Here is a 53,321-nt window from a genome sequence, read left to right on the forward strand (position 1 = left end):
CTGCGCGACCTGCACGCCGCCGCCCAGGCGCAGGACGCCCAGGGCAGCGCCTACATCGCACTGCAGGGCACGGTGAGCGACAACGCCCGCAGCTACGCCCGCGAGCACGGCATCGCCTTGATCGAGGCCGACGCCCTGGCCACCCTGCTTTTGAAGGCGCCGCCACCCGCCGCCTGAGCCCTCTTACCGACAAGGCCCGCCATGCCCTTTTCTGCCGCACCACCCTCCGCCCCGGCGCCCTCCCGCCCCATCGGCCTGGTGCTCACCGGCGGCGGGGCCCGCGCGGCCTACCAGGTCGGCGTGCTGGAGGCGATCTCAGACCTGCGCATGGCCTGCGGCGCAGGCCGAGAGCCCAACCCGTTTCCGATCATCACGGGCACCTCGGCCGGGGCGATCAACGCGGCGGCCCTGGCATGCGGCGCGGACCATTTCGACCGGGCCGTGCGACGCATCGCCCGTGTGTGGCGCCACTTCCACGCGCACCAGGTCTACCGCGCCGACTCGCTGAGCGTGATGCGCAGCGGCGCGGGCTGGCTCACGCTGATGTCGCTGGGCTGGCTGCTCGCGCGCTGGCGGCGCATGCGGCCGCGCTCGCTGCTGGACAACAGCCCCCTCACCGGCCTGCTGACGCAACTGGTGCCGCTGGTACGCCTGCCCAAGCTGATCCGCCAGGGGCATCTGCAGGCCCTGGCCATCACCGCGTCGAGCTACAGCTCGGGCGAGCACGTGACCTTTTTCGAAGCGGCGCAGGCCCAGCAGCCGTGGGTGCGCTCGCAGCGCAAGGCCACGCGCGACCGCATCACGCACGAACACCTGCTGGCTTCGTCGGCCATTCCGTTCGTGTTTCCGGCCACCGCCCTGGGCATCGACGGCCATACCGAATATTTCGGCGACGGCTCGATGCGGCAGTCCGCCCCCATCGCACCGGCCATCCACCTGGGGGCCGAACGCATCCTGGTGGTGGGCGCGGGCCGCATGCACGAGCCGGCCGGCGAGGCGCAGCACAGCGATTCGCCCGCCTACCCGTCGCTCGCGCAGATCGCCGGCCACACGCTGTCCAACATCTTTCTGGATGCGCTGTCGGTCGATGTGGAGCGGGCCCAGCGCATCAACCAGACGCTCGCGCTGATCCCGCCCGAGGTGCGCGCCCACAGCACGCTGCGCCCGCTGGAGCTGCTGGTGATCGCGCCATCGCAGCGGCTGGACGCCGTGGCCGCCCGCTACGTGGGCGAGCTGCCCCGGCCCATCCGCACCTTGCTGGGCGGGCTGGGCGTGACCTCCAACATGCAGGACGTGCGCGGGGCGGCGCTGGCCAGCTACCTGCTTTTCGAAGCCGGCTACACCCGCGAACTCATGGCCCTCGGCCGCGCGGACACGCTGGCGCGCCGGGCCGAGATCTGCCGCTTCTTCGGCTGGTCCGACGCGGGCAATGCCCTGCGGGCGCCCGCCGAATAAGTCGTAGGGTTGGGCCCACTGGGTGTGGCCCTGACCGCAGCACGGCAGAGGGCGAGCAGCACCGGCCGGGAGGCAGGGCATGGGGCAAGCGCCTAAAATCCGCGGCTTGGCCGCCTTCCGCGGCCCCTTTCGAACGCCCGCACCCGATGACCGCACGCAAGATCTTCGTCACCACCGCCCTGCCGTATGCCAACGGCAACTTCCACATCGGCCACATCATGGAATACATCCAGGCCGACATCTGGGTGCGCTTTCAGCGCATGCAGGGTGCCCAGGTGAACTTCGTGGGCGCGGACGACGCCCACGGCGCGCCGATCATGATCGCGGCCGAAAAGGCCGGCAAGACGCCCCAGCAGTTCGTGGCCGACATCGCCGCGGGCCGCAAGCCCTACCTGGACGGCTTTCACATCGCGTTCGACAACTGGCACAACACCGACGCCCCTGAAAACCACGCGCTCGCCCAGCAGATCTACCGCGACCTCAAGGCCAACGGCCTGATCGAAACCCGCACCATCGAGCAGTTCTTCGACCCCGAGAAGAACATGTTCCTGCCCGACCGCTTCATCAAGGGCGAATGCCCCCGCTGCCACGCCAAGGACCAGTACGGCGACAACTGCGAGAACTGCGGCGCCGTTTATGCGCCCACCGACCTCATCAACCCCTTCTCGGCACTGTCGGGCGCCAAGCCGGTGCTGAAAAGCTCGGAGCATTTCTTCTTCAAGCTCTCCGACCCGCGCTGCGTCGAGTTTTTGCAGGAATGGACGCAAAACGGCGTGCACGTGCAGCCCGAGGTGGCCAACAAGGTCAAGGAATGGTTCACCGTGCGCACCAACCCGGACGGCAGCACCAGCGAAGGCCTGGGCGACTGGGACATCAGCCGCGACGCGCCTTACTTCGGCATCGAGATTCCCGATGCGCCGGGCAAATACTTCTACGTGTGGCTCGACGCGCCCGTGGGCTACCTCGCCTCGCTCAAGAACCTGCTGGAAAAGCGCGGCGAAGACTACGAGGCCTACATGGCCGATCCGCTGCTGGAGCAGTACCACTTCATCGGCAAGGACATCGTCACCTTCCACACGCTGTTCTGGCCCGCCATGCTGAAGTTCAGCGGCCGCAAGACGCCCGACAAGATCTGCGTGCACGGCTTTCTCACCGTGAACAACGGCGAGAAGATGAGCAAGAGCCGCGGCACCGGCCTCGACCCGCTCAAGTACCTGGGCCTGTCGATGAACCCCGAGTGGCTGCGCTACTACATCGCCGCCAAGCTCAACGGCCGCAACGAAGACATCGACTTCAACCCCGAAGACTTCATGGCCCGGGTCAACAGCGACCTGATCGGCAAGTTCGTCAACATCGCATCGCGCGCGGCCGGCTTCATCGCCAAGCGCTTCGGCGGACAGCTGGGCACCATGAGCGGCGACGGCCAGGCGCTGCTGGCCACGCTGTCGGGCCAGGCCGGCACCATCGCCGAAGCCCTGGAAAAGCGCGACACCGCTCGCGCCCTGCGCGAAGTCATGCTGCTGGCCGACCGCGTGAACGAATACGTGGACGCCAACAAGCCCTGGGAACTGGCCAAGCAGGAAGGCATGGACGCGCGCCTGCAAGACGTATGCACGACCTGCATCGAAGCCTTCCGTTTGCTCACCGTCTACCTCAAGCCCGTCCTGCCGGCGCTGGCCGCCCAGGTCGAAGCCTTCCTGAACGTGGCGCCGCTCACCTCGGCCGATGCGCAGACCCTGCTGGGCGCCGGCCACGCCATCGGCGCCTACCAGCACCTGATGCAGCGCGTGGACGTGAAGCAACTCGACGCCCTGTTCGAGCCACCCGCCGCCCCCGAGCCCGAAAAGACCGTGCCCGGTGGTGAAGAAATCGCCCCCACCATCACCATCGACGACTTCGCCAAGATCGACCTGCGCATCGCCCAGATCGTGAACTGCGAGCCGGTCGAAGGCTCGACCAAGCTGCTGCGCCTCACGCTCGACGTGGGCGAAGGCCACCACCGCAACGTCTTCAGCGGTATCGCCAGCGCCTACCAGCCCGCTGACCTGGTGGGCAAGCTCACCGTGATGGTGGCCAACCTCGCCCCGCGCAAGATGAAGTTCGGCATCAGCGAAGGCATGGTGCTGGCCGCGAGCCACGGCGATGAAAAAGCCCACCCCGGCATCCACGTGCTGGAACCGTGGCCAGGCGCGACGCCCGGCATGCGCGTGCGCTGAGCGGGTTTTAGCCACTCGCTGTTTTGTGAGGTGCTCACCGCGGACTTCGCGGATGGGCACGTGTGGCTTTGAACGCCTGCATCCTTAACAATCGGTTAATAAATAAATGGCTCGATAGTTAAATTTGAGCCCATCCGCGTTTAGCATTCACCCCCAACAAAAACACAATCTCGAGGGGGATTGAATGAGCGCGAATTGGCGGCGCTCTGATTGCGTATTCAATGGCTGCGGGCGTCGCCGGATCGGCTACGACAGTGGCGGTGCTTCCACTGGTCGTGATGGCCGTCTTTGCTGTTGGCATGGGCATCGGGTTGAATGCTGTTGATCGACACTACGGTGTGAAGGACAAGGTGATTGCTGCCCTCAAATTGCTTCCTGAACACACCGCTCAAGGTATCTACTACATCGATACGAAATCCCAGTCATGGCAAAACGAACTCAGCGATGCAATGACGCAGAAAAAGACGCAAATGGGCCGTGCCATTGACCAAGGGGTAAGGGACTGGCTCTGTCGAATTTCTTGCGTTCGATATTGAGCAATACCCTCTTCATACATGTTCGACGTTAAAAAAGTCCGGGCCACTTTGCTGTGGGCAATTCCTCTTTACCTTGGACTCATGGCAGGCTCATGCCTACTGATCCGCTACGAGATCATCCCGACCATTGTCAGTGTCGCTACCTTGGCACCTGCGGTACGGATCGCCCCTGCCGCCCTCCTTGCCCCATTCATTGCGCTCATCTGCGCTGTGGCACTCATCCTGGGAACCATGCGCGCAGTTCCCTGCAGCGACGAGTCCATCAAGCCGATTGAGCGTTTTTTCACGATCGTGGTGCTGTCGAGCGGCGTAGCCTTGTTGCTCATTCCCGTGACCTCTTTGGTCTTGCGCTTCTATATGCCCAACTTGGGCTACTCGATTTGTTCGGACTTAAAGGACAACCCCACGATGTGGTTCACGGACTGGGTCCGTGATCCCACTTGGTGCGTCAGAGGCCAGAGCCTGGAGTGGGTGAACGAGCAGGGGCGCGCGGCCGCGCCCCCAGGCACGCCATAGGTGCGGCCGCTACCACACGAGTTCATTCGCTATTAATTAAATAGCTGCATACCGGCGCACTGACTGCCCTACCAACTGATTTTGCGGATTCAGTTCCTGAGGTTCTAGCCGCGCATAGAAATCAAAAAAATATGTTCGATGTGAAAAAAGTTCGACGGACGCTCATCTGGAGCACCCCACTTTTTTTAGGAATAGCGGCAAGCTGCGTCCTTGTGACCTGGTACGCACTCATTCCCGCAGTTCAGGGGGTTGCTTCGTTGGCCCCAGCGGTTCGGATCGCTCCTGCCGCACAGTTGACGCCTTTCACGGCCTTCACCTGCCTCATGGTGATCGCGATGGGCGCGATGCGCGCCATCCCCACCAGCGACAGCGGGATCAAGAAATTCGAGCGGTTTCTCACCTACACCGTGCTGCTCAACACTCTGGTCTTGGTGCTGATCCCCGTCACCTCAGTGGCGCAGCGCTTCTACATGCCCAGTGTTGGCTATTCGATGTGCTCAGAGCTGCAGGGCAACCCCACCATGTGGTTCACCGATTGGGTTCGCGATCCTGCGTGGTGCGTCAAAGGCAAGAGCCTGGAGTGGGTGAACGAGCAGAGGCGTTAAAGCAATGCATCACCGTGCATTGAATAGCGAAGTTTGCTTTCTCGATGGCCGCTGGTTTTTTTCAGGCAGGGTATCCGCTGCTGACAAGGCCTCACCGGTATCTTCAAAGGCAATGGCAGAGCCGGCTTAGCCGCCTCGAAGATCAATGCCCCACGTACCTTCCCGGCCGGTGGCTGATCCACAAGAACCCACTCATCACCACCACGGCCAGCACGGAATACGCCACCCGTTCGATGGGCACGATGACCAGCGCCAGTAGCACCACGGTGCAGTCGATCGCCATCTGCACCTTGCCGGCGCGCATGCCATAGCGCTGCTGCAGGTACAGCGACACGATGGTGGCGCCGCCCAGGCTGGATTTGTGGCGGGCGAGGAACAGGCAGCCGGTGCCCAGCAGCAGCCCGCCCAGCACGGCGGCGAACAGCGGGTTCAGGTAGTCCACGTGCATGACGTGCGGGAACAGCTCGGTCAGCACCGACAGCAGCGCCACTGAGAGAAAAGTCTTGATCGTGAATTCGCGCCCCATGCGCGTCCAGGCGAACCAGTAGAACGGCAGGTTGATGGCGAAGAACAGCTTGCCGAACGAGATGTCGGTCACGTAATGCAGCAAGAAGGCGATGCCCGCCGTGCTGCCGATGAGCAGCCCCGCCTGGCCGAAGAGCATGAGCGCCATGGCCACGAACAGGGTGCCGGCGAAGAGCGCCTGCACGTCTTCGTAATGGCCGTGGCGCAGCGACCCCATGGGGTAGAGCGGCGGTGACGCCGGCGGCGCAGCCGCGGGCGCGGGCGCAGGGGGTGGCAGGGGTTCTTCGGGCATGGCGGTGCGATGGGTGTCACAGGCTACTCCAACTCCACGAGCCCATGCAAACAACGCGCCAGGGGCACGACCATGCGGCCTGTCCCCTTGCCTACGGCCGTCTCGATTACCGGCCGTCGCGGATCTCGACCGCGCTGCCGCTGCGCAGCACCCGGCCCTGCGGGTCGAAATAGACGGTGAAGATCATGGGCTGGTTGCCGCCGTCGTTCCAGCGCCAGTCCCAGGCGGTTTCGCCCTTGCGTTCGTAGGTGACGGCCTTCATGGGCTTGCCCAGGCGGCGGCGCACGTCTTCCATGGCCATGCCGGGCACGATCTGCTCGAAGTTGTGCGGCGCGAGCACCTGGCGCAGCGAGCTCATGCGGCCGTCGGGGCCGATGGTGATCATGTAGTTCTGGTGGCCGGCCGGCTGGCGGTTGTATTCGAAGGTGCGGGCGCCGCCGGGTTCGTCCCACACCCGCTCGGGCTCGCCGAAGCGGGAGCGCACGTCAGCCTCGGTCGAGCTGCCCTCTTCCAGTTCGCTGATGCGCTGCGGGTCGCAGCCGGCCAGCAGCGCGGCCATGGTGCCGAGCGCGCAGGCGAGGCCGGCGGCGCGCAGCGCCCGGGCCACCGGGGCGCTTAATCGGGGGGTGTTCATCAAGGGCCTTTCTGACGGGATTCGGGCTTGGCACTGTAGCGCGCCGGCAGCGCGGCGCGGGCCTTGGGCGGCGCCCGGTAAAATCGCCGCCTCCCTACAGTGACTGCACCCACCGCCATGTCTTTCTTTCGCCGCCCCGACTACCAGTCCGACACCACCCAGTTCATCAACCAGCTCAAGACCGAGAAGCCCGAACTGGATGCGCAGCAGCAGGCCGGCCGCGCGCTGCTGTGGGACAAGCGGGTGGACCGCAACATCTGGGGCGAATACGACGAGGCCAGCGTGCCGCAAAAGCCCTACGTCTATCAGACCCAAGGCTGAACACCAGGCATCAAAATGCCCTCCAGCGCAATAGCACCTAGCGCTGGTAGCTATATTTTTAATAGCAAACGATGAGCACTGCCGCGGACACGGCGCCCGCGCACTCCCTGGCCGCCGAGGGCGCCTCCCCCCAGGTCGTGGATGCCGTGGCGCTGGCGCGCCTGTACGGCGAGCCGCTGTTCGCGCTGCCCACCGACCTGTACATCCCGCCCGATGCGCTGGAGGTGTTCCTCGAAGCCTTCGAGGGGCCGCTGGATCTGCTGCTGTACCTGATCCGCAAGCAGAACTTCAACATCCTCGACATTCCGATGGTGGGCGTCACGCGCCAATACCTGGTGTACGTGGACGAAATCCGCAGCCGCAACCTGGAACTGGCGGCCGAGTACCTGCTGATGGCGGCCATGCTCATCGAGATCAAGTCGCGCATGCTGCTGCCGCCCAAGAAGCAGGAAGGCAGCGCCGAACCCGAAGACCCGCGCGCCGAACTCGTGCGCCGCCTGCTCGAATACGAGCAGATCAAGCTGGCTGCCGCCGGCCTGTCGCGCCTGCCGCAGTACGGGCGCGACTTCCTGCGGGCGCAGGTGCACATCGAGCAAAGCCTGCAGCCGCGCTTTCCCGACGTGCACGTGGCCGACCTGCAGGAGGCCTGGCGCGACATTCTGCGGCGCGCCAAGCTGGTGCAGCACCACCGCATCACCCGCGAGGAACTCAGCGTGCGCGAATACATGAGCGCGGTGCTCAAGACGCTGCAAGGCCGGCGCTTCGTGGAGTTCGAAGAACTGTTCGAGCCCGAAAAAGGCAGCACCGTGCTGGTGGTGACCTTCATCGCGCTGCTGGAGCTGGCCAAGGAAACCCTGATCGAGATCACCCAGGCCGAGGCATTCGCGCCCATCTACGTGCGCCTGGCCTATACGCCGGTCTGAGCCAGCGCCCCTTTCAACGCCGTGGCCCGGGGCCGTGGCCTTCACGCCCACGCGCCCACACGCCCACACGCCCACACGCCCGAACCGCTCACGAGCCACACCATGCCATCGCACGATTTCGACGTCCTCATCATCGGCAGCGGGCTGGCCGGCCTGTCGGCCGCACTGCACCTGGCGCCCACGCACCGCGTCGCGGTGATCACCAAGCGCGCCCTGCAGGACGGCGCCAGCGCCTGGGCCCAGGGCGGCATCGCCGCGGTGCTGGCCGAGGGCGATACCTACGACGCCCACGTGCAGGACACGCTGGTGGCCGGCGCCGGCCTGTGCGATCTGGCAGCCACCCGCTTCGTGGTGGAGAACGCGCCCGAGGCCATCCGCTGGCTGCAGGACCTGGGCGTGCCGTTCTCGCAGGAAGACGGCGCGCTGCACCTCACGCGCGAGGGCGGCCATGGTGCGCGCCGCATCGTGCACGCCACCGATGCCACTGGCGCCGCAGTGCAGCGCACCTTGATCGACACCGTGCGCGCCACGCCGGGCATCACGCTCTTCGAGCAGCACACGCTGGTGGACCTGATCACCCCGCACAAGCTGCGCCGGGGCGGGCCGCAGCGCTGCCTGGGGCTATATGCGCTCGATGAGGGCACCGACGAGGTCGTCACCTTCCGCGCGCCGCAGACCATTCTGGCCACGGGCGGCGCGGGCAAGGTGTACCTGTACACCACCAACCCCGACACGGCCACGGGCGACGGCATCGCCGCAGCCTGGCGCGCGGGCTGCCGCGTGTCCAACCTGGAGTTCATCCAGTTCCACCCGACCTGCCTGTACCACCCGCATGCCAAGTCGTTCCTGATCACCGAAGCGGTGCGCGGCGAAGGCGGGCGGCTCAAGCTGCCCGAATCGGCCGGCGGCACGCGCTTCATGCCGCAGCACGATGCCCGCGCCGAACTGGCCCCGCGCGACGTGGTGGCCCGCGCCATCGACTACGAGATGAAGCGGCACGGCCTCGATTGCGTGCACCTCGATATTTCGCACCAGAGCCCGGTGTTCATTCAGGAGCACTTTCCCAACATCCTGGCGCGCTGCGCCGAGCTGGGCCTGGACATCACGAAAGAGCCCATTCCCGTGGTGCCGGCCGCGCACTACACCTGCGGCGGCGTGCTCACCGACCTGGCCGGCCGCACCGACCTGCCCGGCCTCTTCGCCATCGGCGAAACGGCGTGCACCGGCCTGCACGGCGCCAACCGGCTGGCCAGCAACTCGCTGGTGGAATGCATGGTCTTCGCGCGCGCGGCAGCGCAGGCCATCGCCGCCACCGAAGCCGACCCGGTGCCCGACGTGCCGCCGTGGGACGACAGCCAGGTGACCGATGCCGACGAATGCGTGGTCATCTCGCACAACTGGGACGAACTGCGCCGCTTCATGTGGGACTACGTGGGCATCGTGCGAACCAACAAGCGCCTGGAGCGTGCGGCGCACCGCATCACGCTGCTGCAGGCCGAGATCGAAGAGTTCTACGCCAACTTCCACGTCACGCGCGACCTGCTGGAGCTGCGCAACCTGGTGCAGGTGGCCGAGCTGATCGTGCGCTCGGCCCAGATGCGCCGCGAAAGCCGGGGCCTGCACTACAGCCGCGACTACCCCGAGCGGGCCGCTCCGGCCGCGCCGACCATTCTGGTTCCGCCGATCCGCTGAGCCCCTGCCATGCCACGCGCCCTGCCCCAAGCCCCCGAACGGAATGCACCACCGATGACGATGACCCAAGACCCTCTCGTCGCCCGCAGCCTGGCCAGCGTCTGGCACCCGTGCACGCAGATGAAGCGCCACGAAGCCGACCCGCCCGTGGCCATCGCCAGCGCCAGCGGGCCGTGGCTGCACGGCACCGACGGGCGGCGCTACCTGGACGGCATCAGCTCGTGGTGGGTCAACCTGTTCGGCCACAGCCACCCGCACATCCAGGCCGCGCTGGCCGACCAGCTCGCGCGGCTGGACCACGTGATGCTGGCGGGCTTCACGCATGCGCCGGTGGTGGAACTGTCCGAGCGCCTGGGCGCCCTCACCGGCCTGGGCCATGCCTTCTACGGCAGCGACGGCGCGGCGGCGACCGAGATCGCCCTCAAGATGAGCGCGCACTACTGGCGCAACGCGGGCCGCCCCGGCAAGAGCCGCTTCGTGGGCCTGGCGGGTGGTTACCACGGCGAAACCGTGGGTGCCCTGGCCGTGACCGACATCGCGCTGTTTCGCGAGGCCTACGCCCCGCTCGTGCGCCTGGCGGACACGGTGCCCAGCCCCGACGCACGCGGTGCGCAGCCCGGCGAGAGCGCGCTGGATGTGGCCCGGCGCGCGGCCGCGGCACTGGGCCGCTGGCTGGCCGAACACCACGACACCACCGCCGCGCTGATCGTCGAGCCGCTGGTGCAATGCGCCGCCGGCATGGCCATGCACGATGCCGAATACCTGCGCCAGGCCCGCGCGCTGTGCGACCGCTACGGCGTGCACCTGGTGGTGGACGAGATCGCCACCGGCTTCGGCCGCACCGGCACGATGTTCGCGCACCAGCAGGCCGGCATCCGGCCCGACTTCATCTGCCTGTCCAAGGGCCTCACGGGCGGCACGCTGCCGCTGTCGGCCGTGCTCACCACCGAGGCCGTATACGCGGCGTTCTACGACGACGACGTGGCGCGCGGCTTCTTGCATTCGCACTCCTACACCGGCAACCCGCTGGCCTGCCGCGCGGCGCTGGCGACGCTGGAGCTGTTCGACCAGCTCGACCCGCTCGCCACCAACGCGGCGCTGGCGCACCGCATCGACGCGGCCTGCGCGCCCATCACGCAGCACCCGCGCGTGCGCCACGCCCGCCGGCTGGGCATGGTGTGGGCGTGGGACATCGACACCGCCCTGCCCGACTTCTCGCGCCGCTACCACCGCCACGCCATGGCGCGTGGCCTGGTGCTGCGCCCCATCGGCAAAACGCTCTATGCGATGCCGCCCTATGTACTGGACGACGAAGCCGTGCAGCACCTGGGCGAGGCCGCCTTCGCCGCACTGCAGGCCACGCTGGCCGAGGAGCCCGCTGCATGACAACGACCCCGAAGTTCGCCTGCTTCGTCACCGGCACCGACACCGGCGTGGGCAAGACGCTGGCCTCGGCCGGCCTGCTGCACGCCCTGGCGCGCCACCACGCGCGCGTCGTGGGCATGAAGCCCATCGCCGCCGGCGCCGAATGGCACGATGGCGCGCTCGCCAATGAAGACGCCTTGGCCCTGCGCGCGGCCTCCACCATCGCGGTGCCGCCCGGGCTCGATAACCCCGTGCTGCTGCCCGACCCGCTTTCGCCCCACATCGCCGCCGTGCGCGCCGGCACGCGCATCGACATCGCCCACATCGTGCGCAGCTACGAAGCGCTGGCCGCGCTGGCCGATGCGGTCGTCGTCGAAGGCGCGGGCGGCTTTCACGTGCCGCTGTCCGACACCGAGACCGGCGCCGACCTGGCGCAGGCGCTGGGCCTGCCCGTGGTGCTGGTGGTGGGGCTGCGCCTGGGCTGCCTGAACCATGCGGCGCTCACCGCCGACGCCGTGCGCGCCCGCGGCCTGACGCTGGCCGGCTGGATTGCCAACCGGATCGATCCGCACATGCTGGCGCCGCAAGAAAACCTCGACTGGCTCGCGCAGCGCCTGGGCGCCCCGCTGCTGGCCGACCTACCCCACCAGGCCGTGCCGGACGCCCGCGCGCTGCCCTTTCACCTTCCCGCCGCATGGACGACCCGATGAGCCCCCGCACCGAAGCCTCCTGGCTCGACGAATTCCCGGCGCGCATCGCCGCGCTCGATGCCGCGCACCTTCGCCGCCAGCGCCGCGCCGTGGTGCCGGCCGGCGGCGCGCACCTGATGGTCGATGGCGTGCCCATGCTGGCCTTTTGCAGCAACGACTACCTGGGCCTGGCCGGCCACCCGGCGCTGGCCGAGGCCGCCTGCGCGGGCGCGCGCGAGTTCGGCGTGGGCTCGGGCGGCTCGCCGCTGGTGAGCGGCCACAGCGCGGCCAACGCCGCGCTGGAGGCCGACCTCGCCCGCTTCGTGGGTCTGCCGCGCGCGCTGTATTTCTATGCGGGCTACGCCACCAACGCCGGCATCGTGCCCGCGCTGGTGGGCGAAGGCGATGCGCTCTTTTCCGATGCGCTCAACCACGCCTGCCTGATCGACGGCGCCCGCCTGTCGCGCGCGCGCATCCACCGCTATCCGCACGCCGACCTGGCCGCGCTGGAAGCGGCGCTGGCCGCCAGCCCGGCCCGCCGCAAGCTCGTGATCACCGACGCCGTGTTCAGCATGGACGGCGACGTGGCCGACATTCCGGCGCTGCTGGCGCTGTGCGAGCGCCATGACGCGCTGCTGCTGCTGGACGATGCGCACGGCTTCGGCGTGCTCGGCCCGCAGGGGCGCGGCGCGCTGGCCGAGGCGGGCCTGGTCGGCGAACAGGCCTCGCGCCGCGTGCTCTACATGGCCACCCTGGGCAAGGCCGCGGGCGTGGCCGGCGCCTTCGTGGCGGGCGACGGCGCGCTGATCGAATGGCTGCTGCAAAAGACGCGCAGCTACATCTTCGCCACCGCCGCGCCACCGCTGCTGGCACGGGCGCTGCAGGCCAGCCTGGAACTGATCGAAGCCGAGGATTCGCGGCGCGAACACCTTGCGCGCCTCGTGCAGCGCCTGCGGGGCGGCCTCGCACCGCTGCTGCGGGGCACGCACTGGCAACTGGGCGAATCGCGCACGGCCGTGCAGGCGGTGGTGATCGGCGCCAACGACGAAGCCTTGGCCGCCATGGAGGGCCTGCGCCAGCGCGGCCTGTGGGTGCCCGCCATCCGCCCGCCCACCGTGCCCGAAGGCACGGCGCGCCTGCGCATCGCCCTGTCGGCCGCGCACACCGAAGCCGATGTGGACCGGCTGCTGCAGGCCCTGGCAGAACTCGCACCCGCCACCGTGGAGGCTCTGGCATGACCTACAGCGTCAAGGAAATTTTCTACACCCTGCAGGGCGAAGGCGGCCAGGCCGGCACGCCCGCGGTGTTCTGCCGCTTCGCCGGCTGCAACCTCTGGAGCGGCCGCGAGGAAGACCGCGCCACTGCCGTCTGCCGCTTCTGCGATACCGACTTCGTGGGCACCGACGGCACGCTGGGCGGCAAGTTCGCCACGGCCGACGCGCTGGCCGACGTGATCGCCGCGCAGTGGCCGGCGCACGATGCAGCGCACCGCCTGGTCGTGCTCACCGGCGGCGAACCGCTGCTGCAGGTGGATGCCGCCTTCATCGACGCCCTGCACGCAAGGCGCTTTCGCATCGCTGTGGAGAGCAACGGCACCGTGGCCGCGCCGCCCGGCATCGACTGGCTTTGCATCAGCCCCAAGGCCGGTGCGCCGTGGCTGCAGCAGAGTGGGCAAGAACTCAAGCTCGTGTGGCCGCAGCCCGGCTTCGACCTGGCGGCGCTGGAGGTACAGACCCAGTTCACGCACCGCTTCCTGCAGCCCATGGACGGGCCCGACCAGGCCGCCAACACCGAGCGCTGCATCGCCGCGTGCCTGGAGCGCCCCGCCTGGCGCCTGAGCCTGCAGACGCACAAGCTCACCGGCATCCGCTGAGCCGTTCTTCTTCCACGTTCTTTCCGCCCCGCTTTCGCAAAACTTGCCGACCATGCAGTTCACCGTCCACCAGCGCTTTTTCTTCGATGCCGCGCACACCCTGCAGCGCGAGATCGAGGCCGAAGGCAGCCGCCGCATCCACGGCCACACGTACCATGCCGAGGTGGCCGTCACCGGCCCGCGCGATGCCGCCACCGGCATGGTCATCGACCTGGGCCATCTGCGCGAGCGCCTGGCTGCCGTGCGCGAGCAGCTCGACCACCACTGGCTCGACGAGGTGCCCGGACTGGGCACGCCCACGCTGGAAAACCTGTGCCAGTTCATCGCCCAGGCTTTGCACGGCATGCAGCCGCCCGCCAGCCGCGTGCGCGTGTGGCGCGAGGCGCTGGGCGACGGCTGCGTGCTGGACCTGCCGGCGCCGGGCCCGGTGCGCTGAAGCGGCCCGGCCACCACGCCCACGCGACGCCCCGTTCCGAAGCGATTTCCTTTCCGTTCCCTCCATTCCTTTTCATCCAACCCTGCAGGAGACCCGCCATGCCCCACCTCGTCATCGAATACAGCCAGAACCTCGCCGGCCTGCCCGAAGCCCAGATGCTGGCGGAACTGAACCAGTCCCTCACCGCCAGCCCCGAGATCCAGAACGAGGCGGACCTGAAGTCCCGCTTTCTGCGCACCGACCGCTTCGAGATCGGCACCGCCCCCGCCGACCGCGCGTTCGTGCACGCCCAGCTGCGGCTGCTCTCCGGCCGCTCACCCGAGGCCAAGCAGGACCTCGGCGCCCGCGTCGTCGATGTGCTGCGCCGGCTCACGCCCCGCCCGAACGGCGTGATGGTGCAGCTCAGCGTGGAGATCGTGGACATGGACCGCGGCTCGTACGTGAAAGAGCGGCTCTGACCGCCCACGCCTTCAAAAAACCCTGCCCGATCTCGCTGGCGAGTCGGCAGCGGTCGATGAGACCCCGGCGCCGTTTTGTCTCGTACGGCAACCGGTGCCGGCAATGACGGGCGCCTGAGCATCCCCGTCAATACCCGGGCTGCCTGCGCCTGCGTGCCAGCCGTTGCCGCGCAGCTTCGCAAAACCGCAGAGGAGATTCGCGTTCCATCAAGCTTTCCATGGCGCACCTCGGATGATGAGCATCATTCGGAAACCAAGCCACAGGGCTGCCATGAGACCTCTACCCAACGCGATACCCGCCCGGCTCAGTCAGGTACGTCCTTCAGCGCTGCAGGCTGCGAAGCTGGCAGCCGCCCAGGCGGAAAAGCCCGCAGTCGGCACGTCCGAGTCACCCCTGGCAGGGCTGCTCAAGCCGCGGCCCAAGCTGGACAGCGCGTCCTCCTCGTTGCCGCCCCGAGTGCAGATCAAGCTCAGCAATGGGTCGAAAATTTCGCTGAACGATGCGTTGAAACTGCTGGCCACGGCTGCGAAACCGGGCGCTCCCGCGGCAGCCGGCGCCGCACCGGGACGCATCAGCGCCGCAGCGGTCATGCAGTCGGCCAAGCCGACCTCGCTGCTGACCAGCGGTGGGGCCGCAGCCACTGTATTGCCGCAGGCACGGCCGCCCCTGCCGATGCCAATGCCAATGCCGCAACCCAATGCATTGCACGCGGGCTTGCAAACGCAGGCCGCGCCACCGCCGCAGGCACCGCCGGAAGAGCCGGTGCTGGCGATGCCCTGGATGGGCCATCCGCAGCAGCCTCAAGCCGCGCCGCCCATGGCGTTTCATCCTGGCTTCCAGGCACCGCCGCAGACGGCACACCAGCCGCATCCGGCGCACCAACCACAAAACCCGCCTTTCACCGGTTTCGCCTCGCTGTTCCCGGGCGGCCCGCAGCCCGCTTTCGCACCCGTTCTTCAGCAACCACAGCACGGCTTGCAGGCCGCGCCCGGTAATTCGCCTTGGCCGCCCGCCGAGCACGCCGTCGGTCTGGCCTCGATGCTGCCGGGGGCCACCACGGCAGGCCCTGCGCCCTCGCAGGCCGTTCATGAAGCGCCGCAAATCTGGAATCCGGCGGGCCCGCCGACGCCCCATGTGGATCCGTTCGGAGACAAGCGCCTTTCGTCGAGCGCGGTGCCGCCCACCGCCAAGTTCCAACACAACGTTGCCCTCTTTGCCGAGTACGCCGGCGAGCACCTTCAAGGCAACAAGACGTGGGCGACCTCCGTCACCTATCTCAATGCAGAGCAACGGCAGCAATACAAGCTGACGGTGAAAGACGGGAAGATCTTCGACGCGGAGGGCAAGCCGTTCGACACCCGCAATGGAAAGACGGCCTGCTTCGGCGGGGGCGCGGGCAAGGCGATCTTCGTGATGGACCACGACGGCAACCTGTATGCGTCCAACTACCATGCGCCTGGCAAGTTCCACCATTCGAGCTTCCTGGCCGGCCAGCCGGTCGCGGGGGCGGGTGAGATCACGGTGCACAACGGCGAGATCCAGTCCCTGACGCGCAACAGCGGGCACTATCGCCCCAGTGCCGCCCAGCTGGAGCAAGTGGCCCATAGCCTCAGTTCCCAAGGGCTGAGCAATTTTGTGCTCGACCAGAAGATTCAGTAGCAGGAAAGAAAAATGGATACCGTCAAATTCCTTCGCATTCCCTTGAGCATGATCGACTACGTGGGCGACCTCGACGCTTTCCAGGGCCTGACCGCAGAACAGTTGGCTTCGCTGCCCGACGAATACACCCCCGACGAAACCGCCGGCATCGTCGCCAGCCTGCGGTTTGCCGCAGAGCACCCCGAATTCGACTTCGCTGCCCTGCTGCCAGGGATCAGCGCATCCAATGGCCAGATTCACGTGTTTCTCGTCAAGATCTATCGCTCGTTTCAGGAAGCGGGCTTGGCGCCGGCCTGAGCCGCTTTCCAGCATTCCTGGGCGGCAATCTCTGGACTTGTGGTCCTGCAGGCCTCCAGCGCAATGAATACGCCGGTGTATTGCTATCTAATTAATAGCGCCACCATCCAGCGGCAAACTTTTGAAAGGCTGTGGCGGCGCCTCAGCCCTGCAGCGTGGCGTCCAGCCAGCCCCGCAGGCTGTTCACGAAGGCCCAGGCCCGCACCTGGGGCACGTCTTCCAGGCGCAGCACGGCTTCGGTGACGCGGCCTTCGCGCAGCGCCACGGCGCGGCCTACGCCGGGCAGCAGGCCGCACGACAGCGGCGGCGTCACCCACTGGCCGTCGGCCCGCAGCGCTGCGATGCAGCCGCGCGTGCATTCGGTGATCTCGCCGGCCTCGTTCCACAGCAAGGTGTCGAACACGCCCTCGTCCTGGGACGCGAAGGCGTCGTAGTGCGCCCGGCGCGTCGTCTTGTGGCGCACGAATTCGCCGTGCGCGCCTTCCAGCGGGCGCGTAGCCAGTTGCAGGCGCACCGGGGTCGCGGTGGGTGCCATCGCCCAGGCTTCGGCGCGGGGCGTGCCTGCCGCGTCCAGCAGCAGGCGGGCACGCCACCGGCCGGCGGGGTGGGACCGGGCCAGCGTGTCCAGGCAGGTCTGCACGCGCGCCATGTCGAAGGCATGGCCGAAGTGCGCGGCCGAGGCGGCCAGCCGCGCCACGTGGTCGGCGCGGTGGCGCAGCACGCCGTCTTCCAGCGCCAGGGTTTCCAGCAAGTCGAACGGGGCGCTGGCGCGCTGCAGGAAGGCGCTCTTGTGCTGCCACTCCTGCCATTCCGCCGCGGCCTGGGCGCCGCTGGTGATGCCGCTGCCGATGCCGCACCGCGCCTGGTGGCCGCTCAGCACCACGGTGCGGATCGGCACGTTGAAGGTCGCGGCCACGGCGCCTTGGCCGTCCGGCCGCACGATGCCCACGGCGCCGCAGTACACGCCGCGCGCGTCGGGCTCCAGCGCGTGGATGGCCTGCATGGCCCGCACCTTGGGCGCGCCGGTGATGGAGCCGCAGGGGAAAAGCGCTGCGAACACGTCGGCCAGCGTGGTGCCGGCGCGCGTGCGGGCCTCGACGTCGGACGTCATCTGCCACACCGCGGGGAGCGCTTCGGTGTGGAACAGCGCCGGCACGCGCACGCTGTGCGGCTCGGCGATGCGCGACAGGTCGTTGCGCAGCAGGTCCACGATCATCACGTTCTCGGCGCGCTCCTTGGGCGAGGCGCGCAGCGCAGCGGCTTGCGCCGCATCGGCTTCGGCAGTGGCGCCGCGCGGGGCGGTGCCTTTCATGGGCCGCGCCAGCAGGCTGCCGCCGCGCCAGTCGAAGAACAGCTCGGGGGACACCGACAGCACCTGTTCGGCGCCGCTGTCGATGCAGGCCGCATAGCCGCCGGGCTGGGCACGCTGCAGGGCGGCGAACAGCGGCAGCGCGGCCGCAGGCCCTTCGCCCTGCGCCAGGCGGCCCCGGATGGGCGCGGTGTAGTTCACCTGGTAGTACTCGCCCGCGGCGATGGACTGGTGGATGGCGGCCACGGCGGCATCGAACGCCGCGCGCGGCGGGCGGGCGTGCCAGTCGATGGTGGGCGCGTCCGGCATGCCGGCGGCCGCCTCCGCTTCGGCGCCGGGCGCATCGGGCCAGGGCAGCGGGTGGTCGAACACGGCGAACCACGCCAGCGGGCCGTCGGCGGGATGGGTGCGCAGCGCCGCATCGAACGCGCTGGCGGCTTCGTAGCGCAGATAGCCGAGGCACCAGGCCCCCGCGCGCGCGGCCGCTTCGGCCGCGTCCAGCACGGCGCGCACTTCGTGCGGAGCGTGCGCCACCAGCACGCGGCGCGGCGTGCCGAACGCGTGGCGCAGGCGCGGGCCATGGCGATCGCGCGGGTCGGAGAAGTCGATCCTGAAATTCACGTCAAAACAGGCTGGCGCCCTAGGGAATCATGCGGCGGAAGCTATCAAATCAATAGCATCGCAACAAAACTTGCGGTGTCTCATGCCGCGCCGATGTTCGGCACGAGCGCGCCGACCGGCTGGCCGCCCTTCAGCGCCGCGGTGAAGGCCAGCATGCGGTCGATGGGCTGCCGCGCGCGGGGAATGAGCGCCGGGTCCACGTGGATGGCGTTGGCGCCGGTCTCCAGCACGCGGGCCACGTCGGCCAGGCCGTTCATGGCCATCCAGGGGCAGTGCGCGCAGCTCTTGCAGGTGGCGCTGTTGCCGGCGGTCGGCGCCTCGTAGAAGGCCTTGCCGGGGTTGAGCGTGCGCAGCTTGTGCATCATGCCGTTGTCGGTCGCCACGATGAATTCGCGCGCATCCATCTCGCGCGCGGCCTTCAGGATGGCCGAGGTCGAACCCACGGCATCGGCCAGCGCCACGACATCGGCGGGGCTTTCAGGGTGCACCAGCACCTTGGCAGCGGGGTGCGTCGCCTTCAGCGCCTGCAGTTCGTCGGCCTTGAACTCGTCGTGCACGATGCAGGCGCCGTTCCAGAACAGCATGTCGGCGCCGGTTTCGCGCTGGATGTAGGCACCCAGGTGGCGGTCGGGCGCCCAGAGGATCTTGTGGCCCGCCGCCGTGAGCGCGCCCACGATCTCCAGCGCGCAGCTGGAGGTGACGAGCCAGTCGGCCCGCGCCTTCACGGCCGCGCTGGTGTTGGCATAGACGACCACCGTGCGGTCCGGGTGCGCATCGCAAAAGGCGCTGAACGCATCGATGGGGCAGCCCAGGTCGAGCGAGCAGGTGGCGTCCAGATCGGGCATGAGCACGGTCTTTTCGGGCGAGAGGATCTTGGCCGTCTCGCCCATGAAGCGCACGCCCGACACCACCAGCGTCTGCGCGGCATGGTCACGGCCGAAGCGCGCCATCTCCAGCGAATCGCTGACCAGTCCGCCGGTTTCCTCGGCCAGGTCCTGCAGGTCCGGGTGCACGTAGTAGTGCGACACCATGACGGCGTTCTTTTCCCGCAGCAGGCGCCGGATGCGGTCCTTGAGCGCGTCGCGCTCGAGCGGCGAGGGCTCGGCGGGCACACGGGCCCAGGCATGCTTGGTGGAGCAGACGGCGCCTTCTTCGGGCTGCTCGTATTCCACTTCCTTGAGGGCGATGGGGGTCATGGGGCGGGGGCTCTTTTGGGCGGCGACGGTGGAGCGCGGCGCGGCACGGGTTGAGGGGTTCAGGTGCGAATGAAAACGGGCGGGTCAGGCGATGTCCTGCATGCGCATCGAAAAATCGACGGCCTTCACGTCCTTGGTCAGCGTGCCGATGGAGATGCGATCCACACCGGTCTCGGCCAATGCGCGCAGGCCTTCGAGCGTCACGCCGCCGGAAATCTCGAGGATGGCGCGGCCGGCGTTCAGGCGAACGGCCTCGTGCAGCATCGCCAGCGGCATGTTGTCGAGCAGCAGCATTTTTGCGCCGGCCTGCAGCGCCTCCTGCAGTTGCTCCAGCGTTTCGACCTCGATCTCCACGAAGGCCGCCTGCGCGGCCACGGCTTCCGCGGCGCGCAGCACGGCGGTCACGCCACCGGCGGCGGCGATATGGTTTTCCTTGATGAGCACCGCGTCGTGCAGCCCGATGCGGTGGTTGGTGCCACCGCCCGTGCGCACGGCGTATTTCTGCGCCAGACGCAGGCCCGGCAGGGTCTTGCGGGTATCGACGATCTGCGCCCGCGTGCCGCGCACGGCTTCCACATAGGTCGCCGTCTTGGTGGCCACGGCCGAAAGCAATTGCAGGAAGTTGAGCGCGGTGCGCTCGGCGCTCAGCAGCGCCCGGGCGCTGCCTTCCACCTCCAGCACCACCTGGTCGGGCGCGCAGCGTTCGCCCTCCTGCACGTGCCACGCGATGCGCGCGGCCGGGTCCAGCGCGAGGATGGCGGCCTCCGCCCACGGGCCGCCGCAGATCACCGCGCTTTCGCGGGCCAGAACGCGGGCGCGCACGCGGCGCGCAGGATCGATCAGGCCGGCGGTGAGGTCGCCGGCACCCACGTCTTCGCGCAGTGCGCGGGCGACGTCTTCCTGGGCCAGCGATGCGATGCCGCCGTCCAGGGAAAGGGGGGATTTCGTCATGGGCGGCAAGCATAGCGGCATCGCATAGACTCGCCGCACTTTCGGCCCGGCCCTGCCCCATCCCCATGACCACTGCCATCCCTGCCGCCTCTTCCGCTGCGCCCTCGGCTTCCAGCGCAACGCCCTACGGCACGCTGCCGCCCGCCTCGCCCCTGCCCGAGCGCCGCCCCGTGAGCCTGCCGCGCCTGCAGCAGATGCGCGAGGCCGGCGAGAAGATCACCATGCTCACCGCCTACGACGCCACGTTCGCCGCCATGGCCGATGCGGCAGGCGTGGAGTGCATCCTGGTCGGCGATTCGCTGGGCATGGTGTGCCAGGGGCTGCCGAGCACCGTGGGCGTGTCGCTGGACACCATGGCCTACCACACGGCCAGCGTGGCGCGTGGCCTGCACCGCGTGCAGGGCACGGCCTGGCTGATCGCCGACCTGCCCTTCGGCACCTATGCCGAGAGCCGCGAACAGGCGCTGCGCAGCGCCTGCACGCTCATGCAGGCTGGCGCGCACATGGTCAAGCTGGAAGGCGGCGGCTGGACGGCGCCCACGGTGGAGTTTCTGGTGCAGCGCGGCGTGCCGGTGTGCGCCCACCTGGGCCTCACGCCGCAAACGGTGCATGCCCTGGGCGGCTACCGGGTGCAGGGCAAGACCGATCTGGCCGCGCGCGCGCTGCGCCAGCAAGCGTCCGAGTTGCAGAACGCCGGTGCGGCCATGCTGGTGCTGGAGATGGTGCCCGCGGCATTGGCACGCGAACTCACGACCGAGCTGGCCCACTGCCACACGATCGGCATCGGGGCGGGCAGCGGCACGGCCGGCCAGGTGCTGGTGTTGCATGACATGCTGGGCATTCACCTGGCCAAGATGCCGCGCTTCGTGCACGACTTCATGCAGGAAGCCGGCAGCGTGCGCGGCGCGATGCAGGCCTATGTGCAGGCCGTCAAGGCCGGGCGCTTTCCCGACGACGCGCTGCACGCCTGGTAGGCGCCCCCAGCACCAGCCACTGATCAGTCCCGGGTTTCTATTCCCCAGGTCTGCTCCTTCAAGAAGGCCTTTCGGCCGCCCTCTTCCGATCGGAACTCCATGCTCATCGCACACACGCTGGCCGACCTGCGCCAGGCTCTGGCAGGCCGGGGCCGGCCCGCTTTCGTGCCCACCATGGGCAACCTGCACGCCGGCCATATTTCGCTGGTGGAGCAGGCCCGGCCGCTGGGCGATGTGACGGTAGCGAGCATCTTCGTGAACCGCCTGCAGTTCCTGCCCCACGAAGATTTCGACAGCTATCCCCGCACCTGGGATGCCGACTGCGCCCAATTGCGCGATGCCGGCTGCGACGTGCTTTTCGCGCCGCGCGAGGCCGATCTGTACCCCGAGCCCCAGACCTTCAAGGTGCACCCGGATGCGGCGCTGGCCGACATCCTGGAAGGGCACTTTCGCCCGGGCTTCTTCATCGGCGTCTGCACCGTGGTGATGAAGCTCTTCGCCTGCGTCCTGGGCGCCAGCGGCGGCACCGCCGTGTTCGGCAAGAAGGACTACCAGCAGCTCATGGTGATTCGGCAAATGGTGCGGCAATTCGCCCTGCCCGTGGAGGTGGTGGCGGGCGAAACCCGGCGTGCGGACGACGGCCTGGCGCTCAGCTCGCGCAACGGGTACCTCGGCACGGACGAGCGTGCACGCGCCCGGCAATTGGCCCAGGCGCTCAAGGCATTGGCGGATGCGGCCCTCGCGGGCCCGGGCGATATCGGCGCGCTGGAGCAGCAGGCCCTGGATGCGTTGCGCGGCCAAGGCTGGGCAGCGGACTACCTCACCGTGCGGCGCCGCGACGACCTGCAGCCGCCATCGGGGGATGGCCCGTTGCGCAGCGGCACGCTGGTGGCGCTGGGCGCAGCACGGCTGGGCAACACCCGGCTCATCGACAACCTGGAGTTTTGAAGCTCGAGCGCGCTGCGCGCGTTTGCCGGGCCGTCGCGTAGCGGTCAGGGACCGATCGCGGCCTTGCACTCTCCTGCACCGCCGGTAGGCTCGGGACTACGCGTGCAGGTGCCCACGCCGCACAGAAACGGCCAGGACGTGCCCTTAAGGTTGATCCATCGATCAACCACTTTTCAGGAGAAATTCCATGCCCGTCATCCTCTGGCTCCTCGGCGTCCCACTGTCCCTCGTTCTGCTGCTGATGCTGTTCGGCGTGCTCTGAGCACCACGGTATGTTGCGGGCTCAAGAGGCCCGGTGACTGACCTTTCGGGCCTGATCGATTCAAGGCCGCGAGAGTTCAGCCACCGGGCCTCTGCCCATGAGCATCGCCAGTGCATCGCGCGGCGTTCTTTGTCCGTCGAGCAGCGCGACCACGGCCTCGGTGATCGGCATGTCCACCTGCAGGTGGCGTGCACGCGCCAGCACCGTTCTGGCGCTGTAGACGCCTTCCGCCACATGGCCGAGTGAATCCACCGCCTGCGCAAGCGTCATTCCCTGCGCCAGCGCCTGTCCCACTCGCCGGTTACGCGAGAGGTCTCCTGTAGCGGTCAGCACGAGATCGCCCAGCCCGGACAACCCCATGAACGTATCGACTCTTGCGCCCAGCGCCAGCCCCAGCCGGGTCATCTCGGCCAGGCCGCGCGTTATCAGGGCGGCGCGGGCATTCAATCCGAGATCGAGCCCGTCGCACAGCCCGGTGGCGATGGCCAGCACGTTCTTCACCGCCCCGCCCACCTCCACCCCGACGATGTCGTCGTTGGCATAGACCCGCAGCGTGGGGCCGTGGAATGCATCCACCAGCAGTTCGCGCACTGAGGCGTGGGGGCTTGCCGCCACCAGCGCGGTGGGCTGGCCGCGCGCGGCTTCCTGGGCGAAACTGGGGCCGCTCAAGACACCGCTGCGCAGGCGGGGCGCGGCCTGAGCACAGACCTCGTGCCCCATCAGCCCCACGGCATTGCCGCCAGGTGGTGCGGCTTCGAAGCCCTTGCAGAGCCAGGCGACCGGCACATCGAGGGCGCTCAGCGTTTGCAGCATGCCGCGCAGCGCGGACATGGGCGTGGCGACGATAGCCAAGTCAGCGCCGGACGCAAGCGCCAATGGGTCACCGGCACTCAGCGCTATGGAAGAAGGGAATTCGATGTCGGGCAGATACCGTGCGTTCTGCCGCGCCGACTGCATGCCGGCGATCTGATGGGCATCGCGCGCCCACAGCGTCACGGCATGCGAGGCCGGATGTGCCGCAGCGCTGATGGCCATGGCGGTTCCCCAGGCACCAGCTCCCAAAACAACGATGTTCATTCGTGCGTGCTGCCCGGGCCTGCGCGCGGAAGGCTCGGCGGCCTTCCGGCGCAATGCGCTGCTTACTGCGTGATGATGGGCGACGGTGCAGCGGACGCCACTTGGGCTTGCTGCTGCTCGTACATGGCCTGGAAGTTGATTTCGGCCAGGTGCACGGGCGGGAAGCCGGCGCGCGTGATGGTGTCGGCCACGTTGCCGCGCAGGTAGGGGTACACGATCTGCGGGCAGGCGATGCCCATGATCGGACCCATCTGGTCTTCGGGGATGTTGCGGATCTCGAAGATGCCGGCTTGCTTGGCCTCGACCAGGAACACCGTCTTGTCCTTGATCTTGGTCTGCACCGTGGCGGTCACGGCCACTTCGAAAATGCCATCGGCCACCGGCGTGGCTTCCACGCCCAGCTGGATGTCCACGCTGGGCTGCTCCTGCTCCAGCAAGATCGCGGGCGAGTTGGGCTGCTCCAGGGACAAGTCCTTCAGGTACACGCGCTGGATCTGGAACACGGGATTTTCTTCGGTAGCCATGGTGTCTTTCTTTCAGTCAAAACACTATTCGACAAAACAAAGCCCGCTGGGAAACACTCCCGCAGCGGGCACTTGGGGCTGCATTATGCAGCGCCGTCGGGACAGGAAAAAGGCAGTTCAGGCATCGGCCTGGGCACCGCCGAGCAGCGGCATCAGACCGCCCCGGCCATCGAGCGCGACCAGATCGTCATGCCCGCCGACGTGCGTGTCGCCGATGAAGATCTGGGGCACGGTGCGGCGCCCGGTGATTTCCATCATGTGGCTGCGGGCCACGGGATCGAGGTCCACGCGGACTTCCTCGATCTCCTCCACGCCCTTGGACTTGAGGATCTGCTTGGCACGAACGCAGTAGGGGCAGACGGCGGTGGTGTACATCTTCACGGCTTGCATGGGAGGGCCTTCCTGCTCAAAAAATGGCTACACGGCACACATTGCGGCCAACTCAGGCCTTTTCAACGGGCATGCTGGCGTCTTTCCACGCCTTCAGCCCGCCCGCCAGCGCCTGGGCATTGTCGTAGCCCAGCTTTTTGGCGATGCCCACGGCCCGCTGGGCCCGCGGGCCCTTGGCGCAAACCAGCACGATCGGCAGGGCCTTGTTCTTGACCACCTGGGGCAGCCGCTCTTCCAGCTGGTTCAGGGGAATGTTCTTGGCGCCGCCCACGTGGCCCGCAGCGAACTCGTCGGGCTCGCACACGTCGATCACGACGCCCTTCTCGCGGTTGATGAGCTGCACGGCGCGTGCCGCCGTCAGCGAGCCGCCGGTGGCATCCTTGAGGAGCGGCACCAAAAGCATGCCGCCGGAGGCCAGCGCGATAAAGAACAAATACCAGTTGTCGATGATGAATTTCACGTCAGTCCTAGGGTTGGCAAACCGCTCAATTTTAGAATGCTGGATTTTGACCCGCCTGCTCTAGGGAAACCATGCACCAACTCGTCCTGATCCGCCACGGAGAATCCACCTGGAACCTCGAGAACCGCTTCACCGGCTGGACCGACGTCGATCTGACGCCCACGGGCGTGGAACAAGCCAAGAGCGCAGGCCGCCTGCTGAAGGCGGAAGGCTACGAATTCGACCTGGCCTACACCAGCATGCTCAAGCGCGCCACGCGCACGTTGTGGCACACGCTCGACGAGATGGACCGCACCTGGCTGCCCGTGCACCACAGCTGGCGCCTGAACGAGCGCCACTACGGCGCCCTGCAGGGCCTGAACAAGGCCGACATGGCCAAGCAATACGGCGACGCGCAGGTGCTGGTGTGGCGCCGCAGCTACGACACGCCGCCGCCAGCGCTGGAAGCCACCGACCCGCGCAGCGAGCGGGGCGACCTGCGCTACGCCAGCCTGGCCCCCGAGCAGATCCCTCTGACGGAATGCCTCAAGGACACCGTCGAGCGCGTACTGCCGTTCTGGAACGAGTCCATGGCACCCGCCATCCGCGCCGGCAAACGCATCGTCGTCGCCGCGCACGGCAACTCGATCCGCGCGCTCATCAAGTACCTGGACGGCATCTCGGACGACGACATCGTCGGCGTGAACATTCCGAACGGCATCCCCCTGGTCTACGAACTCGATGCGGACCTGAAACCCCTGCGCCACTACTACCTGGGCGATGCCGAAGCGGCGGCCAGGGCGGCAGCGGCGGTGGCATCGCAAGGCAAGGCGTAAAGTCCGTGTAAAGGCGGCCCGCACAGCGCAAAAGTCGCTTCCAGCGCGGAACTGCAATGGGGGCAATCTTTCCAAGGTGTATATTGAAGCGGCAAAGGTGTTTTTAATGGGCCACAAACTGAAAATCGCAGGTTGGGTGTCGATCGGCGTCGTTGCCGGGGCACTGACCACCGTCTCACTGCAGACGGTGGCGCGCGGCGCGATGACGCCGCTGCCGCTCGAGGAAATCCAGCAGCTGTCCGCCGTGTTCGGTCTGGTAAAGACCGATTACGTCGAGCCGGTCGATGACAAGAAGCTCATCACCGACGCGATCTCGGGCATGGTGTCCAGCCTGGACCCGCACTCCCAGTATTTCGACAAGAAGTCCTTCAAGGAATTCCGCGAAGGCACTTCCGGCCGCTTCGTGGGCGTCGGGATCGAGATCACGCAGGAAGACGGGCTGATCAAGGTCGTCTCGCCCATCGAAGGCTCCCCGGCCTTCCGTGCCGGCCTCAAGACGAACGACCTGATCACCAAGATCGACGACACCGCCGTCAAGGGCCTGGCCCTCAACGACGCGGTCAAGAGAATGCGCGGCGAGCCGAGCACCCAGGTCACGCTGACCATCTTCCGCAAGGACGAGAGCCGCACGTTCCCGGTGACGATCACGCGCGAAGAGATCAAGACGCAGTCCGTGAAGGGCAAGGTGATCGAGCCCGGTTATGGCTGGATCCGCCTGTCGCAGTTCCAGGAACGCACGGTGGACGACTTCGTTCGCAAGATCGAAGAGGTCTATCGCCAGGAGCCCAACCTCAAGGGCCTGGTGCTGGACCTGCGCAACGACCCGGGCGGCCTGCTGGACGCAGCCGTGGCCGTTTCCGCCGCCTTCCTGCCCGAGAACGTCACCGTGGTGACCACCGACGGACAACTGGCGGAAAGCAAGGCCACGTTCAAGGCGGCACCGGAGTTCTACCAGCGCCGCGGCAATGGCGACCCGCTCAGGCGGCTGCCCGCCGCCCTCAAGAGCGTGCCCCTGGTGGTGCTGGTCAATGAAGGTTCGGCCTCTGCCAGCGAAATCGTGGCCGGCGCCTTGCAGGACCACAAGCGCGCCACCATCATGGGCAGCCAGACGTTCGGCAAGGGCTCGGTGCAGACGGTGCGCCCCCTGGGTCCGGACACCGGCATCAAGCTGACCACCGCGCGTTACTACACCCCAAGTGGCAAATCCATCCAGGCCAAGGGCATCGTGCCCGACGTTATGGTCGATGAAAGCGCCGAGGGCGATGTGTACGCATCGCTGCGCATGCGCGAGGCCGATCTCGAAAAGCACCTGACCAGCGGCCAGGGCGAAGAGAAAAAGGACGAAGCGCGCGAGAAGGCCCGCGAGGAAGCGCGCAAGCGCCTCGAGGAAGAAGCCAAGAAGCCCATCGCCGACCGCAAGATGCCTGAGTTCGGTTCGGACAAGGACTTCCAGTTGGCGCAGGCGCTCAACCAGTTGAAGGGCCAGGCCGTGCTGGTGAGCAAGACGCAGACCGAACGCAAGGAAGAGAAGAAGGAAAACTAAAACCCCTTCTTGACTCACCGACGGCCGGGCACCTTTCAGGCGCCCGGCCTTTTTCATGGCCCTCTTCCCTCCCGCACATCGCCCGCGCCAGTTTCCAGCCCATGACAGACGATCAGCTACTGCGCTATTCGCGCCACATCATGCTCGACGAGATCGGGATCGAGGGCCAGGAACGCATCCTGGCTGCCCATGCGCTAGTGATCGGAGCGGGCGGGCTGGGCTCGCCAGCCGCCCTGTTCCTGGCCTCCGCAGGCGTGGGACGCATCACTCTGGTGGACGACGATGTGGTGGACCTGACCAACCTGCAGCGCCAGATCGCCCACACCACTGCGCGCGTCGGCGAGTCCAAGGTGCACTCCGCGGCCCAGGCGCTGCAGGCCATCAATCCGGGCATACGGATCGACGCGATCCATGCCAGGGCCGGCAACGAGTGGCTGGATGACTGGGTGGGCCAGGCCACCGTGGTGCTGGACTGCAGCGATAACTATGCAACGCGCCACGCGGTGAATGGCGCCTGCGTCGCACACCGCACGCCATTGGTCACCGGAGCAGCCATCCGCTTCGACGGGCAGATCACGGTCATCGACCCTCGCAACCCGCAAGCGCCGTGCTACGCCTGCATCTTTCCGCCGGACACAGCGTTCGAGGAAACCCAATGCGCCACGCTGGGTGTCTTCGCACCGATGGTGGGCATCATCGGCGCCATGCAGGCAGCAGAAGCGCTCAAGCTCATCGCGGGTTTTGGCGAATCCTTGGCAGGCCGCCTCTCGATGCTCGATGGGCGTTCCATGGAGTGGACTGTGATGAAAATCCCTCGCCACATGCACTGCACCGTGTGCGGCGATGCAAAACCGTAGGAAGAATCCTACCGGCTCCGCATGTTGCTACTGGCAGAATGACACATTGGATCCCCATAAAGTGAAGCTGTGATCACATTCTCATTCTGCTGCCGTGATCCGGACTGGACCCCACAGTGAAACTGCGCACCTACATTGTTGAAGACAACGCCACCATCCGAGAAAATCTGATCGGCACGCTCGAGGAACTGGCGGAGGTGGAAGCCGTAGGCATTGCAGAAACCGAAGACGAAGGCAAAGAGTGGCTTGCCAACAATTCAGGCCAGTGGGACTTGGCCATCGTCGATCTGTTCCTGCGGCAAGGAAGCGGCCTGGGCGTTCTGGCTGCTTGCCGCAACCGGACGGCTGGCCAGAAGATGGTCGTGCTCAGCAACTATGCAACCCCCGACGTGCGCATGCGTTGCGCGCAACTCGGCGTCGATGCCGTGTTCGATAAATCCAACGAAATAGATGCCCTGGTGGAGTACTGTGTCGAGCACAGCACGAACCGCCAAACGAACGCAAAGTCCGCCACGGGCTGAACGGCTCTAGGCGGTCCAGGTCGCGGCCGGCGGGCCGACAGTTCAAAAAAAAGGCCACCGGGTTCGGTGGCCTTTTTTCATGCATCGCTTCAATCGATCAGCTTGTTCTTCAGCGCGTAATAGGTGAGGTCGCTGTTGGAGGACAACGCCATTTTCTCCATCAACCGCGTGCGATAGGTGCTCACCGTCTTCACGCTGAGTGACAACGACTTGGCGATGTCGCCAGCGGTTTCGCCCTTGGCCAGCTTCAGGAACACCTGGAATTCGCGTTCCGACAGCTGTTCATGCGGCGGTGCATCATCCTTGCGGTTGAGCTGCTGCGCTAGCAGGTCAGCGACTGCAGGGGTCAGGTAGCGCCGGCCCAGCGAGATGGTGCGAATCGCTTCGACGATCTCTTTCGGGTCGCATTCCTTGTTGAGGTAGCCACTCGCACCCTGACGGATCAGGTTGATGGCGTAATGCTCTTCCGGGTAGCCGCTGAGGATCAGGATGCCCATGTCGGGCGCCTTGGCGCGCAGCATGGCCAGCGCATCGAGTCCGCTTTGGCCGGGCATCGACAAATCCATGAGCAGCACATCGATCTCCTGTGCCCGGACCAGATCGATCGCCTCGCGCCCGTTGGACGCCTCACCCACCACCCGAAGGTCTACATGTTCTGACAAAAATTGTCGCAATCCCGAGCGGACAATCGCATGGTCATCCACAATGCCGATCTTGATCATTGAGCGTTCTTTCAAGGGGCAGCCAAGCTGCCCGTTATCGTTCTGGTAGCCAATTCACCCGTTGCGGGCGTGCCTGCAGCGGAACACCGCTGGCTGGTGACATTATCCAGAAATCACCCGCTTGTCTTTCGGAGAAACTTATGCGTTGGTCCAATTTTCGCAAGATGGCTGTCAGCTTGCCCCTGGCATTGCTGGCTGCATCGGCGTTGGTTGGCATCAATGAAGCCGGCTACGACCGCTCGCACGATGCGGTGAGCGCCTTGTCGCGCACCTACACCACACGCGCCGCGCTCGACCGCCTGATGCAGAACATGCTGGACGCGGAGACCGGCCTTCGGGGCTATCTGCTGACGGGCGACGAACGCTATCTGGAGCCGTATGAAAAAGCCGCCTCCACGATCAACAGCAATCTGGACGAGTTGCGCGCCATCTTCACGGCCTCATCGCTCGAAGACCAAGAAGATTTCACTCAGCTGTCGCGCCAGATTTCCCGGAAGATGTCCGAGCTCGACCTGAGCCTGCGGCTGCGTCGCCAGGACAACGACGATGCCTGGAAGTTCGTGCTGTCGACCGATGTCGGCAAAGAGAACATGGACGCCATTCGCACGCTGTCGGGCAAGCTGACCGAGCGCAGCACCGACCGCACGAACCACAGCACGGAAGAGATCCTGCACTCGCTCATGCTGTCCCGCATCGGCATTGCCACCATGGCTGCGATCGGGTTGCTGGCCTTTTACATGTACCTGCGGCAAGCCAGTGCGCTGCAGTCGTTCAACCAGCGCGAACAAGAAACGCTCGAGCGTGAGCGAGATCGCCTGGAACAACTGGTGCGCGAGCGCACGGCATCGCTCACCGAACTGGCGAACCACCTGCAACAAGTGCGCGAAGACGAGCGCGGGCATCTGGCGCGCGAACTGCACGACGAGTTGGGCGCCCTGCTCACCGCAGCCAAGCTCGACGTCGCACGGCTGAAGTCCAAAGTGGATTCGCAGGCCCCGGAGATCGCGGAACGCCTCAAGCACCTGACCGACACCTTGAACAGCGGCATTGCCCTGAAGCGCCGCATCATCGAAGACCTGCGCCCCTCATCGTTGTTCAACCTGGGCCTGACTGCATCACTGGAAATCCTGGGCCGCGAATTCGCAGAGCGCAGCAGCATTCAGGTGGACCTGAACCTCGAAGCCGTGGACCTGCCTGAATCCGTTCAGCTCACCATCTACCGCATGGTGCAGGAATCGCTCACCAACATCGGCAAATACGCCAATGCCGCCAAGGTGCTGGTGGCGGTGCACAACTACCCCACGCATGTGGCTGTGCAGATCCGGGACAACGGCAGCGGTTTCGACACGGAAAAGGTCAACTCTTCCGCCCACGGACTGATGGGCATGCGGCATCGGGTCGAGGCGGCTGGCGGCCGGCTCACGGTCACGTCGGAACCCGGCGAAGGCACGCTCGTTTCCGCCGTGCTGCCGCACGTTCACTGACAGAACTGCGGCTCCATCGCAGAGCTGCATTTCCCCCTTTATCGACGATAACGCTGAGCACGATCGAACCCTTGTGGTTCAGATCGGCGGCGTCCTACATGGCTGCGCGCCGGGCACCGGCAGCGTCCGAACGCCGCGAAAACTACATTGAATCCAGGCGCTAACAAAGCGGCGCCACCTACCAACCCGCCGGAACTTCTGGTGCAAAAGGAGATGGATATGTTGCATTACGCAGTGGTTTTCCTGGTGATCGCACTGATCGCCGCACTCTTCGGCTTCGGCGGTATCGCTGCCGGTGCCGTGGGCATCGCGAAGATTCTGTTCTTCGTGTTCGTGATCATGGCTGTGGTCACTTTCGTCCTGAGTTTGCTCAAGCGCGGTTGACCGCCGTTTGACAGAAAGACTCATGACCCAGGCTGGCTTGCCAGCCTTCGCAAACCCAAAAGGACCTCAATCATGATGAACACCCAGAACGCCGCACAAAAGGCCGTCGATTCCGCCCACAGCGCAGCCGACAGCATGCTGGACTCCGCCAAGGACGCCGTGCAGTCGACCCGCACCGCCGCCAACGCCACGCTGGACAAGGCAGAGCGCAAGGTGAACGAACTGCACGGTGAAGTGAATCCCCTGATCGATGACCTGGCAGCCCGGGCACAAGACCTGGCGTCGCGCGGCATCTCGTACTGCGCCGACACCACCGAACGCGCTCGCCGCCAGCTGAACCAAGCCACGGAAGTGACCACGCGCTATGTGGTCGAGCAGCCTGGCAAGTCGCTGCTGATGGCCGCCGCAGCCGGCGCCGCTGTGGCAACGCTGTGCATGATGAGCCGCCGCCCCCGCCGCCACGAATATTGATCACGCACGACGCCTGACGGCTTACACACACTCATAACAACAAGCGAGCGCCCCATGCCCCCTGTCACCACCATCAACACGGCGACCAGTTCGCCGGCCGAATCCCAGACCCTTGTGCTGGATGAAAAGGCGCTCCATTTCGCGGCGACCCAGGACCTGGACGAAGGGGCAGTGACCCCAGCGTACGGCCCTCACCGCGATGCCATCGTAAAGCTGCTGAACGACGCCCTGGCCACTGAACTGGTCTGTGTGCTGCGCTACAAGCGGCACCATTTCACGGCCGATGGAATGGAATCTCCCGCCATTGCCGCCGAGTTTTTGGTGCACGCGAACGAAGAGTCCGCCCACGCAGACAAGATCGCGCAGCGCATCGTGCAACTGGGGGGCGATCCGGACTTCTCGCCCAGCACCTTGGAAGAACGCAGCCATGCCGACTACGACGAATCGTCGGACCTCAAGGCCATGGTGCGTGCCAACCTGGTGGCGGAGCGCATAGCCGTGGAAGCCTACCGCCAGATGATCACCCTGATCGGTGACAAGGACCCAACGACGCGCCGGATGCTGGAAGGCATCCTGGCCGACGAAGAAGAGCATGCCGACGAACTCAAGGACTGGCTGCAGCGCTGAAAGGCGCGACGCCACCCAAGAAACAGTTCATCGACCACGGAGGGTGCAACAGGTCGATGGGCTGCAGAACCCCAAAGCACCCGTGTTCTCACAACCAAACCAAGGAAATAAATCATGAAATACGCACGTGCCCTCGCTTTTGCAGCCCTCGCTGGCGCAACCATCATCTCCGCAGGCTGCTCGGTGGCGCGCGACCAGCAAACCGTCGGTTCCTATGTGGACGACGCCGGCATCACGACCGCCGTGAAGGCCAAGATGGCTGAGGACAAGTCGGTTTCCGCCACGTCGATCAGCGTCGAAACGCTGAACGGCACCGTGCAACTGTCGGGCTTTGCCAAGTCGCAAACCGAAAAGAACACGGCTGAATCCATCGCCCGCAACACCAAGCATGTGCGCGACGTGCGCAACAGCATCGTTGTGCGTCCCTGAGGTTCCGCGGGCCTGAAACGGCCCGCAGCCCTCCAGAAAAACAGGCTCTTCGGAGCCTGTTTTTCTTTCAAAGCCCACAGGGTTGCCACACTCTTGCCGCACGTGCACTGCAAGATCTCTCACAGGCCCTAAGCTCGCACCATGCAGGTATTCAATTGCGACCAATGCGGTCATCTGGTTTTCTTCGACAGCGTCCAATGTCTGCATTGCGGCGCCAAGCTGGCGTTCCTTCCCGATCAAATGACGATGGCGGCGCTGGTGCCCGCCGTGTCGGGGCTGCGTAACGATTCGGACCTGTGGGAACGCGTGGCGGATTCCGGCCGCGGCAGCGCGCAACCGCTGTACCGCCTGTGCCACCACCGTACGGCGCACCGCGCCTGCAATTTCGCGTTGGCTGGCGACGACCCGCACAGCTTGTGCGTGTCGTGCCGGCAAACGCGCATCCTGCCAGACCTGTCAGAACCGGCCAACCTGCGCCGGTGGAAGCAGATCGAGCACGCCAAGCGCCAGCTTTACTACACGCTCGCCAAACTGGGGCTGGAGCCCGCGCCCGCTGGCGAGAGCCCGAACTTCGAATTCCTGGCCGACCAGCCCGGCTATCCCGTCATCACGGGGCATTCCGGCGGCACGATCACGCTCAACATCGCCGAGGCCGACGACGACGAACGGGCCCGACGCAGGCTGGCCCTGCACGAGCCTTACCGCACCTTGATCGGCCATTTGCGGCACGAGTCCGGGCATTTCTACTGGGACCGGCTGCTGCGCGAGGAAGGCAAGCTGGAAAACTTCCGTGCCGTATTCGGCGATGAACGCCAGGATTACGGCGCAGCCCTGCAGGCCTACTACGCCAGCAGCCCTCACCTTCGGGACTGGGGCGACGACCACGTGAGCGCCTACGCGACCGCCCATCCCTGGGAAGACTGGGCCGAGACATGGGCGCACTACCTGCACATGGTGGACCTGCTGGAAACGGCCTCCAGCTACCACACGGGGCTGCAGATTCCGAAGCCCAAGGCGGGGGCGGCACGGCGCTACACCATGAACAACCCGTTCGCGATGCGCTCGCCCGATTTCGATGCCATGGTGAGCGAATGGGTACCGCTCACGCTGCTGCTCAACAGCCTGAACCGCAGTCTGGGCCAGCAGGACGCCTACCCTTTCGCACTATCGTTCGGGGCGCTGGCCAAGCTGCGCTTCGTGCATGAGGTGGTGCAATCGGAGCGAAACGCAGTGCCGGCCCACTGAACGCCGAGCCGCCTTTTCAGGCGGCGGAGGGGTCAGGACGACAAGGCGCGGACCTTGACGGCCAGCCGCTCGGACACTTCCGCCGAGACGAACTTATCCACCTCGCCGCCCAGCAGGGCGATCTCACGCACGAAGGTGCTGCTGATGAACTGAAACTTGTCGCTGGGCGTGAGAAAGACGGTTTCCACCTCGGGCATGAGGCTGCGGTTCATGCCGGCCAGCTGGAACTCGTAGTCGAAGTCGGTCACGGCGCGCAAGCCGCGCACCATGGCTTTTCCGCCGCGCTCGACCACGAAGTCGCGCAGCAGGCCGGAGAAGGTTTCGACCTGCACCTGCGGGTAGGCACGCACTGCCTCGCGAACCATCTCGATGCGCTCTTCGAGATTGAACAGGGTCTTTTTGTGGTGCCCTGCGGCCACCGCCACGATCACCCGGCCGAAGAGCTGCGTCGCGCGGCGCACGACGTCTTCATGGCCCAGCGTGATGGGGTCGAAGGTACCCGGATAGATGGCGAGGACGTTCTGGGCCATGGCGTGGTCGCTCCTTTGCGGTTTGGCGGAAGGGGGCACACGCGGTTCAGCGGGCGCAGGGGCGGATTATGCAGTGGACCGAAAACCCGCTTCAATGGCATTGGTGGCCCGTGGGGACTTCAAGCCAAAACGGCCTCCAGCGCATATTCCACTAGGGTGATTAGCTATTAATTCGATAGCATCACTGCTTTTTCAGCAGGTGGGCGTGCACGGCACCTGCCTTGAGGTGGCGATGAACCGCCAGCCCCACGGCGGCCAACGCCGCGTCGTCCCAGGCCTGGGGCGCCTCCAGGTAGATGAACCCGTCTGCGGCCACGGCCTGCGAGGCAGCGGCCAGCGCGGGCTCGAACAGTGCGCTCTCGAAGGGCGGATCGATGAACACGAGGTGCAGGCTGCCGGGCGCGCAGTGCCGCAGCGCGGCGACGCCGTCGCCCCGCTGCACGCGCACGGCCATGGCCTGCAGGCGCTGCTGCAGCGTGTGCAACTGGTCCACCAGGGCCGGATCGTTCTCGACCAGCTGCACGGCCGCCGCGCCGCGAGAGGCCGCCTCGAACCCCAGCGCGCCGGTGCCGGCGAATGCATCGAGGCAGCGCCAGCCGGTCATGTCCTGCCCCAGCCAGTTGAAGAGCGTTTCGCGAACGCGGTCCGGCGTCGGGCGCAAGCCGGGGCGCTGGGCCACCGGCAGGCGGGTGCGCTTCCATTGGCCGCCGATGATGCGGACTTCGCCTGCGCCTTTCGCAACGGTTTTTTTAGCGGCTGGGGCGGGCGCTGCCGGCGCGGCGCGGCGTGCGGGCCGGCTCATTGCTTGCCTCCGACCACGACGGTGACCATGCGCTCGGGCTGCAGCTTGCGGGCCATGGCGGCGCGCACGTCGGCCGCCGTGAGGGCCTGCACGCGGTCCGTCCAATGCTCCAGGTAATCCAGCGGCAGGTCGTTCCAGGCGATGTTGACGACGTTGGCCAGCAGCTTGCGGTTGCTGTCGATGCGCAGGGCGAAACCGCCGATGAGGTTGTCCTTGGCGGCACGCAGTTGGGCCTCGGTCGGGCCCTGGGCCACGAATCGGGCGATGACGTCGCGCGACACCTTCACCGCTTCCGCGGCCTGGTCGGGGCGCGTCTGCAGGCCGATCAGGAAGGCGCCGGTGTTCAGGCCGGGCGAGAACTGGCTGTACACGCTGTAGCTCAGGCCACGCTTTTCGCGCACTTCGCTGGTCAGCAGCGACGTGAAGCCGCCGCCACCCAGGATGTGGTTGCCCACGAGCAGCGCCAGAAAATCCGGATCGCGCCGGGCAAAGCCCGGTTGCCCGATCAGCACATGCGCCTGCGCCGAAGCGAAGGGAATGTCCTGCTGCACCGGCGCGGTCAGCGCCTGCACTTCAGGAACCGGCGGCAACGGCTGGCAGGTGGCGGGATCGCGCGAAGGCATCTGCGACAGCAGCGTTTTCACCAGCGCCTGGGCCTGCGCACGGTTGACGGCACCGACGATGCTCACGCGGGCCCTGCAGGTTTCGACGTAATGGTCGTGGTAGGCCTGCATGTCGGCGATCGCGATGCGGCCCAGCGTATCGGGCGTGGCGCGCTGGCCGTACGGATGGTTGCCGTACACCGCGCTGCCGAAGGCCTTGGCGGCTGCGGTGCCGGGGCGCGTTTCCGCTTCTTTCAGCGCGGCCTCCCAGCGCGAACGTTCACGCTGCCAGATGTCCTGCGGAAAACTGGGCTGGGCCAGTTGCCGGGCCGCAAGACGCGCGGCGCGGTCCAGCAGATCGGGCTCGGTGAGCGAGCGCAGCGAAAAGCTCAGGCCGTCACGGTCGGCGGCGGCTTCGAAGCTCGCGCCCAGATCGGCCCATGCTTCGCCCAGCGCGTTTTCGTCCATGGCCGGCTCGCTGCCCTGGGCACGAACGCCTTTGGACGACATGGAGGCCACGGCGCTCGCAAGGCCCGCCTGCTCAGCCGGATCGCGGCGTGCACCGGCGTCGAAGTCGACCTGCACATCGACCATGGGAATGGCCGGGCTCTCCACCAGCCAGACCCGGGCGCCGCTCGGCTCCGTCCAGTGCTGGATGGGCAAAAGCGCCCAGGCGGGGTGCGCCAGGCACAGGGCACCGGCAAAGGCGAGGCATGCACGCGCGGCCAGTCGTTGAATGGTTTTCATGGGTGGGTTCCTGCGCGTTCTCAATGCATCCGCCCGTCGGCGCCGGCCGCGGGCGCGGCGCGCTTCGCGCCGGGGGCCAAGGGTTGCGGCAGCAGCGTGCCCACGGTGAGCTGGTCGTCGCCGAAGTAGCGGGCCGCCACCGATTGCACCTGCGCGGGGGTGACGCCGCGCAGCAGGGCGATGAGGCGCGCATCGGCGTCGGGCGGCAGGCCCTGCACCCAGTTGCTGCCCAGGTCGCTCGCCTGGCTCTGCAGCGAATCGCGCTGGTAGACCGTGGAAGCGGCCCACTGCGTCTTCACGCGCGCCAGCTCGGCCTCGCTCACACCTTCGCGGGCGATGCGGGCGACCTCGGCACGCAAGGCATCTTCGACCTGCTGCGGGGTCTTGCCGGCGGCGGGCACGCCGGTCAGCAAAAAGAGGCTGGGGCCACGGCCGATGACGGAGGCGGAGCTGTCCGAACCGTCGGCCACGCGGTCGCTGCCCTGGCTCAAGGCGCGCTCGAGGCGCGCACCGTCATAGCCGCTCAGCACCGCCGACAGGGCGAGCAGCGAGAGCGCATCGCGGTCTTTGTCGGTCATCGCATCGAGCCGTTCGATGCTCGGCACCCGAAAGGCCAGGGCCACGTAGGCCTGCTCGGCCGGTGCCTTGTAGGCGATGCGGCGAATGCCCTGCTGCACGGGCTCCACGCGCGGTTTGCGCGTCGGCACGGCCCGCACGGGAATGCGGCCATAGTATTTTTCAGCCAGCACGCGGACCTTGTCGGGCTCGACGTCGCCGGCCACCACGATCACGGCGTTGGCAGGCACGTACCACTGGCGATGGAAGGCCCGCACATCGTCGGCGGTCATCGCGTCCAGGTCGCTCATCCAGCCGACGACCGGCCGGCGGTAGGGCGAGGCGATGAAGGTCGCGGCATAAAGCTGCTCGATGAGCGCGGCCCGCGGCTGGTCTTCGGTGCGCATGCGGCGCTCTTCCTTGACCACTTCGATCTCGCGCTTGAATTCGGCATCAGGCCACTGGTTGTTGGCGAAGCGGTCGGCTTCCAGCTTCATCACGTCTTCCAGCCGGTTCGCGGGAATCTGCTGGTAATAGCCGGTGTAGTCGCGGCTGGTGAAAGCGTTTTCCTGCCCGCCCAGCGCGGCCACGCGGCGCGAGAACTCGCCCGGGGGAACAGTCTTGGAACCCTTGAACATCATGTGTTCGAGCGCGTGGGCGACGCCGGACGTGCCGTCCACCTCGTCCATCGCGCCGACCCGCAGCCAGACCATGTGCACCGCCGTGGGCGCCCTGCGATCGGGCTGCACGATGAGCTGCATGCCGTTCTTCAACGTGAACTGCCCAACCCCTGTGGACGGCGGGCGTTGCGCCTGCGTGTCCTGGGCCGAAGGGGGGAGCGAGGGGGGTGCGGACGGCGGGGTTTGGGCCCCGGCATGCACGCAGGCCAGCAGGCCCAGAAGGGTGATAGCGCGTTTCATAGAATGGATGCGATTCTAAGAACCTTCCAATGTTCAGTTTTTTCAAGAAAAAGCCCGCTTCCCCCACCGAGCCGCAAGCCCCCTTTTCCACGGAGGCTGCGCCAGCCGTCCCCGTGCCTGCAACCCCGGACGCCGGCGCGCCATCTGCGCCTGCTGCAGCGCCTTCCGGAGCGCCTCCCGCCTCCGGGGGCTTTGGGTGGCTGCGAAATCCTTTCGCGGCGAAGGCGCCTGTGGAGGTGCCGCCCCCGATCCCTGCCCCGCCACCACCACCACCACCACCGCCCGCTCCGGCGGCACCGCCGGCGGTGCCGGCCGCAGTGCCACTGCCGGTACCGGTACCTATGGCAACCCCGGTTCCTGTGCCACCTGCAGTTCCTACCGCGCCGGTCACGCCGCCCGCGCAGGTTGTTCCGCCCGCGCCAATGCCGGTGGCGGTGCCCGCAGCGCCTGTCCCAGCACCTGCGCCGGCTGCCATCAAAGCGCCTGCTCCAGCGCCCGCCGCACCATTTGCCCCGCCTGCTCCGGCGCCTGCGCCAATCGCTGTTTCTGTTCCGGCCCCACCGGCTGAAGCGGAGCCCGTGGAGGCGGAACGCAAGGGATGGCTCAACCGCCTGAAGAACGGCCTGCGCAAGACCGGCAGCAGCATCGCCACCGTCTTCACCGGCACGCAGATCAACGACGCGCTCTATGAAGAACTGGAAGAGGCGCTGCTCATGGCCGACACCGGGGTCAAGGCGACGCAGCACCTGCTGGACGACCTCAAGCGCCGCGTGAAGGACACCAAGACGACCGATCCTGCAGCCGTCAAAGCTCTGCTGGCCGACGCTTTGGCCGATCTGCTGCGCCCGCTGGAGAAATCCCTGGTGATCGGCCGCCATACGCCGACCGTCATCATGGTCGCGGGCGTCAACGGTGCGGGCAAGACCACCTCCATCGGCAAGCTGACCAAGCACCTGGCCAACGAAGGCGCCGCCGTGCTGCTGGCCGCGGCGGACACGTTCCGCGCTGCGGCGCGCGAGCAGCTCGGCGTCTGGGCCGACCGCAACACGGTCGAGATAGTGAGCCAGGAAGGGGGCGACCCCGCAGCGGTGAGCTTCGACGCCGTGACCGCCGGCAAGGCGCGTGGCAAGGACGTGGTGCTGGTGGACACTGCCGGGCGGCTTCCGACCCAGCTGCACCTGATGCAAGAGTTGCAGAAAATCAAACGCGTGGTGACCAAGGCGGACGCCACGGCGCCGCACGAGGTGCTGCTGGTCATCGACGGAAACACCGGGCAGAACGCGCTGGCCCAGGTGCGGTCCTTCGACGACGCCCTGCAGCTCACCGGCCTGATCGTGACCAAGCTCGACGGGACGGCCAAGGGCGGCGTGCTGGCCGCCATCGCCCAGGAACGGCCCATTCCGGTGTATTTCATCGGCGTGGGCGAAAAGCTGGAAGACCTGGAGACATTCAACGCCAAGGAATTCGCCCAGGCGTTGCTGACCTGAGCCGGATGCCTCGCAGTTCCTGAACCCAAGGGCGGGCCGCCGGGGCAGGCCGGATTGGTGCCATCCGGTGAATTGATTGTTCACGAAACGAAGTTTTTGATTTTTTCGCTTCTTTTTTCATAGCAACAAACCTTTACGGGGCGTGCGCAGAGCCATAATTTTTCTTCAAGAGCCCATCCGCCCTGTCCTACGGGGCGGCGGGAACTACTCCCTTAGCACTCCCTCTTACTGAGTGCTAACATGAATGACATGGAAGAAAGGATCTCTGGAATGACGCTTCAATCCGGCACCGCGGCGACTGCTCTGGCTCCCGCCAATCCTTGGGCGCTCATCCCCCCCTTGGGCAATCTGGACGCCTACATTTCGGCAGTCAACCGCCTTCCGCTGCTCACGGCGGAAGAAGAACGCACGTACGCACGGCAACTCAAGGAAAACAACGACGTGGATGCGGCAGGCCGCATGGTGATGTCGCACTTGCGCCTGGTCGTGTCCATCGCCCGCCAATACCTCGGTTACGGTCTGCCCCATGGTGACCTGATCCAGGAGGGCAACGTCGGCCTGATGAAGGCCGTCAAACGCTTCGACCCCGATCAGAACGTGCGCCTGGTGAGCTACGCCATGCACTGGATCAAGGCCGAGATTCATGAGTACATCCTCAAGAATTGGCGCATGGTCAAGGTGGCCACGACGAAGTCGCAGCGCAAGCTGTTCTTCAATCTGCGCTCGATGAAGCAGGGCTTCAAGGCCGATGCTGCGGCCGCCGATGCCGCCACCCACCGCGACACGCTGTCCGAGCGCGAGATCGATGCGGTGGCGCAGCACCTCAACGTCAAGCGCGAAGAGGTGATCGAGATGGAAACCCGCCTGTCGGGCGGCGACGTGATGCTGGACCCTTCGCCCTCCGACGATGGCGAACAGGCTTACGGCCCCATCGCCTACCTGGCCGACGGTGCCCATGAGCCCACCGCCATGATCGAATCGCGCCAGCGCGATGTCCTCGCCACCGACGGCATCGCCACCGCGCTGTCGGGCCTGGACGAACGCAGCCGCCGCATCGTGGAAGAGCGCTGGCTGAAGGTCAACGACGACGGCTCGGGCGGCATGACGCTGCATGAGCTGGCGGCCGTGTATGGCGTCAGCGCCGAGCGCATCCGCCAGATCGAAGTGGCGGCCATGAAGAAGATGAAGAAGGCCCTGGTCGAATACGCCTGACGAGCCGGCCGCCCGCCCCTTGCGGGATGGCGTGGCGATAATCACGAGCGCGCAATCCCGACGGATTGCGCGCTTTTTTGTTGGTGCGCCGGGCCCCGGCGTTCTTCGATCCCAAGGACACGATCCCATGACTTCTGCCGCCCTCCACCGCCGTACCTTCATGGTGGCCCTGTCGCTCGCTGGCGCCCTCGGCATCGGCACAGGCACCGCCTCGGCCCAGCCGGCAGCCGGCGCGCAGGCCACGCCGGGATGGCCGAGCAAGCCGCTGCGCATCATCGTGGGCTTTCCGCCCGGCTCCTCGCCCGACCTGACGGCGCGCACGTTCTCCGAGCCGCTGGCCCAGGCGCTGGGGCATCCTGTGATCGTGGAAAACAAGGTGGGCGCGGGCGGCAACATCGGCGCCGACGCGGTGGCCAAGGCCACGGACGGCCACACCATCGGCCTGTTCATCAACGGCAACCTCACGATCGCCAAGCTGCTCAACCCGGCCGTGCCATACGACCCCAAAAAGGATCTGGCACCGCTGAGTCTCATCGGCACCTCGCCCCTGGTGCTGACGGCACCGGCATCGCAGCCCGACGTGCCCGCCCATGCCGATGCCCGCGCGTTCCTCGACGCGGCCCGGAAGGCCGGAAACCGCTGGAGCTACGGCACGCCCGGCGTGGGAACGGTCGGGCACCTGGGCACGGAGCTGCTCAAGGCGCGCGCCGGCATCGCGCCGGTGCACGTGCCCTACCCCGGCTATCCGCAGGTGGCCACGGGCATGCTGGGCGGGCAGTTGCAGATGGCACTGCTGCCACCGGCGCTCGCCCTGTCGCAGGAACGCACGGGCAAGCTGCGCCTCATCGGCGTCACCTCGGCCGGGCGCAGCACGCTGGTGCCCGGCGTGCCCAGCCTGGCGGAAGCCGGCGTGACCGACCTGAACCTGGAGATCTGGAACGCTTTCGCGGCCCCGGCCACGATGCCCGCAGCGGTGCAGGCCCGGCTGTCCGCGCTGATCGCCGAGATCGCCCGCAGCCCCGACATCCGCGCCAAGCTCTTCCAGCAGGGCTGGCAGGTGGCCGGCACCTCGGCGCAAGGTCTGACCAACCGCATCCAGGCCGACACCGCGCTCATGGAGCGCGTCATCCGCACGCAGGGCATTCGCGCGGACTGATCCGGCGGTTGGGTCTTAGCGGAAAAGGGCTCACCAAGGCGGGCCCTTCCACCGATGTTGATGCAGATCATGCCCGGCCAGGCACGGGGCCGGCAGACTGGCGCCTTCCTGACCACAAGGCATGCCATGCAGCCCTTTCGCATCGTCGTCATCGGCGCCGGCCACACCGGCACTCCCCTGCTCCAGCAACTGCTGGCAGCGCCGTTCGTCACCGTGCTGGGCGTCGCGGACCTGGACCTTTCGCTGCCCGGCATCGCGCTGGCGCGCAGCCGAGGCGTTCCGGTGACGACCCGCTTCACCGACCTGTTGACCGAGCACGGCAACGCCGTGGACATCGTCATCGACGTGACGGGCGAGCCGGCCGTGCGCGAAGCGCTGCGCCGACACATGGTGGCCGCGGGCAATCAGCAAACGGTCATCCTGCACGAGAGGATCGCCCTGTTGATGATGTCGCTGTCGGCAGGCCATCGCATCGAGGGCCGGCACGGCGAGGTGGCCTACGCCTGAGACGCAGGCCAGTTGCCACGCCTTGCATGCATCCATATCGGGTTGCTATGATTTTCATAGCTATACACCCTAGTGGATATTGCGCCAGAGCCCATTTTTATGCACACCCTTAGATCGGCCATGGACAGTCCGTTCAGCGCAGTGAGCGCCGCTGCGCCGTGCCAGTCCTGTGCCTGCCGGTCGCACTGCCTGCTCGGCAGGGCGCCCCGGGAGGTGCAATGGGATTGCGGCCTGGTGGAGCGGCGGTTTCGCAAGGGAGAGCGGTTGACGGCTCAGGGCCAGGCGGCGCCTGTCCTGCAGATCGTCAAGGTCGGCACGGTGCTGCTGCACCGCCGCGGCGCCGAGGGGCAGGACTTGCCGGTGGGCATGGCCGGCTGCGGCCAGGCCCTGGGCACGACGGCACTGTTCGCGGCGCCCGCGGAGCTGTCCGCTACCGCCGTGTCCGATGGCAGGCTGTGCGAGATGCCGGTCGCCGCGCTGGCCGTCCGGCACGGTGGCCCGGCCGTGGCGGGTTGGCTCGAAGCGCTGTCGCGAGAGCACGCCAGAACTCAGGCGCAACTGGCCGACTGGTCCCGGCTGCTACGGGTTCGTGGGGCCACGGCCCGGCTCGCTGGCGCCCTGCTATTGCTGGCCGACTTGCAGCGCAGTTCCCTCGTGCGCCTGCCGACCCAGGCCCTGCTGGCATCTTTGCTGGCCACCACGCGCGAAACGGTGGCGCGGGGGCTGGCACACATCGAGGGTGCGGGCGGGTTGGTCCGGCAGGACCGGTGGCACTGCGCCATCGCCAGGCCGCGCCTTGAAGCGCTGGCTCAAGGGGCCGCCGGTGGGCCGGTGGCGGAAATGCAGGCAGTACGCCCGGCCGGCGTGGGTGCTGCGCTGGCTCAGCCTTCGTTCAGCAGGGCCTGCACATCGGCTGCCAGCGCCTGCGCGCCGCTGCCGTAGCGGTTGTACACGCGCAGACGGCCGGCGGGGTCGTACACATAGCTGCCGGCCGAGTGGTCCATGGTGTAGCTCGTGGGCGTCTTGCCGTCGACCTTCTTGTAGTAGATCTTGAAGTCCTTGGCGACGGCGGCCAGTTGCTCGGGGCTGCCGCGCAAAGCGAGGAAGGTCGGATCGAAGTTGGCCATGTAGGCCTTCAGCACTTCGGGCGTATCCCGCTCGGGGTCCACGGTCACGAAGATGCCCTGGAGCCGGTCGCCGTCCTTGCCGAGGGAGCGCTTGACCTCCGCCAGTTCCACCATGGACGTGGGGCACACGTCGGGGCACTGCGTGTAGCCGAAGAACACGACCACGACCTTGCCGGCGAAGTCCTTGAGGTGGCGCTGCTGGCCGTTGTGGTCCGGCAGGGGCAGGTCCTTGGCGTAGTCGGCCCCGGTGATGTCCACGCCCCGGAACTCGGGGCCCTTCTTGGAGCAAGCGGCCAAAATGCCTGCAGCGCTTACCAGCAAAGCGCTTCCAGCTATTCTTTTAAGAGCATTCCGTTTGTTCATGGCGATCACAGCACGTAGTGGTCCACCAGCAGCGCGGCAAAAAGCAGGCTCAGGTGGATGAGGGAAAAGCGGAAGGTCTTGCGGGCGAGCGCGTCCGAATAGTTGCGCCACAGCCGGAATCCATAAGCGCAAAAGCCTGCGCTCAGCACCACGGCCGCCGCGAGGTAGATCCACGAACTCATGCCGTACACGAAAGGCATGAGGCAGCCGGCGAACAGGATCAGCGTGTACAGAAACACCTGCAGCCGCGTGAATTCGTTGCCATGCGTGACGGGCAGCATGGGCAGGCCCGACTTTCGGTAGTCCTCCACCCGGTAGAGCGCCAGGGCCCAGAAGTGCGGCGGCGTCCACAGGAAGATGATGAGGAACAGGATGAGCGCTTCCGGCGCCACGTCGCCCGTCATCGACGACCAGCCGAGCACCGGCGGCATGGCGCCCGATGCACCGCCGATCACGATGTTCTGTGGCGTGAGCGGCTTCAGGATCACCGTGTACACCACCGCGTAGCCCACGAAGGTGGCGAAGGTCAGCCACATGGTGAGCGGGTTGACCCACAGGTAGAGCACCACCGATCCGGCAGCGCACAGGAGCGCCGAGAACAGCAGCGTCTGCGTGTTCGACAGCTCGCCCTTGGCCGTGGGCCGCCAGGCGGTGCGCTTCATCTTGGCGTCGATGCCCTGCTCCACGATGCAGTTGAACGCCGCTGCCGCGCCGGCCACGAGCCAGATGCCCGCGCAGGCCACCGCCATGTGCGCCCACTGCGCGCCGCTGGGCATGCCGGGCACGGCCAGCACCATGCCGATGAACGCGCAGAACACGATGAGCTGGACCACCCGGGGCTTGGTCAGCGCATAGAACTGCGCCACGCGGGACGGCATCGAGTAATGGGGGGCGGCGGGGGCGGGGGCAGCGCTCATGCGGAGATTCTCGTTGCGCCCTGGGGCGCGGTTGTCGTGGCGCCGGCAGCGGCGGCCGAAGGGTGCGTCGCGCCCACCGCGCGGCTCGCGGCCAACGCCCAGGTGAGCACCACGACCAGGGCGGCAGCGCCACCGGTGTGCAGCACGGCGGCGACCAGCGGCCAATCCAGCACCACGTTGGACAGCCCGGTGGCGAACTGCATGAGCGCCAGCCCGGCCAGCCAGCGCGCCTGGGCCGGCAACTGCCCGGCGCGGTGCAGGCGCCAGGCCAGCAACCCGAGCGCCAGCAGCACCGCATATGCGGCGAGCCGGTGGGCATAGTGGATGGCCGTGAGGCCTGCGAAAGTGATGTGGCTGCCGTCCTGCAGCAGGCCCAGCGGCCGCCAGATCTGAAAGCCCTGGCCAAACGCCATGTCGGGCCACCAACTGCCCTGGCAGGTGGGGAACGTGGTGCAGGCGAGCACCGCGTAATTCGTGCTCACCCAGCCCCCCAGAACGATCTGCACCGCCAGCAGCACCGTGGTGCCTGCCAGCAGTCCGCGCAACCCTCGGCTCAACGACACGGGCGGCGTGCCGCGTGCAGCGTGGGTCTCGCGCACGGCCTGCACGCACAGCAGCGCCAGCAGCACCAGCCCACCGATCAGGTGCAGCGTGACGATGGCGGGAAACAGCTTCATGGTCACCGTGAGCGCGCCGAACGCGCCCTGCAGGCACACCCACACCAGCGTGGCCGTGGGCCACCATGGGCTCATGGCGGGCGCGGGGCCCTGATGCCGGTGGGCGCGAGACCGCTGCCACCAGCCGCCCACGGTCAGCGCAATGATGAGCATGCCCACGCCGCTGGCCAGGTAGCGGTGAATCATCTCTACCCACGCCTTGCCGTGCGTGACCGGGCCGGTCGGCATGGCCTGCTGGGCGGCCGAGATTTCAGCGTGCGCGCCCAGCGGGCTGGCGTTGCCGTAACAACCCGGCCAGTCGGGGCAGCCCAGGCCCGAATCGGTGAGGCGGGTGAACGCGCCGAACAGCACCAGATCGAAGGTGAGAAACAGCGTGAGCACGGTAAGCGCCTGCAGCCGCCTTACGCGCGAGGTGCCGCGGTTGCGCAGCCACACCCAGGCCAGCGGCCCGAGCGCGATCACCGCCCCCAGCAGCGCCATGCGGGCGAGTGGGGCGAGGTCGTACAGCGGCTGTGCGTCCGGCATCACGGCGTTCCCGACGAGCGGCCGGGCTGGTCCCACGAGGCCGAGGCCCGCATCAGCCGCTCCAGGTCGCGCTTGGCCTTGGCGGCACCGGCCGCGTCCAGGCTGGCGGGGAAACGCATCATCCAACGGCCCATGGGATCGACCACGTAAAGGTGATCGCTGATCGCATGGCCCGCCGCCGGGGCGAGCCAGCCGGCGAGCGCTTGCGCATCCACGCGCAACACCTGGGCTTTCTGCAGGCCGGGCTGGATTTCGGGCGGCGGCGCGGCGGCATCGGTCACGAGCCAGACCCAGTCGAGGCGGTCCTTGTCCTTGCCCAGGCTTTCGCGCAGTTGGCGTTGCAGGTAAAGATGGTTCTGGCAGGCCGCCGCGCAGGCGCCGGGCGCCACGCTCACCAGCAGCCACTGGCCCTGCAACTGGTCGAGCTTGCCGGTAGTACCGTCCAGGGCCGTCGCCGGCATGGCGGCGGGCATGGCGCGCTGCGGATCGATCAGTTCGCCGAAATTGCGGCGCCCTTCGGGCCGCAGCACGTAGTAAGTGAAGTACGAGGCCACCACCGGCGCCGCGCACACCAACAGCACACCCAGCATCTTCCAGCGTCCCTGGCGGGACTGCTGCACGGCGGCCATGGCGCCGCCTGCGGCAGGCAGGCTGTGCACCGTGAGGCCCAGCGGATGGGCACCCTCGGGCGCGTCAGGCGGCTGGCTGGCGGCGTGGGCGAAAGAAGCGTCGGATGATTTGGAACCAGACATAGAGGATTGCCACCAGGCCGCAAAGCCCGAACCATTGGAAGGCGTAGCCGTAGTGTTTTTCGACCCCGGCGTCGATGACGGGCCAGTCGCGCTGCAACCCGTCGCCCGCGGCCCCGGTCTGCAGCACCGTGAGCGGTGCCAGCGCCAGACGGGTCTCGCCGCGATAGGCCGCAAGGTCTAGATTTTGCCGGATGCGGGAAGACCCCTCGGCACTGCCGGTAGGACCGATTTCATACAGCCGCGACGGCGGTGCCGCGATGCGCCCGGGCACTTCGACCTCGCCTGTCGGCGTGGCGATTTCGGGCAGTTGCGTCCGGTCCTGGAAATTGCGCGGCACCCAGCCGCGCTGCACCAGCACGGCCGTGGCGCTGCCCTGCAGTTGCAGGGGCGTGAGCACGAAAAAGCCGGGTCGGCCCTGCATCTGCCGGTTGTCCAGAAACACCGTGTGCTCGGGCAGCCAGCGGCCGCGCAGCACCACGCGGCGGTGCACCAGCGGATCGTCCGCGCCAGTGTTCGCCGGCAGCGCGGCCAGGGTGGAGCCTTCCAGCGGCGGGCGGGCCGTGCGCTCGTCGATGGCGGCCTGCAAGGCTTCTTTCTGCGCGGCGCGGGACAACTGCCAGCGCCCGAGCGACGCCGTCGCTGCCATGGCCAGCACTGCAGCGAGGCTGACCAGCCAGAATCGCCAGCCGAGTGGGCTTCTTGCCAATGTCACGGGATAATGCGCTCCATGAAATACGTGGTGGTGCTGGCCTTCCTGGCCATTCTGGCGAGCCTCGGATCTGCGCTGTTCTTCATGATGCGCAACGGCCGCAACGACAAAGCCCGCAGCGGCCGCATGGCCCGCGCGCTCGCCGTGCGCGTGGGGCTGTCGATTCTGCTCTTCCTGTGCCTGCTGGCCGCGTGGAAGCTCGGATACATCCAACCCACCGGTCTGCCGGCCACCCGCTGAACGGCCAGCGCACAAAGCCCATGCGCCCTGGTGCAGGCGCTGCGGGCTGCACAGCGGCGCCACAAAAAAAGCGCCCTGTGGCGCTTTTTTCGTCAGCGGTTTGAAAGCCGCTCAGAGCCAATACACCAGCACGTAAAGGCCCAGCCAGACCACGTCCACGAAGTGCCAGTACCAGGCGGCGCCTTCGAAGCCGAAGTGCTTCTCAGGGGTGAAATGGCCCTTTTGCAGGCGCAGCGTGATGAACAGCAGCATGAGCATGCCGATCAGCACGTGAAAACCGTGAAAGCCCGTCAGCATGAAGAAGGTGGAGCCGAACACGCCGGAGCTGAGCTTGAGGTTCAGGTCGGTGTACAGGTGGTAGTACTCGTAGCCCTGCACGCACAGGAACACGATGCCCAGCAGCACCGTGGCCCACATGAAGGCGATGGTCTTGCCCCGGTGGTTCTCACGCAGTGCGTGGTGCGCGATGGTCAGCGTGACGCCCGAGGTGAGCAGCAGCGCCGTGTTGATCGTCGGCAGCCAGAAAGGGCCGACGGTCTGGAAGGGCTCGACGATGCCGGCGGGCGACGCCGTCATGCCGGTCGCCATGCTCGGCCACACGGCCTTGAAGTCGGGCCACAGCAGCGCGTTGTCCAGGCTGCCGAGCGCAGGCACCGAGTGCGAGCGCGCCCACCACAGGGCGGTGAAGAAGGCGCCGAAGAACACCACCTCCGAGAAGATGAACCAGCTCATGCTCCAGCGGTAGGACAGGTCGATCTTGTGGCCGTACAGGCCGCCCTCGCTCTCGTGCACGGCGTCGCGGAACCACTGGTACAGAACGAACAGCCACCACACCATGCCCAGGGCCAGCGAATACTTGCCCCAGTCGTGCCCGTTGACCCACTGGCCTGCGCCGAGGATCACGAAGAACAGGCCGGCGGCGGCCATCACCGGATGGCGCGATTCGGCGGGCACGTAGTAGTACGGGGTGGTGCCGGGGGTAGATGCACTCATGTCAGCTCCTGAATCTCAAATCGTTGTTATGCGTGGGTCCGTCGGGCTGCGGTCGTCCCTCAGACGACCCAGTTGACCAGCACGATCAGCCCGACCACCAGCAGCAGCGCAGCGGCCAGGCCGACCACGATGATGTGGATGGGGTTCAGCCGCTCGATGTCCTGCTGGTATTCCGAGCCCTTGCGCAAGCCGATGAACGACCACGCCACCGCGCGCACCGTGCGCAGCAGCGAGCCTTTGCGGCGCGCGGGCGATGCGTTCGAATCGCGCGGGCTCACGAGCCGGCTCCCTGCAGGGTGCCGGCGGGCAACGCGGCCGTGGGCTCGGTGGTGGCGGGTGCAGGCGGCGTCTTGCCGCCCACTTCGAAGAAGGTATAGGACAGGGTGATGGTGGTCACGTCCTTGGACAGGCGCGGGTCGATCACGAACGCCACCGGCCACTGCTTTTTCTCGCCGGGCTCCAGCGTGTACTGGTTGAAGCAGAAGCACTCCAGCTTGTTGAAGTGCGCTGCCGCCTGCCGGGGCGCATAGCTGGGTATGGCCTGCGCGGCCATGCGGCGGTTCTGGATGTTCTGGAACTCGTACATCACCGTGGCCAGCTCGCCCGGATGTACTTGGATCGAGCGCTGCGCGGGCTTGAAGTCCCACGGGCCGCGCGCATTCGCATCGAACTCCACCGTGATGGTGCGGCTCTTGTCCACCTGCGTGTTCGCGGGCACCTTCACGTCGCGGCCGGCCACGCCGTTACCGGGTACTTGCCGCTCGGCCAGCGAGAGGATGTTGATGCCCGTCATCTCGCAGATGTGCTTGTAGATGGGAATGAGCACGTAGCCGAAGGCGAACATGCCGACCGAGATCACGGCCAGCTTGCCCACCATCTTGGCGTTTTCAGTGCGCAGCATGCCCATGGCGTTCTCGGTCCTTCAGCGGGCCAGCCAGGCCATCTTCACCATGAAACCGACGAAAAAGGCGATGGCCACCGATGCCAGGATCAGCGCCATGCGCAGGTTGGACTTCTTTTGCTCGGGGGTCATCGAAAAGCCCTCTTCAACCGATCACGCGCGTGGCCGAGGCATCCAGCTTCGGCGGCGTTTCGTAGGTGTGGAACGGTGCGGGAGAAGGCACTTCCCATTCCAGGCCCTCGGCCCCTTCCCATGGGCGCTGCGGCGCCACTTCGCCCTTGCCGCGCATTGCAGGCACCACGACGAACAGGAAGAAATACACCTGCATCAGGCCGAAACCGAACGCGCCGATCGAGGCCAGCATGTTGAAGTCGGCGAACTGCATGGGGTAGTCGGCGTAACGGCGCGGCATGCCCGCCAGACCCAGGAAGTGCATGGGGAAGAACGTCACGTTGAACGTGATGAGCGAGCCCCAGAAGTGGATGCGGCCACGGGCCTCGCTGTACATCACGCCGGTCCACTTGGGCGCCCAGTAGTAGTAGGCGGCGAACATGGAGAACAGCGAACCGGCCACCAGCACGTAATGGAAGTGGGCCACCACGTAATAGGTGTCCTGCAGCTGGATATCAATGGGGGCCATCGACAGGATCAGGCCGGTGAAGCCGCCCATCGTGAACACGAAGATGAAGCCCACCGCGAACAGCATGGGGGTTTCGAACGTCATGGAGCCGCGCCACATGGTGGCGATCCAGTTGAAGATCTTCACGGCGGTAGGCACCGAGATCAGCATGGTGGCGTACATGAAGAACAGCTGGCCCGTCACCGGCATGCCGGTCGTGAACATGTGGTGGGCCCACACGATGAACGACAGGATGGCGATGGACGACGTGGCATACACCATGGAGGCATAGCCGAACAGCCGCTTGCGCGAGAACGCGGGGACGATCTGGCTGATGATGCCGAAGGCCGGCAAGATCATGATGTAGACCTCGGGATGGCCGAAGAACCAGAAGATGTGCTGGTACATCACCGGGTCGCCGCCGCCGGCGGGATTGAAGAAGCTGGTGCCGAAGTGGCGGTCGGTCAGCGTCATCGTGATGGCGCCGGCCAGCACGGGCATCACGGCGATCAGCAGGTACGCGGTGATGAGCCAGGTCCAGGCGAACATGGGCATCTTCATCAGCGTCATGCCGGGCGCGCGCATGTTCAGGATGGTCACGATGATGTTGATCGATCCCATGATGGACGAGGCCCCCAGGATGTGCATGGCGAAGATGCCGGCATCCATCGACGGGCCCATCTGCAGGGTGAGCGGCGCGTACAGCGTCCAGCCGGCCGCCGGAGCGCCGCCGGGCATCAGGAACGACGTGACCAGCATGATGGCCGCAGGAATCATCAGCCAGAAGCTGAAGTTGTTCATGCGCGCGAACGCCATGTCGGACGCGCCGATCTGCAGCGGAATCATCCAGTTCGCAAAGCCCACGAAGGCCGGCATGATGGCGCCGAACACCATGATCAGGCCGTGCATGGTGGTGAGCTGGTTGAAGAGCTCTGGGTTCACCAACTGCAGGCCGGGCTTGAACAGTTCGGCACGGATCAGCAGCGCCAGGATGCCGCCCACCATGAGCATGGTGAACGAGAACAGCAGGTACAGCGTGCCGATGTCCTTGTGGTTGGTGGCGAACACCCAGCGCCGCCAGCCCGTGGGGCCGTGGTGGTGGTGCTCGTCATGGCTGTCGTGTGCGTGGCCGCCCGCGTGACCGTGGTTGTCGAGAACTGCGCTCATCTTGGATTCCTCAATGCGTTGGGGCGTTGGCGGCTATTTGCCACGCTGGGCCAGGATCTCGGACGGCTGCACGATCTGCCCCGTCTTGTTGGACCAAGCATTCTTGGTGTAGCTCACCACGGCGGCCAGGTCGGTATCGCTCAGCTGTGCCCACGAAGGCATGGCGCCGTTGGCCGCCCCCTTGAGCACGATGTGAATCTGCTGGGTGTGGTCGTCGCTCTTGACGATGGCCGAGCCGTCCAGCGGCTTGATCGGCCCTGCGCCCTTGCCGTTGGCCTGGTGGCAGGCCGCGCAGTTGGCGGCATACACCTTCTCGCCGCGCGGCAGGATGTCCTGCAGCGTCCAGACCTTGTTCGGATCGTCCGCCTTGGCGGCGGCCTTCTTCTTCTCGCCCGCCACCCACTGGGTGTAGTCGGCCGCGGAGACGACCTTGACGTGGATGGGCATGTAGGCGTGTTCCTTGCCGCACAGCTCGGCGCACTGGCCGTAGTAATCGCCCACCTTGTCGGCACGGAACCACGTGTCGCGCACGAACCCGGGGATGGCATCCTGCTTGATACCGAAGGCCGGCACCATGAACGAATGGATCACGTCGTTGGCGGTGGTGATCACGCGCACCTTCTTGCCCACGGGCACGACCAGGGGGTTGTCCACCTTGAGCAGGTAGTCGGCGGGGGCGTTGGCCACGTTGCCGCTGTCAGACATCCGGCGGTGGCTGCTGTCCAGCGTGGAGATGTACGCCAGGCCCTGGCCTTCGCCGGTGATGTAGTCGTAGCCCCACTTCCACTGGTAGCCGGTGACCTTGATGGTCAGATCGGCGTTGGTGGTGTCCTTCTGCGCGACCAGCACCTTGGTGGCGGGCAGCGCCATGAGGATCACGATGACGAAGGGAACGATGGTCCAGATGACCTCGACCGTCACGGACTCATGGAAATTGGCTGGCTTGGCGCCGCGCGATTTGCGGTGCTTCCAGATCGAATAGAACATCACCGCGAACACGGCAATGAAGATCACCGTGCAGATGATGAGCATCATCCAGTGCAGGAACTGCTGCTCCTCGGCGATGCGGGTGACCGGAGGCGCCAGGTTCAATTGGTTGACGGCCGGGCCACCGGGAAGATCCTGCACGGCCTGGGCTGCAGTGCCCACCCATGCACCCGCCATCAGCAGCAAAGAAGCCAGCTTGTTGGAAATGCTCTTCATAGTTCTCACTTCTAAGCCTCAATTAACCAATCCCTGGGCGCCCCCGCGTGGGGTCGGGCGGCGCACAAAGCCATGCGAATTCCAACATCCAGACCGTGCCCGGGCTATGGCGCAATGCCCCGGCCCTCCGCTCGCCTGGGTTCCACATGAACCCGGTTTCATCGAATGCAAAGCACCGGTGGTGCTTCGCTTTTTGTCTCCTGACCCCAGGGCGCACGCGGGTTGGCGCGTGCCCTGCACCGTGCAGCATGCCGTTCCCGTGGCCCGATTGCAAGGCCCGCGGCGACATCAAAGGCACAGCCCCGTA

General features: G+C 66.7%; 60 protein-coding genes (1 of these 60 cut by a window edge). 35 read left to right on the plus strand and 25 right to left on the minus strand.

Features of this window, described 5'->3' with window-relative positions:
• From BLT03_RS06335 to BLT03_RS06360, 6 genes are all read left to right on the plus strand, one after another.
• Positions 1–177: the 3' end of a restriction endonuclease gene (locus BLT03_RS06335; RefSeq protein ID WP_092741989.1), read on the plus strand. Its footprint begins 399 nt before the window's first position; 177 of the gene's 576 nt are visible here — the last part of the coding sequence; its start codon lies off the left edge, out of view; its stop codon occupies positions 175–177.
• 24 nt (positions 178–201) lie between these two features.
• Positions 202–1,455 carry a patatin-like phospholipase family protein gene (locus tag BLT03_RS06340; protein WP_092741452.1) on the plus strand — a complete coding sequence of 418 codons (1,254 nt, stop codon included), beginning with the start codon at positions 202–204 and terminating at the stop codon, positions 1,453–1,455.
• 146 nt (positions 1,456–1,601) lie between these two features.
• The gene (metG, locus tag BLT03_RS06345; protein WP_092741454.1) at positions 1,602–3,671 is read left to right on the plus strand and encodes a methionine--tRNA ligase; all 2,070 of its coding nucleotides are present in this window, start codon (positions 1,602–1,604) and stop codon (positions 3,669–3,671) included.
• Between the two features lie 221 nt (positions 3,672–3,892).
• A complete protein-coding gene (locus BLT03_RS06350) occupies positions 3,893–4,207 on the plus strand; it encodes a hypothetical protein (RefSeq protein WP_092741456.1) in 315 nt (104 codons plus the stop codon).
• A gap of 18 nt (positions 4,208–4,225) precedes the next feature.
• A complete protein-coding gene (locus tag BLT03_RS06355) occupies positions 4,226–4,723 on the plus strand; it encodes a hypothetical protein (RefSeq protein WP_092741458.1) in 498 nt (165 codons plus the stop codon).
• Positions 4,724–4,854: 131 nt separating this feature from the next.
• Complete coding sequence (locus BLT03_RS06360) at positions 4,855–5,328, plus strand: hypothetical protein (RefSeq protein WP_092741460.1); 474 nt, start codon at positions 4,855–4,857, stop codon at positions 5,326–5,328.
• A 142-nt stretch (positions 5,329–5,470) separates the two neighbouring features.
• Here BLT03_RS06360 and BLT03_RS06365 read toward each other — a convergent pair whose 3' ends face one another.
• Positions 5,471–6,145, minus strand: a complete 675-nt coding sequence (locus tag BLT03_RS06365) for a YitT family protein (RefSeq protein ID WP_092741462.1) — start codon at positions 6,143–6,145, stop codon at positions 5,471–5,473.
• A 106-nt stretch (positions 6,146–6,251) separates the two neighbouring features.
• Positions 6,252–6,779, minus strand: coding sequence for an outer membrane protein assembly factor BamE (locus tag BLT03_RS06370; RefSeq protein WP_092741464.1), 528 nt, complete (start codon positions 6,777–6,779; stop codon positions 6,252–6,254).
• A gap of 117 nt (positions 6,780–6,896) precedes the next feature.
• Here BLT03_RS06370 and BLT03_RS06375 point away from each other — a divergent pair, with 117 nt between their 5' ends.
• The 11 genes from BLT03_RS06375 to BLT03_RS06430 all read left to right on the plus strand — a co-directional run bounded on the left by BLT03_RS06375 (position 6,897) and on the right by BLT03_RS06430 (position 16,493).
• Positions 6,897–7,100, plus strand: coding sequence for a DUF3460 family protein (locus BLT03_RS06375; protein WP_092741466.1), 204 nt, complete (start codon positions 6,897–6,899; stop codon positions 7,098–7,100).
• 71 nt (positions 7,101–7,171) lie between these two features.
• Positions 7,172–8,023 (plus strand): segregation and condensation protein A, encoded by an 852-nt coding sequence (locus BLT03_RS06380; protein WP_092741468.1) that lies wholly within the window; start codon positions 7,172–7,174, stop codon positions 8,021–8,023.
• A gap of 102 nt (positions 8,024–8,125) precedes the next feature.
• Positions 8,126–9,715: an L-aspartate oxidase gene (nadB, locus tag BLT03_RS06385; RefSeq protein ID WP_092741991.1), complete on the plus strand. Its 1,590-nt coding sequence runs from the start codon at positions 8,126–8,128 to the stop codon at positions 9,713–9,715.
• A 60-nt stretch (positions 9,716–9,775) separates the two neighbouring features.
• Positions 9,776–11,101, plus strand: a complete 1,326-nt coding sequence (bioA, locus tag BLT03_RS06390; RefSeq protein ID WP_092741993.1) for an adenosylmethionine--8-amino-7-oxononanoate transaminase — start codon at positions 9,776–9,778, stop codon at positions 11,099–11,101.
• Entirely contained in the window at positions 11,098–11,790 is a 693-nt protein-coding gene (gene bioD, locus BLT03_RS06395) for a dethiobiotin synthase (protein ID WP_092741470.1), read from the plus strand. The genes bioA and bioD overlap by 4 nt, the downstream gene beginning before the upstream one ends.
• Positions 11,775–13,007, plus strand: a complete 1,233-nt coding sequence (gene bioF, locus BLT03_RS06400; protein ID WP_175537677.1) for an 8-amino-7-oxononanoate synthase — start codon at positions 11,775–11,777, stop codon at positions 13,005–13,007. Before bioD ends, bioF begins: the two co-directional genes overlap by 16 nt.
• Positions 13,004–13,642: a 7-carboxy-7-deazaguanine synthase gene (gene queE, locus BLT03_RS06405; RefSeq protein WP_092741472.1), complete on the plus strand. Its 639-nt coding sequence runs from the start codon at positions 13,004–13,006 to the stop codon at positions 13,640–13,642. Before bioF ends, queE begins: the two co-directional genes overlap by 4 nt.
• 52 nt (positions 13,643–13,694) lie before the next feature.
• The gene (locus tag BLT03_RS06410; protein WP_092741474.1) at positions 13,695–14,078 is read left to right on the plus strand and encodes a 6-carboxytetrahydropterin synthase; all 384 of its coding nucleotides are present in this window, start codon (positions 13,695–13,697) and stop codon (positions 14,076–14,078) included.
• Positions 14,079–14,176: 98 nt separating this feature from the next.
• Positions 14,177–14,536, plus strand: a complete 360-nt coding sequence (locus BLT03_RS06415) for a 5-carboxymethyl-2-hydroxymuconate Delta-isomerase (RefSeq protein WP_092741476.1) — start codon at positions 14,177–14,179, stop codon at positions 14,534–14,536.
• Between the two features lie 271 nt (positions 14,537–14,807).
• On the plus strand, positions 14,808–16,196 hold the full coding sequence (locus BLT03_RS06425; protein WP_175537678.1) for an IQM protein middle domain-containing protein: 1,389 nt from the start codon (positions 14,808–14,810) through the stop codon (positions 16,194–16,196).
• 12 nt (positions 16,197–16,208) lie between these two features.
• Positions 16,209–16,493 carry a hypothetical protein gene (locus tag BLT03_RS06430; protein ID WP_092741482.1) on the plus strand — a complete coding sequence of 95 codons (285 nt, stop codon included), beginning with the start codon at positions 16,209–16,211 and terminating at the stop codon, positions 16,491–16,493.
• 142 nt (positions 16,494–16,635) lie between these two features.
• On the opposite strand, the gene pabB is transcribed toward BLT03_RS06430, so the two are convergent.
• From pabB to nadC, 3 genes are all read right to left on the minus strand, one after another.
• The gene (gene pabB, locus BLT03_RS06435; RefSeq protein ID WP_092741484.1) at positions 16,636–18,423 is read right to left on the minus strand and encodes an aminodeoxychorismate synthase component I; all 1,788 of its coding nucleotides are present in this window, start codon (positions 18,421–18,423) and stop codon (positions 16,636–16,638) included.
• An 80-nt stretch (positions 18,424–18,503) separates the two neighbouring features.
• Positions 18,504–19,619 carry a quinolinate synthase NadA gene (nadA, locus tag BLT03_RS06440; protein WP_092741486.1) on the minus strand — a complete coding sequence of 372 codons (1,116 nt, stop codon included), beginning with the start codon at positions 19,617–19,619 and terminating at the stop codon, positions 18,504–18,506.
• Positions 19,620–19,703: 84 nt separating this feature from the next.
• The gene (gene nadC / locus BLT03_RS06445) at positions 19,704–20,570 is read right to left on the minus strand and encodes a carboxylating nicotinate-nucleotide diphosphorylase (protein WP_092741488.1); all 867 of its coding nucleotides are present in this window, start codon (positions 20,568–20,570) and stop codon (positions 19,704–19,706) included.
• Between the two features lie 65 nt (positions 20,571–20,635).
• On the opposite strand from nadC, the gene panB reads away from it, so the two are divergent.
• Positions 20,636–21,544, plus strand: coding sequence for a 3-methyl-2-oxobutanoate hydroxymethyltransferase (gene panB, locus BLT03_RS06450; protein WP_092741490.1), 909 nt, complete (start codon positions 20,636–20,638; stop codon positions 21,542–21,544).
• Between the two features lie 99 nt (positions 21,545–21,643).
• Entirely contained in the window at positions 21,644–22,492 is an 849-nt protein-coding gene (gene panC, locus BLT03_RS06455; protein ID WP_092741492.1) for a pantoate--beta-alanine ligase, read from the plus strand.
• Between the two features lie 322 nt (positions 22,493–22,814).
• On the opposite strand, the gene BLT03_RS06460 is transcribed toward panC, so the two are convergent.
• From BLT03_RS06460 to BLT03_RS06475, 4 genes are all read right to left on the minus strand, one after another.
• On the minus strand, positions 22,815–23,831 hold the full coding sequence (locus BLT03_RS06460) for an NAD(P)H-dependent glycerol-3-phosphate dehydrogenase (RefSeq protein ID WP_092741494.1): 1,017 nt from the start codon (positions 23,829–23,831) through the stop codon (positions 22,815–22,817).
• Positions 23,832–23,893: 62 nt separating this feature from the next.
• Positions 23,894–24,355: a protein-export chaperone SecB gene (secB, locus tag BLT03_RS06465; protein ID WP_092741496.1), complete on the minus strand. Its 462-nt coding sequence runs from the start codon at positions 24,353–24,355 to the stop codon at positions 23,894–23,896.
• Between the two features lie 117 nt (positions 24,356–24,472).
• On the minus strand, positions 24,473–24,745 hold the full coding sequence (gene grxC, locus BLT03_RS06470; protein WP_092741498.1) for a glutaredoxin 3: 273 nt from the start codon (positions 24,743–24,745) through the stop codon (positions 24,473–24,475).
• A 52-nt stretch (positions 24,746–24,797) separates the two neighbouring features.
• Positions 24,798–25,205 carry a rhodanese-like domain-containing protein gene (locus tag BLT03_RS06475; protein ID WP_092741500.1) on the minus strand — a complete coding sequence of 136 codons (408 nt, stop codon included), beginning with the start codon at positions 25,203–25,205 and terminating at the stop codon, positions 24,798–24,800.
• A 71-nt stretch (positions 25,206–25,276) separates the two neighbouring features.
• On the opposite strand from BLT03_RS06475, the gene gpmA reads away from it, so the two are divergent.
• The 4 genes from gpmA (at position 25,277) to BLT03_RS06495 (ending at position 28,941) form a co-directional block, all read left to right on the plus strand.
• Positions 25,277–26,020, plus strand: coding sequence for a 2,3-diphosphoglycerate-dependent phosphoglycerate mutase (gene gpmA, locus BLT03_RS06480; protein ID WP_092741502.1), 744 nt, complete (start codon positions 25,277–25,279; stop codon positions 26,018–26,020).
• Between the two features lie 106 nt (positions 26,021–26,126).
• The gene (locus BLT03_RS06485; RefSeq protein WP_092741503.1) at positions 26,127–27,563 is read left to right on the plus strand and encodes a S41 family peptidase; all 1,437 of its coding nucleotides are present in this window, start codon (positions 26,127–26,129) and stop codon (positions 27,561–27,563) included.
• A gap of 101 nt (positions 27,564–27,664) precedes the next feature.
• Positions 27,665–28,420: a HesA/MoeB/ThiF family protein gene (locus BLT03_RS06490; RefSeq protein ID WP_092741505.1), complete on the plus strand. Its 756-nt coding sequence runs from the start codon at positions 27,665–27,667 to the stop codon at positions 28,418–28,420.
• Positions 28,421–28,536: 116 nt separating this feature from the next.
• Positions 28,537–28,941 carry a response regulator gene (locus tag BLT03_RS06495; protein WP_092741507.1) on the plus strand — a complete coding sequence of 135 codons (405 nt, stop codon included), beginning with the start codon at positions 28,537–28,539 and terminating at the stop codon, positions 28,939–28,941.
• An 89-nt stretch (positions 28,942–29,030) separates the two neighbouring features.
• On the opposite strand, the gene BLT03_RS06500 is transcribed toward BLT03_RS06495, so the two are convergent.
• A complete protein-coding gene (locus tag BLT03_RS06500; protein WP_092741509.1) occupies positions 29,031–29,663 on the minus strand; it encodes a response regulator in 633 nt (210 codons plus the stop codon).
• Positions 29,664–29,803: 140 nt separating this feature from the next.
• On the opposite strand from BLT03_RS06500, the gene BLT03_RS06505 reads away from it, so the two are divergent.
• From BLT03_RS06505 to BLT03_RS06530, 6 genes are all read left to right on the plus strand, one after another.
• The gene (locus BLT03_RS06505) at positions 29,804–31,147 is read left to right on the plus strand and encodes a sensor histidine kinase (protein WP_092741511.1); all 1,344 of its coding nucleotides are present in this window, start codon (positions 29,804–29,806) and stop codon (positions 31,145–31,147) included.
• A 219-nt stretch (positions 31,148–31,366) separates the two neighbouring features.
• A complete protein-coding gene (locus BLT03_RS06510; RefSeq protein WP_011796896.1) occupies positions 31,367–31,531 on the plus strand; it encodes a DUF1328 domain-containing protein in 165 nt (54 codons plus the stop codon).
• 75 nt (positions 31,532–31,606) lie between these two features.
• Positions 31,607–32,002 carry a hypothetical protein gene (locus tag BLT03_RS06515; protein ID WP_092741997.1) on the plus strand — a complete coding sequence of 132 codons (396 nt, stop codon included), beginning with the start codon at positions 31,607–31,609 and terminating at the stop codon, positions 32,000–32,002.
• A gap of 54 nt (positions 32,003–32,056) precedes the next feature.
• The gene (locus tag BLT03_RS06520; RefSeq protein WP_175537679.1) at positions 32,057–32,629 is read left to right on the plus strand and encodes a ferritin-like domain-containing protein; all 573 of its coding nucleotides are present in this window, start codon (positions 32,057–32,059) and stop codon (positions 32,627–32,629) included.
• 114 nt (positions 32,630–32,743) lie between these two features.
• Complete coding sequence (locus BLT03_RS06525) at positions 32,744–33,058, plus strand: BON domain-containing protein (RefSeq protein WP_092741513.1); 315 nt, start codon at positions 32,744–32,746, stop codon at positions 33,056–33,058.
• Between the two features lie 141 nt (positions 33,059–33,199).
• On the plus strand, positions 33,200–34,303 hold the full coding sequence (locus BLT03_RS06530) for a zinc-binding metallopeptidase family protein (protein ID WP_092741515.1): 1,104 nt from the start codon (positions 33,200–33,202) through the stop codon (positions 34,301–34,303).
• A gap of 32 nt (positions 34,304–34,335) precedes the next feature.
• On the opposite strand, the gene coaD is transcribed toward BLT03_RS06530, so the two are convergent.
• From coaD to BLT03_RS06550, 4 genes are all read right to left on the minus strand, one after another.
• The gene (coaD, locus tag BLT03_RS06535; RefSeq protein ID WP_092741517.1) at positions 34,336–34,833 is read right to left on the minus strand and encodes a pantetheine-phosphate adenylyltransferase; all 498 of its coding nucleotides are present in this window, start codon (positions 34,831–34,833) and stop codon (positions 34,336–34,338) included.
• A gap of 181 nt (positions 34,834–35,014) precedes the next feature.
• Positions 35,015–35,635, minus strand: coding sequence for a 16S rRNA (guanine(966)-N(2))-methyltransferase RsmD (gene rsmD / locus BLT03_RS06540; RefSeq protein WP_092741519.1), 621 nt, complete (start codon positions 35,633–35,635; stop codon positions 35,015–35,017).
• Complete coding sequence (locus tag BLT03_RS06545; protein WP_092741521.1) at positions 35,632–36,984, minus strand: M16 family metallopeptidase; 1,353 nt, start codon at positions 36,982–36,984, stop codon at positions 35,632–35,634. The genes rsmD and BLT03_RS06545 overlap by 4 nt, the downstream gene beginning before the upstream one ends.
• Before the next feature lie 20 nt (positions 36,985–37,004).
• Entirely contained in the window at positions 37,005–38,459 is a 1,455-nt protein-coding gene (locus BLT03_RS06550) for a M16 family metallopeptidase (RefSeq protein ID WP_092741523.1), read from the minus strand.
• Between the two features lie 422 nt (positions 38,460–38,881).
• Here BLT03_RS06550 and ftsY point away from each other — a divergent pair, with 422 nt between their 5' ends.
• The 5 genes from ftsY to BLT03_RS06575 all read left to right on the plus strand — a co-directional run bounded on the left by ftsY (position 38,882) and on the right by BLT03_RS06575 (position 43,763).
• Complete coding sequence (gene ftsY / locus BLT03_RS06555) at positions 38,882–39,946, plus strand: signal recognition particle-docking protein FtsY (protein WP_092741525.1); 1,065 nt, start codon at positions 38,882–38,884, stop codon at positions 39,944–39,946.
• A 270-nt stretch (positions 39,947–40,216) separates the two neighbouring features.
• Complete coding sequence (rpoH, locus tag BLT03_RS06560) at positions 40,217–41,158, plus strand: RNA polymerase sigma factor RpoH (protein ID WP_092741527.1); 942 nt, start codon at positions 40,217–40,219, stop codon at positions 41,156–41,158.
• A 127-nt stretch (positions 41,159–41,285) separates the two neighbouring features.
• Positions 41,286–42,314, plus strand: a complete 1,029-nt coding sequence (locus BLT03_RS06565; protein WP_175537681.1) for a Bug family tripartite tricarboxylate transporter substrate binding protein — start codon at positions 41,286–41,288, stop codon at positions 42,312–42,314.
• A 126-nt stretch (positions 42,315–42,440) separates the two neighbouring features.
• Positions 42,441–42,821, plus strand: coding sequence for an oxidoreductase (locus tag BLT03_RS06570; protein WP_092742003.1), 381 nt, complete (start codon positions 42,441–42,443; stop codon positions 42,819–42,821).
• A 120-nt stretch (positions 42,822–42,941) separates the two neighbouring features.
• Positions 42,942–43,763 (plus strand): Crp/Fnr family transcriptional regulator, encoded by an 822-nt coding sequence (locus BLT03_RS06575; RefSeq protein ID WP_092741529.1) that lies wholly within the window; start codon positions 42,942–42,944, stop codon positions 43,761–43,763.
• Here BLT03_RS06575 and BLT03_RS06580 read toward each other — a convergent pair.
• Genes BLT03_RS06580 through BLT03_RS06600 form a run of 5 tightly spaced genes read right to left on the minus strand, consistent with a single transcriptional unit; the run spans position 43,703 to position 47,894 of the window.
• Positions 43,703–44,311, minus strand: coding sequence for an SCO family protein (locus tag BLT03_RS06580; protein WP_092742005.1), 609 nt, complete (start codon positions 44,309–44,311; stop codon positions 43,703–43,705). The two genes, BLT03_RS06575 and BLT03_RS06580, sit on opposite strands and share 61 nt — an antisense overlap.
• A 5-nt stretch (positions 44,312–44,316) precedes the next feature.
• Positions 44,317–45,228 (minus strand): heme o synthase, encoded by a 912-nt coding sequence (cyoE, locus tag BLT03_RS06585; protein WP_092741531.1) that lies wholly within the window; start codon positions 45,226–45,228, stop codon positions 44,317–44,319.
• Entirely contained in the window at positions 45,225–46,430 is a 1,206-nt protein-coding gene (locus BLT03_RS06590; protein WP_092741533.1) for a COX15/CtaA family protein, read from the minus strand. The genes cyoE and BLT03_RS06590 overlap by 4 nt, the downstream gene beginning before the upstream one ends.
• The gene (locus tag BLT03_RS06595) at positions 46,430–47,182 is read right to left on the minus strand and encodes a redox-active disulfide-containing membrane protein (protein WP_175537682.1); all 753 of its coding nucleotides are present in this window, start codon (positions 47,180–47,182) and stop codon (positions 46,430–46,432) included. Before BLT03_RS06595 ends, BLT03_RS06590 begins: the two co-directional genes overlap by 1 nt.
• Complete coding sequence (locus BLT03_RS06600) at positions 47,124–47,894, minus strand: SURF1 family protein (RefSeq protein ID WP_092741535.1); 771 nt, start codon at positions 47,892–47,894, stop codon at positions 47,124–47,126. Before BLT03_RS06600 ends, BLT03_RS06595 begins: the two co-directional genes overlap by 59 nt.
• Positions 47,895–47,909: 15 nt before the next feature.
• Between BLT03_RS06600 and BLT03_RS06605 the strand changes: the two genes are divergently transcribed.
• Positions 47,910–48,131: a twin transmembrane helix small protein gene (locus BLT03_RS06605; RefSeq protein WP_175537684.1), complete on the plus strand. Its 222-nt coding sequence runs from the start codon at positions 47,910–47,912 to the stop codon at positions 48,129–48,131.
• A 111-nt stretch (positions 48,132–48,242) separates the two neighbouring features.
• Here BLT03_RS06605 and BLT03_RS06610 read toward each other — a convergent pair whose 3' ends face one another.
• From BLT03_RS06610 to coxB, 6 genes are read right to left on the minus strand one after another with little or no spacing between them, the layout of a single operon-like run.
• On the minus strand, positions 48,243–49,124 hold the full coding sequence (locus BLT03_RS06610; RefSeq protein WP_092741539.1) for a cytochrome c oxidase subunit 3: 882 nt from the start codon (positions 49,122–49,124) through the stop codon (positions 48,243–48,245).
• Between the two features lie 59 nt (positions 49,125–49,183).
• The gene (locus BLT03_RS06615) at positions 49,184–49,402 is read right to left on the minus strand and encodes a DUF2970 domain-containing protein (protein WP_092741541.1); all 219 of its coding nucleotides are present in this window, start codon (positions 49,400–49,402) and stop codon (positions 49,184–49,186) included.
• On the minus strand, positions 49,399–50,025 hold the full coding sequence (locus tag BLT03_RS06620; RefSeq protein ID WP_434802338.1) for a cytochrome c oxidase assembly protein: 627 nt from the start codon (positions 50,023–50,025) through the stop codon (positions 49,399–49,401). The genes BLT03_RS06615 and BLT03_RS06620 overlap by 4 nt, the downstream gene beginning before the upstream one ends.
• 21 nt (positions 50,026–50,046) lie before the next feature.
• Positions 50,047–50,157, minus strand: a complete 111-nt coding sequence (locus BLT03_RS24670; RefSeq protein ID WP_217640146.1) for a cytochrome oxidase small assembly protein — start codon at positions 50,155–50,157, stop codon at positions 50,047–50,049.
• 13 nt (positions 50,158–50,170) lie between these two features.
• A complete protein-coding gene (gene ctaD / locus BLT03_RS06625) occupies positions 50,171–51,811 on the minus strand; it encodes a cytochrome c oxidase subunit I (protein ID WP_092741545.1) in 1,641 nt (546 codons plus the stop codon).
• Between the two features lie 33 nt (positions 51,812–51,844).
• Positions 51,845–53,014 carry a cytochrome c oxidase subunit II gene (gene coxB, locus BLT03_RS06630; protein ID WP_092741547.1) on the minus strand — a complete coding sequence of 390 codons (1,170 nt, stop codon included), beginning with the start codon at positions 53,012–53,014 and terminating at the stop codon, positions 51,845–51,847.
• Positions 53,015–53,321 lie beyond the last annotated feature (307 nt).

This window comes from Paracidovorax valerianellae, assembly GCF_900102625.1.
Classification (GTDB): domain Bacteria; phylum Pseudomonadota; class Gammaproteobacteria; order Burkholderiales; family Burkholderiaceae_C; genus Paracidovorax; species Paracidovorax valerianellae.

Excerpts from the sequence above, each read along its gene's own strand:
- bioA (WP_092741993.1), top strand. The coding sequence starts at position 9,776 with ATGACCCAAGACCCTCTCGTCGCCCGCAGCCTGGCCAGCGTCTGGCAC.
- BLT03_RS06490 (WP_092741505.1), top strand. The coding sequence starts at position 27,665 with ATGACAGACGATCAGCTACTGCGCTATTCGCGCCACATCATGCTCGAC.
- BLT03_RS06545 (WP_092741521.1), bottom strand. The coding sequence starts at position 36,984 with ATGAAAACCATTCAACGACTGGCCGCGCGTGCATGCCTCGCCTTTGCC.
- BLT03_RS06425 (WP_175537678.1), top strand. The coding sequence starts at position 14,808 with ATGAGACCTCTACCCAACGCGATACCCGCCCGGCTCAGTCAGGTACGT.
- BLT03_RS06620 (WP_434802338.1), bottom strand. The coding sequence starts at position 50,025 with ATGCTGCGCACTGAAAACGCCAAGATGGTGGGCAAGCTGGCCGTGATC.
- bioF (WP_175537677.1), top strand. The coding sequence starts at position 11,775 with ATGGACGACCCGATGAGCCCCCGCACCGAAGCCTCCTGGCTCGACGAA.
- BLT03_RS06355 (WP_092741458.1), top strand. The coding sequence starts at position 4,226 with ATGTTCGACGTTAAAAAAGTCCGGGCCACTTTGCTGTGGGCAATTCCT.
- coaD (WP_092741517.1), bottom strand. The coding sequence starts at position 34,833 with ATGGCCCAGAACGTCCTCGCCATCTATCCGGGTACCTTCGACCCCATC.
- BLT03_RS06530 (WP_092741515.1), top strand. The coding sequence starts at position 33,200 with ATGCAGGTATTCAATTGCGACCAATGCGGTCATCTGGTTTTCTTCGAC.
- grxC (WP_092741498.1), bottom strand. The coding sequence starts at position 24,745 with ATGCAAGCCGTGAAGATGTACACCACCGCCGTCTGCCCCTACTGCGTT.
- BLT03_RS06565 (WP_175537681.1), top strand. The coding sequence starts at position 41,286 with ATGACTTCTGCCGCCCTCCACCGCCGTACCTTCATGGTGGCCCTGTCG.
- metG (WP_092741454.1), top strand. The coding sequence starts at position 1,602 with ATGACCGCACGCAAGATCTTCGTCACCACCGCCCTGCCGTATGCCAAC.
- secB (WP_092741496.1), bottom strand. The coding sequence starts at position 24,355 with ATGGCTACCGAAGAAAATCCCGTGTTCCAGATCCAGCGCGTGTACCTG.
- BLT03_RS06595 (WP_175537682.1), bottom strand. The coding sequence starts at position 47,182 with ATGTCTGGTTCCAAATCATCCGACGCTTCTTTCGCCCACGCCGCCAGC.
- BLT03_RS06430 (WP_092741482.1), top strand. The coding sequence starts at position 16,209 with ATGGATACCGTCAAATTCCTTCGCATTCCCTTGAGCATGATCGACTAC.
- BLT03_RS06485 (WP_092741503.1), top strand. The coding sequence starts at position 26,127 with ATGGGCCACAAACTGAAAATCGCAGGTTGGGTGTCGATCGGCGTCGTT.
- BLT03_RS06370 (WP_092741464.1), bottom strand. The coding sequence starts at position 6,779 with ATGAACACCCCCCGATTAAGCGCCCCGGTGGCCCGGGCGCTGCGCGCC.
- ctaD (WP_092741545.1), bottom strand. The coding sequence starts at position 51,811 with ATGAGCGCAGTTCTCGACAACCACGGTCACGCGGGCGGCCACGCACAC.
- nadB (WP_092741991.1), top strand. The coding sequence starts at position 8,126 with ATGCCATCGCACGATTTCGACGTCCTCATCATCGGCAGCGGGCTGGCC.
- BLT03_RS06550 (WP_092741523.1), bottom strand. The coding sequence starts at position 38,459 with ATGAAACGCGCTATCACCCTTCTGGGCCTGCTGGCCTGCGTGCATGCC.
- coxB (WP_092741547.1), bottom strand. The coding sequence starts at position 53,014 with ATGAAGAGCATTTCCAACAAGCTGGCTTCTTTGCTGCTGATGGCGGGT.
- cyoE (WP_092741531.1), bottom strand. The coding sequence starts at position 45,228 with ATGAGCGCTGCCCCCGCCCCCGCCGCCCCCCATTACTCGATGCCGTCC.
- bioD (WP_092741470.1), top strand. The coding sequence starts at position 11,098 with ATGACAACGACCCCGAAGTTCGCCTGCTTCGTCACCGGCACCGACACC.
- BLT03_RS06505 (WP_092741511.1), top strand. The coding sequence starts at position 29,804 with ATGCGTTGGTCCAATTTTCGCAAGATGGCTGTCAGCTTGCCCCTGGCA.
- BLT03_RS06360 (WP_092741460.1), top strand. The coding sequence starts at position 4,855 with ATGTTCGATGTGAAAAAAGTTCGACGGACGCTCATCTGGAGCACCCCA.
- ftsY (WP_092741525.1), top strand. The coding sequence starts at position 38,882 with ATGCCGGTGGCGGTGCCCGCAGCGCCTGTCCCAGCACCTGCGCCGGCT.
- BLT03_RS06375 (WP_092741466.1), top strand. The coding sequence starts at position 6,897 with ATGTCTTTCTTTCGCCGCCCCGACTACCAGTCCGACACCACCCAGTTC.
- BLT03_RS06365 (WP_092741462.1), bottom strand. The coding sequence starts at position 6,145 with ATGCCCGAAGAACCCCTGCCACCCCCTGCGCCCGCGCCCGCGGCTGCG.
- BLT03_RS06605 (WP_175537684.1), top strand. The coding sequence starts at position 47,910 with ATGAAATACGTGGTGGTGCTGGCCTTCCTGGCCATTCTGGCGAGCCTC.
- BLT03_RS06515 (WP_092741997.1), top strand. The coding sequence starts at position 31,607 with ATGAACACCCAGAACGCCGCACAAAAGGCCGTCGATTCCGCCCACAGC.
- BLT03_RS06410 (WP_092741474.1), top strand. The coding sequence starts at position 13,695 with ATGCAGTTCACCGTCCACCAGCGCTTTTTCTTCGATGCCGCGCACACC.
- BLT03_RS06380 (WP_092741468.1), top strand. The coding sequence starts at position 7,172 with ATGAGCACTGCCGCGGACACGGCGCCCGCGCACTCCCTGGCCGCCGAG.
- BLT03_RS06460 (WP_092741494.1), bottom strand. The coding sequence starts at position 23,831 with ATGAACATCGTTGTTTTGGGAGCTGGTGCCTGGGGAACCGCCATGGCC.
- rsmD (WP_092741519.1), bottom strand. The coding sequence starts at position 35,635 with ATGAGCCGGCCCGCACGCCGCGCCGCGCCGGCAGCGCCCGCCCCAGCC.
- BLT03_RS06575 (WP_092741529.1), top strand. The coding sequence starts at position 42,942 with ATGGACAGTCCGTTCAGCGCAGTGAGCGCCGCTGCGCCGTGCCAGTCC.
- rpoH (WP_092741527.1), top strand. The coding sequence starts at position 40,217 with ATGACGCTTCAATCCGGCACCGCGGCGACTGCTCTGGCTCCCGCCAAT.
- nadA (WP_092741486.1), bottom strand. The coding sequence starts at position 19,619 with ATGACCCCCATCGCCCTCAAGGAAGTGGAATACGAGCAGCCCGAAGAA.
- BLT03_RS06415 (WP_092741476.1), top strand. The coding sequence starts at position 14,177 with ATGCCCCACCTCGTCATCGAATACAGCCAGAACCTCGCCGGCCTGCCC.
- BLT03_RS06500 (WP_092741509.1), bottom strand. The coding sequence starts at position 29,663 with ATGATCAAGATCGGCATTGTGGATGACCATGCGATTGTCCGCTCGGGA.
- BLT03_RS24670 (WP_217640146.1), bottom strand. The coding sequence starts at position 50,157 with ATGACCCCCGAGCAAAAGAAGTCCAACCTGCGCATGGCGCTGATCCTG.
- BLT03_RS06590 (WP_092741533.1), bottom strand. The coding sequence starts at position 46,430 with ATGCCGGACGCACAGCCGCTGTACGACCTCGCCCCACTCGCCCGCATG.
- BLT03_RS06525 (WP_092741513.1), top strand. The coding sequence starts at position 32,744 with ATGAAATACGCACGTGCCCTCGCTTTTGCAGCCCTCGCTGGCGCAACC.
- panB (WP_092741490.1), top strand. The coding sequence starts at position 20,636 with ATGACCACTGCCATCCCTGCCGCCTCTTCCGCTGCGCCCTCGGCTTCC.
- BLT03_RS06610 (WP_092741539.1), bottom strand. The coding sequence starts at position 49,124 with ATGAGTGCATCTACCCCCGGCACCACCCCGTACTACTACGTGCCCGCC.
- BLT03_RS06570 (WP_092742003.1), top strand. The coding sequence starts at position 42,441 with ATGCAGCCCTTTCGCATCGTCGTCATCGGCGCCGGCCACACCGGCACT.
- BLT03_RS06340 (WP_092741452.1), top strand. The coding sequence starts at position 202 with ATGCCCTTTTCTGCCGCACCACCCTCCGCCCCGGCGCCCTCCCGCCCC.
- queE (WP_092741472.1), top strand. The coding sequence starts at position 13,004 with ATGACCTACAGCGTCAAGGAAATTTTCTACACCCTGCAGGGCGAAGGC.
- panC (WP_092741492.1), top strand. The coding sequence starts at position 21,644 with ATGCTCATCGCACACACGCTGGCCGACCTGCGCCAGGCTCTGGCAGGC.
- BLT03_RS06350 (WP_092741456.1), top strand. The coding sequence starts at position 3,893 with ATGGCTGCGGGCGTCGCCGGATCGGCTACGACAGTGGCGGTGCTTCCA.
- BLT03_RS06520 (WP_175537679.1), top strand. The coding sequence starts at position 32,057 with ATGCCCCCTGTCACCACCATCAACACGGCGACCAGTTCGCCGGCCGAA.
- gpmA (WP_092741502.1), top strand. The coding sequence starts at position 25,277 with ATGCACCAACTCGTCCTGATCCGCCACGGAGAATCCACCTGGAACCTC.
- BLT03_RS06580 (WP_092742005.1), bottom strand. The coding sequence starts at position 44,311 with ATGAACAAACGGAATGCTCTTAAAAGAATAGCTGGAAGCGCTTTGCTG.
- nadC (WP_092741488.1), bottom strand. The coding sequence starts at position 20,570 with ATGACGAAATCCCCCCTTTCCCTGGACGGCGGCATCGCATCGCTGGCC.
- BLT03_RS06510 (WP_011796896.1), top strand. The coding sequence starts at position 31,367 with ATGTTGCATTACGCAGTGGTTTTCCTGGTGATCGCACTGATCGCCGCA.